The sequence below is a fragment of the Halopseudomonas yangmingensis genome (genome assembly GCF_900114825.1).
GTDB classification, from domain to species: domain Bacteria; phylum Pseudomonadota; class Gammaproteobacteria; order Pseudomonadales; family Pseudomonadaceae; genus Halopseudomonas; species Halopseudomonas yangmingensis.
Genome location: NZ_FOUI01000018.1, coordinates 1 through 50228, shown reverse-complemented (window position 1 = coordinate 50228; position 50228 = coordinate 1). Strand labels below are relative to the sequence as shown.

Annotated in this window: 51 protein-coding genes and 3 tRNA genes; 25 read left to right on the top strand and 29 right to left on the bottom strand. The window is 60.4% G+C overall.

Going from position 1 to position 50228, the window contains the following annotated elements; translation table 11 throughout:
- The first annotated feature begins 228 nt into the window (after positions 1-228).
- Positions 229-594 (top strand): HAD family hydrolase, encoded by a 366-nt coding sequence (locus BMZ23_RS14860; protein WP_143069600.1) that lies wholly within the window; start codon positions 229-231, stop codon positions 592-594.
- Positions 595-681: 87 nt separating this feature from the next.
- Here BMZ23_RS14860 and BMZ23_RS13660 read toward each other — a convergent pair whose 3' ends face one another.
- Entirely contained in the window at positions 682-906 is a 225-nt protein-coding gene (locus BMZ23_RS13660; RefSeq protein WP_093478582.1) for an addiction module protein, read from the bottom strand.
- 281 nt (positions 907-1187) lie between these two features.
- Between BMZ23_RS13660 and BMZ23_RS13655 the strand changes: the two genes are divergently transcribed.
- On the top strand, positions 1188-2153 hold the full coding sequence (locus BMZ23_RS13655) for an integron integrase (RefSeq protein WP_177197293.1): 966 nt from the start codon (positions 1188-1190) through the stop codon (positions 2151-2153).
- Positions 2154-2341: 188 nt separating this feature from the next.
- On the opposite strand, the gene BMZ23_RS13650 is transcribed toward BMZ23_RS13655, so the two are convergent.
- From BMZ23_RS13650 to BMZ23_RS13625, 7 genes are all read right to left on the bottom strand, one after another.
- Positions 2342-2740: a nuclear transport factor 2 family protein gene (locus BMZ23_RS13650; protein WP_093478579.1), complete on the bottom strand. Its 399-nt coding sequence runs from the start codon at positions 2738-2740 to the stop codon at positions 2342-2344.
- A gap of 69 nt (positions 2741-2809) precedes the next feature.
- Positions 2810-4819: a methyl-accepting chemotaxis protein gene (locus BMZ23_RS13645; protein ID WP_093478576.1), complete on the bottom strand. Its 2010-nt coding sequence runs from the start codon at positions 4817-4819 to the stop codon at positions 2810-2812.
- Between the two features lie 128 nt (positions 4820-4947).
- The gene (locus tag BMZ23_RS13640) at positions 4948-6729 is read right to left on the bottom strand and encodes an ABCB family ABC transporter ATP-binding protein/permease (protein ID WP_093478573.1); all 1782 of its coding nucleotides are present in this window, start codon (positions 6727-6729) and stop codon (positions 4948-4950) included.
- Positions 6730-7002: 273 nt separating this feature from the next.
- Positions 7003-8358, bottom strand: a complete 1356-nt coding sequence (locus BMZ23_RS13635; RefSeq protein WP_093478570.1) for a hypothetical protein — start codon at positions 8356-8358, stop codon at positions 7003-7005.
- Positions 8345-8596: a hypothetical protein gene (locus BMZ23_RS14855; protein ID WP_143069599.1), complete on the bottom strand. Its 252-nt coding sequence runs from the start codon at positions 8594-8596 to the stop codon at positions 8345-8347. Before BMZ23_RS14855 ends, BMZ23_RS13635 begins: the two co-directional genes overlap by 14 nt.
- 30 nt (positions 8597-8626) lie before the next feature.
- Complete coding sequence (locus BMZ23_RS13630) at positions 8627-11734, bottom strand: efflux RND transporter permease subunit (protein ID WP_093478567.1); 3108 nt, start codon at positions 11732-11734, stop codon at positions 8627-8629.
- The gene (locus BMZ23_RS13625; protein ID WP_093478564.1) at positions 11731-12813 is read right to left on the bottom strand and encodes an efflux RND transporter periplasmic adaptor subunit; all 1083 of its coding nucleotides are present in this window, start codon (positions 12811-12813) and stop codon (positions 11731-11733) included. Before BMZ23_RS13625 ends, BMZ23_RS13630 begins: the two co-directional genes overlap by 4 nt.
- Positions 12814-13036: 223 nt before the next feature.
- On the opposite strand from BMZ23_RS13625, the gene BMZ23_RS13620 reads away from it, so the two are divergent.
- Positions 13037-13438, top strand: a complete 402-nt coding sequence (locus tag BMZ23_RS13620) for a PA3611 family quorum-sensing-regulated virulence factor (protein ID WP_093478561.1) — start codon at positions 13037-13039, stop codon at positions 13436-13438.
- 81 nt (positions 13439-13519) lie between these two features.
- Entirely contained in the window at positions 13520-14923 is a 1404-nt protein-coding gene (locus tag BMZ23_RS13615) for an MBL fold metallo-hydrolase RNA specificity domain-containing protein (RefSeq protein ID WP_093478558.1), read from the top strand.
- Positions 14924-14958: 35 nt separating this feature from the next.
- Here the strand turns inward: BMZ23_RS13615 and BMZ23_RS13610 are convergent, their stop codons facing one another.
- The 3 genes from BMZ23_RS13610 to BMZ23_RS13600 form a co-directional block, all read right to left on the bottom strand.
- A complete protein-coding gene (locus BMZ23_RS13610; protein WP_093478555.1) occupies positions 14959-15384 on the bottom strand; it encodes a regulatory protein RecX in 426 nt (141 codons plus the stop codon).
- Positions 15385-15472: 88 nt separating this feature from the next.
- Positions 15473-16510, bottom strand: a complete 1038-nt coding sequence (gene recA / locus BMZ23_RS13605; protein ID WP_093478552.1) for a recombinase RecA — start codon at positions 16508-16510, stop codon at positions 15473-15475.
- Between the two features lie 126 nt (positions 16511-16636).
- Positions 16637-17149 (bottom strand): CinA family protein, encoded by a 513-nt coding sequence (locus tag BMZ23_RS13600; protein ID WP_093478549.1) that lies wholly within the window; start codon positions 17147-17149, stop codon positions 16637-16639.
- Between the two features lie 84 nt (positions 17150-17233).
- Between BMZ23_RS13600 and mutS the strand changes: the two genes are divergently transcribed.
- Both mutS and fdxA read left to right on the top strand, forming a co-directional pair.
- Complete coding sequence (gene mutS / locus BMZ23_RS13595) at positions 17234-19813, top strand: DNA mismatch repair protein MutS (protein WP_245748240.1); 2580 nt, start codon at positions 17234-17236, stop codon at positions 19811-19813.
- Positions 19814-19964: 151 nt separating this feature from the next.
- Positions 19965-20288: a ferredoxin FdxA gene (gene fdxA / locus BMZ23_RS13590; protein ID WP_093478546.1), complete on the top strand. Its 324-nt coding sequence runs from the start codon at positions 19965-19967 to the stop codon at positions 20286-20288.
- Positions 20289-20661: 373 nt separating this feature from the next.
- Here the strand turns inward: fdxA and bamD are convergent, their stop codons facing one another.
- From bamD to BMZ23_RS13525, 13 genes are read right to left on the bottom strand one after another with little or no spacing between them, the layout of a single operon-like run.
- A complete protein-coding gene (gene bamD / locus BMZ23_RS13585) occupies positions 20662-21279 on the bottom strand; it encodes an outer membrane protein assembly factor BamD (protein ID WP_177197292.1) in 618 nt (205 codons plus the stop codon).
- Positions 21276-22025 (bottom strand): type II secretion system protein N, encoded by a 750-nt coding sequence (locus BMZ23_RS13580; protein WP_093478540.1) that lies wholly within the window; start codon positions 22023-22025, stop codon positions 21276-21278. The genes bamD and BMZ23_RS13580 overlap by 4 nt, the downstream gene beginning before the upstream one ends.
- Positions 22022-22510: a type II secretion system protein GspM gene (gspM, locus tag BMZ23_RS13575; protein ID WP_093478537.1), complete on the bottom strand. Its 489-nt coding sequence runs from the start codon at positions 22508-22510 to the stop codon at positions 22022-22024. Before gspM ends, BMZ23_RS13580 begins: the two co-directional genes overlap by 4 nt.
- Complete coding sequence (gene gspL / locus BMZ23_RS13570) at positions 22507-23736, bottom strand: type II secretion system protein GspL (RefSeq protein ID WP_177197291.1); 1230 nt, start codon at positions 23734-23736, stop codon at positions 22507-22509. Before gspL ends, gspM begins: the two co-directional genes overlap by 4 nt.
- Positions 23737-23752: 16 nt before the next feature.
- A complete protein-coding gene (locus BMZ23_RS13565) occupies positions 23753-24556 on the bottom strand; it encodes a type II secretion system minor pseudopilin (protein ID WP_093478531.1) in 804 nt (267 codons plus the stop codon).
- The gene (gspJ, locus tag BMZ23_RS13560; RefSeq protein WP_093478528.1) at positions 24553-25185 is read right to left on the bottom strand and encodes a type II secretion system minor pseudopilin GspJ; all 633 of its coding nucleotides are present in this window, start codon (positions 25183-25185) and stop codon (positions 24553-24555) included. Before gspJ ends, BMZ23_RS13565 begins: the two co-directional genes overlap by 4 nt.
- Positions 25182-25565: a type II secretion system minor pseudopilin GspI gene (gene gspI, locus BMZ23_RS13555; RefSeq protein WP_093478525.1), complete on the bottom strand. Its 384-nt coding sequence runs from the start codon at positions 25563-25565 to the stop codon at positions 25182-25184. The genes gspJ and gspI overlap by 4 nt, the downstream gene beginning before the upstream one ends.
- Positions 25552-26091: a pilus assembly FimT family protein gene (locus BMZ23_RS13550; protein ID WP_093478522.1), complete on the bottom strand. Its 540-nt coding sequence runs from the start codon at positions 26089-26091 to the stop codon at positions 25552-25554. The genes gspI and BMZ23_RS13550 overlap by 14 nt, the downstream gene beginning before the upstream one ends.
- 6 nt (positions 26092-26097) lie before the next feature.
- On the bottom strand, positions 26098-26553 hold the full coding sequence (gene gspG / locus BMZ23_RS13545; protein ID WP_093478519.1) for a type II secretion system major pseudopilin GspG: 456 nt from the start codon (positions 26551-26553) through the stop codon (positions 26098-26100).
- Between the two features lies 1 nt (position 26554).
- Positions 26555-27766, bottom strand: coding sequence for a type II secretion system inner membrane protein GspF (gene gspF / locus BMZ23_RS13540; protein WP_093478516.1), 1212 nt, complete (start codon positions 27764-27766; stop codon positions 26555-26557).
- Position 27767: 1 nt separating this feature from the next.
- On the bottom strand, positions 27768-29273 hold the full coding sequence (gene gspE, locus BMZ23_RS13535; protein ID WP_177197294.1) for a type II secretion system ATPase GspE: 1506 nt from the start codon (positions 29271-29273) through the stop codon (positions 27768-27770).
- 19 nt (positions 29274-29292) lie between these two features.
- Positions 29293-31281, bottom strand: a complete 1989-nt coding sequence (gspD, locus tag BMZ23_RS13530; RefSeq protein WP_218143610.1) for a type II secretion system secretin GspD — start codon at positions 31279-31281, stop codon at positions 29293-29295.
- A 6-nt stretch (positions 31282-31287) separates the two neighbouring features.
- Entirely contained in the window at positions 31288-32169 is an 882-nt protein-coding gene (locus BMZ23_RS13525; RefSeq protein WP_177197290.1) for a type II secretion system protein N, read from the bottom strand.
- Positions 32170-32451: 282 nt separating this feature from the next.
- Between BMZ23_RS13525 and BMZ23_RS13520 the strand changes: the two genes are divergently transcribed.
- From BMZ23_RS13520 to BMZ23_RS13495, 6 genes are all read left to right on the top strand, one after another.
- Positions 32452-32637 carry a hypothetical protein gene (locus BMZ23_RS13520; protein WP_093478508.1) on the top strand — a complete coding sequence of 62 codons (186 nt, stop codon included), beginning with the start codon at positions 32452-32454 and terminating at the stop codon, positions 32635-32637.
- A gap of 146 nt (positions 32638-32783) precedes the next feature.
- Positions 32784-33221, top strand: a complete 438-nt coding sequence (locus BMZ23_RS13515) for an OsmC family protein (protein WP_093478505.1) — start codon at positions 32784-32786, stop codon at positions 33219-33221.
- 297 nt (positions 33222-33518) lie between these two features.
- On the top strand, positions 33519-34028 hold the full coding sequence (ectA, locus tag BMZ23_RS13510) for a diaminobutyrate acetyltransferase (protein ID WP_245748238.1): 510 nt from the start codon (positions 33519-33521) through the stop codon (positions 34026-34028).
- A gap of 18 nt (positions 34029-34046) precedes the next feature.
- Positions 34047-35333, top strand: a complete 1287-nt coding sequence (ectB, locus tag BMZ23_RS13505) for a diaminobutyrate--2-oxoglutarate transaminase (protein WP_093478499.1) — start codon at positions 34047-34049, stop codon at positions 35331-35333.
- 74 nt (positions 35334-35407) lie between these two features.
- Positions 35408-35791, top strand: coding sequence for an ectoine synthase (locus tag BMZ23_RS13500; RefSeq protein ID WP_093478496.1), 384 nt, complete (start codon positions 35408-35410; stop codon positions 35789-35791).
- Between the two features lie 49 nt (positions 35792-35840).
- On the top strand, positions 35841-37271 hold the full coding sequence (locus BMZ23_RS13495; RefSeq protein ID WP_093478493.1) for an aspartate kinase: 1431 nt from the start codon (positions 35841-35843) through the stop codon (positions 37269-37271).
- A gap of 3 nt (positions 37272-37274) precedes the next feature.
- Here BMZ23_RS13495 and BMZ23_RS13490 read toward each other — a convergent pair whose 3' ends face one another.
- Positions 37275-38144 carry an alpha/beta fold hydrolase gene (locus BMZ23_RS13490; RefSeq protein WP_093478490.1) on the bottom strand — a complete coding sequence of 290 codons (870 nt, stop codon included), beginning with the start codon at positions 38142-38144 and terminating at the stop codon, positions 37275-37277.
- Between the two features lie 89 nt (positions 38145-38233).
- Positions 38234-38935, bottom strand: a complete 702-nt coding sequence (locus BMZ23_RS13485) for an SIMPL domain-containing protein (RefSeq protein ID WP_093478487.1) — start codon at positions 38933-38935, stop codon at positions 38234-38236.
- A gap of 229 nt (positions 38936-39164) precedes the next feature.
- Between BMZ23_RS13485 and pomA the strand changes: the two genes are divergently transcribed.
- The 12 genes from pomA to flhB all read left to right on the top strand — a co-directional run bounded on the left by pomA (position 39165) and on the right by flhB (position 48912).
- Positions 39165-39944, top strand: coding sequence for a flagellar motor protein PomA (pomA, locus tag BMZ23_RS13480; RefSeq protein ID WP_093478484.1), 780 nt, complete (start codon positions 39165-39167; stop codon positions 39942-39944).
- Positions 39944-40864 carry a MotB family protein gene (locus BMZ23_RS13475; protein ID WP_093478481.1) on the top strand — a complete coding sequence of 307 codons (921 nt, stop codon included), beginning with the start codon at positions 39944-39946 and terminating at the stop codon, positions 40862-40864. Before pomA ends, BMZ23_RS13475 begins: the two co-directional genes overlap by 1 nt.
- Positions 40865-40940: 76 nt before the next feature.
- Positions 40941-41909, top strand: a complete 969-nt coding sequence (locus tag BMZ23_RS13470; RefSeq protein ID WP_093478478.1) for an NAD(P)H-dependent flavin oxidoreductase — start codon at positions 40941-40943, stop codon at positions 41907-41909.
- Positions 41910-42046: 137 nt separating this feature from the next.
- Positions 42047-43243, top strand: coding sequence for a flagellar hook-length control protein FliK (locus BMZ23_RS13465; protein ID WP_093478475.1), 1197 nt, complete (start codon positions 42047-42049; stop codon positions 43241-43243).
- A 323-nt stretch (positions 43244-43566) separates the two neighbouring features.
- Positions 43567-44022, top strand: coding sequence for a flagellar basal body-associated FliL family protein (locus tag BMZ23_RS13460; protein ID WP_245748236.1), 456 nt, complete (start codon positions 43567-43569; stop codon positions 44020-44022).
- Positions 44023-44032: 10 nt separating this feature from the next.
- Entirely contained in the window at positions 44033-45004 is a 972-nt protein-coding gene (fliM, locus tag BMZ23_RS13455) for a flagellar motor switch protein FliM (protein WP_093478469.1), read from the top strand.
- 32 nt (positions 45005-45036) lie between these two features.
- Positions 45037-45516 carry a flagellar motor switch protein FliN gene (fliN, locus tag BMZ23_RS13450; protein WP_093478466.1) on the top strand — a complete coding sequence of 160 codons (480 nt, stop codon included), beginning with the start codon at positions 45037-45039 and terminating at the stop codon, positions 45514-45516.
- Positions 45516-45938, top strand: coding sequence for a flagellar biosynthetic protein FliO (gene fliO, locus BMZ23_RS13445; RefSeq protein WP_093478463.1), 423 nt, complete (start codon positions 45516-45518; stop codon positions 45936-45938). Before fliN ends, fliO begins: the two co-directional genes overlap by 1 nt.
- Positions 45935-46711, top strand: coding sequence for a flagellar type III secretion system pore protein FliP (gene fliP / locus BMZ23_RS13440; protein WP_093478460.1), 777 nt, complete (start codon positions 45935-45937; stop codon positions 46709-46711). The genes fliO and fliP overlap by 4 nt, the downstream gene beginning before the upstream one ends.
- A 10-nt stretch (positions 46712-46721) precedes the next feature.
- Entirely contained in the window at positions 46722-46991 is a 270-nt protein-coding gene (gene fliQ, locus BMZ23_RS13435) for a flagellar biosynthesis protein FliQ (protein WP_093478457.1), read from the top strand.
- A gap of 3 nt (positions 46992-46994) precedes the next feature.
- Positions 46995-47771: a flagellar biosynthetic protein FliR gene (gene fliR / locus BMZ23_RS13430; protein ID WP_093478454.1), complete on the top strand. Its 777-nt coding sequence runs from the start codon at positions 46995-46997 to the stop codon at positions 47769-47771.
- Between the two features lies 1 nt (position 47772).
- Positions 47773-48912, top strand: coding sequence for a flagellar biosynthesis protein FlhB (gene flhB, locus BMZ23_RS13425; RefSeq protein ID WP_093478451.1), 1140 nt, complete (start codon positions 47773-47775; stop codon positions 48910-48912).
- A 59-nt stretch (positions 48913-48971) separates the two neighbouring features.
- Here flhB and BMZ23_RS13420 read toward each other — a convergent pair.
- The 3 genes from BMZ23_RS13420 to BMZ23_RS13410 all read right to left on the bottom strand — a co-directional run bounded on the left by BMZ23_RS13420 (position 48972) and on the right by BMZ23_RS13410 (position 49312).
- A tRNA-Ala gene (locus tag BMZ23_RS13420) sits at positions 48972-49047 on the bottom strand.
- 7 nt (positions 49048-49054) lie between these two features.
- Positions 49055-49130 (bottom strand) — tRNA-Glu (locus BMZ23_RS13415).
- 106 nt (positions 49131-49236) lie between these two features.
- Positions 49237-49312 (bottom strand) — tRNA-Ala (locus BMZ23_RS13410).
- A 169-nt stretch (positions 49313-49481) separates the two neighbouring features.
- On the opposite strand from BMZ23_RS13410, the gene nth reads away from it, so the two are divergent.
- Positions 49482-50117, top strand: a complete 636-nt coding sequence (gene nth / locus BMZ23_RS13405) for an endonuclease III (RefSeq protein ID WP_093478448.1) — start codon at positions 49482-49484, stop codon at positions 50115-50117.
- Positions 50118-50228 lie beyond the last annotated feature (111 nt).

The window sequence follows — 50228 nt, the reverse complement described above, 5'->3', positions numbered from 1 at the left end:
ACAAGAACGCCAATTGAAACCCAGACAAACGAATACAGAAATGTGGCATATCCGAGCGCATATACCTTTGCTGGATAGATTAGTCGCCATAGCCACATAGCCAATAATAGAGCCGAAAAAAATGACTTGGTCAGTGCGAACTGATATCCGTTTCTATGTAAGAAAAAATAATGGACAAATGAAATATTTTCCATTAGTGCATATGCTTTTGGTTTTTGATAGTACTTTATGATCAATCCGATATCTGAGATTAATATCATTGTGACGACGATTACTGCTAACAGCGGAAATATCCTTTTCAACTACTTTCTCCAGGAATGCATAACGCCCGGCTCACGCGCCGGTTTGGAGCCGCGAAGCGGCGGAAAATCGGTCGCTGTGCAGCCGATTGTTAAAGCCTGCCAAGCCAGTACTGAGGACGTCGCCGGTCATGTGCAACAGCCAGAACCTGGAAACCATCAGGCTTCTCTCGGTAAACGATGGAAAGAGGGAACCTACGAAGGGGAGCCCTTCGGATATCTGGCGGCAACTCGACTTGCCAAGCTTTCGGTGATGCGCCAAGCAAACTGGCCAACGTTTCAAATTCCTCAATGAAAGCACCACCCAATCCTGGAACCTTTGACTCGTAATAGCCAACTGATTCCAGAAACTCGGCTTCCGCTGCCGGGTGAAAAGAATAATTCATTTGATCAGGGCTTTAGCCTTGCGGATGACTTCCTCACCGGACACAGCCTGAACTGAGCCACTATCGAGCTCTTCAGCTCTTCGCCGGGCCTCTAGCAGCCAATCTGACCTGAGCTCTTCTTCTGACGGAGACTCAAGACTCAAAACCAGTCGCTGGATCAACTGAGCCCGCTCCTCTCTAGGAAGGTGGAGCGCCTCGTTTTCAATTTTCTGGAGATTCATGGGAAAAACCTCTCATACGCGTACCGCAATCTTGCCACGGATGGGCGCTGGGTGCCACGGCTCGGTGTTTTCGCTTTAACAGTTACTAGACCACATGCGGTCAAAGTGACTAATCGTTGCTTCGATGAAGCACTCATCATTCCTCATCGAAACGCCAAAAAATTCTTCTTTAAAATCATAATGATAGGCTAAACCCCAGATCACACGCACGTACTCGCTTGACTGCAGCTTTTTGAGGATCTATTACTACTGTATAAATTTACAGCCATGGGATTATCAGCATGGATAGCCTGCCCTCCAAGCCTCGCCTGCGTGAACAGTTTCGTACTGTCATGCGTATGCATCACTACAGTATTCGTACCGAAAAAACCTACTGGTACTGGATCCGTTATTTTCTTCGTTTCCATGGCCTGCGCCACCCCTTAGAGCTGGGGCCTGCCGAGGTCAGCCATTTTCTTGGCTGGCTTGCTACTGATCGGCAGGTGGCTGCAGGTACCCAGAATCTGGCGTTGAATGCCATTGTATTTCTGTATGCCCGGGTGCTTGAACAGCCGCTAGGTGACATTGGCGAAACAGTACGCGCCAAGCGCAGTCCGCATTTGCCGGTAGTACTCAGCCATGCCGAAGCATTGGCGGTGATTGCCCAGTTGAAGCCGCCGTACGATCTGCTGGCGTCGTTGATGTACGGTGCCGGCTTTCGTGTGGTGGAGGCCACGCGCTTACGCATCAAGGATATCGATTTCCAGCGGCAGATCATTACCGTGCGTGATGGCAAGGGCGGCAAGGACCGCACTACCCTGCTGCCGGCGCCATTGGCGGAGGCTTTACGCAGTCGCATACAACACATTGAAGCCGCCTGGCGAGAGCAGCATCCGTTTTTCCATGCGCCTGTCTCCATGCCCTTTGCGCTGGCCCGCAAGTACCCGAACGCATCACGTTCGCTGGCCTGGCAATGGCTGTTCCCTTCGCCGGATGTTTGTATGAACGAGGATGGCCAGTGTGTGCGCCATCACCTGCATGTGAGTTCGGTACAGCGGGCAGTGAAACGAGCGGTTGCGGCGGCTGGCATTGATAAACCAGCCAGCTGCCATACCTTCCGCCATACCTTTGCTACTGAGCTGCTGCGTCGCGGCAGCGACATCCGCACGGTGCAAACCTTGCTGGGTCATGCCGATGTACGCACTACGCAGATTTACACCCATGTGCTGGGCCAGGGTTTTGCCGGTGTACGCAGTCCGCTGGGTTAGCCTGAGACTGTATTGGGGCACGCTACCGCCCTGCCCTGTGTTGACGAGCATGCGTTCCCTGCTGCTGTACACCGAATTGCTGTGCTTGCCTTTGCAAGTCCAGCGTTACCCCAACCACTTCACGCAGAACCCTGCTATTACTGTCGCAGTACAGTGGCAAGCGTTTACACTTGCCAGCGCCCTGCGCTTCATCCTGATACTTTAAGACTCTCCAGCATTGCCCCCATCGCCTGATGAATGGCGTGCACGGCCTTCAACGGACGTATCATCACCTTGAAATCGACAATCTGACCCTTGTCATTCCAGCGGATCATATCTACGCCATTTACTGTCACATCACCAATCAGCGTTTCAAACTCCAACACGGCCTGATTGCCGTCAACCACCTCGCGCAGGTAGCGGAAATGCCCTGGGGCATTCAGTACCTGCATGGCACCTTTCAGGTACAGGGTAGTAATTGCTTTACCCGCCTGGGGGGTGTGTACCACCGGCGAATGAAACACCACATCGTCGGCCAGTAGCTGGTCCAGTCGCCCGGCGTCCAGATCAGCCACCACCTTATGCCAGTTCTCCAGCACATAATTCATTTTGTATTGCTCCTCTGAGAGATGACTTCCATGCTGCCAAGCACCGGACTTTCAGGCAAGCAGGAGTTGTCATCCCCCCAACTGGAAGCGGTTGGTCATCAGCATCAGTTGCTGAGCCAACTCGGACAGGCCACGACTGGACTCGGCGGTCTGCTCCGAGGCAACCGCCGAGCGTTCCACGCTTTCGGCAATCACCAGCATGCTGCGATTGATATCCTCAACTACGGCGGTCTGTTCTTCGCTGGCCGTGGCAATCTGCACCGTCATCTCGTTGATCGCTGCAACCATGCGCAATATCCCGACAAGTGACTCGCAGGCGCTGTCAACCAGCTGCTGGGTATCCGCGCTCTGCGCCAGCCCGCGCTGGTTGACCTCGACCGTCACTCGGGTATCGCCCTGCAGCGCCTCAATCATCTGGCGGATTTCCTCGGTGGATATCCTTGTGCGTCCGGCCAGGGCGCGTACCTCGTCTGCCACGACGGCAAAGCCCCGACCAGAGTCGCCGGCACGTGCCGCCTCGATGGCAGCATTGAGTGCCAGCAGTCCGGTCTGTTCGGCAATGCCGTTGATCACCTGCATAACGCTGCCAATTGACTCGCTCTTGCTGGCCAGGTCCTGGATCATCCGGCTGGCGCCGCTCATTTCTGTGGCCAGTGCATTAACCTTGTCGAGTGCCTGCCCTAACAACTGCTGACCGTGCTGGGCCTGCTGGCTGGCCTGATCGGCACTGTCCGCCGCCAGCAGAGTGTTCTGCGCCACCTCTCGGGCAGCACAGCTAAGCTCAGTCACCGCAGACACTACCTGCTCGGTTTCGGCACGCTGGCGTGCCACGCCATCGGCGGTTTCCAGGGTAACGGTCGACAGTTCCTCGGCGGCCGCAGCCACCATGGCGGTGGAGTCAACCACATTGCGAATCAGGTTTTCAAAGTCGGCGGCCATGCGGTTAAGGCTGTGTGCCACATCGGCCAGTTCATCGCGTGATCTGACCTCGCAGCGACTGCGCAAGTCGCCCTCGCCAAGACGCTCACTAAGTTGCTGCAATCGGGCGATGGTCGTAATCACATCCTGATAAAAGGCGGCAAACAGATAGAGCATGCCAAGCAACACCGCCAGCATGACCAGCACAATCATGTTGCGCAGCCATTTGTCCTGCTGCAGCCGCTGCAGCAACAGAGTGTCGACACTGGGCAGTGTCCGGTCATACACCGCATAGATTTGGTCAATGGCCGCCGTGCTGGCGGTAAACAGCTGGTCGGCACTGATTGCACCCTGGGCCTCGATTACCTGCTCGCCAAGCAGGCGATTGAACTCGGCCACAGTCTCTGCAGCCTGTCGCCCCAGATCCCCCAGTTGCTCGCGCAGGGCCGGGTTATGCCGGAATACTTGTTCAAGACTGCGATCAAAGCTGCCCAGCCCTTGTTCCACCACATGCCGGTTGATCCCCAGTCGTTGCAACACCTCGCCATCCCGGCTTCCACGCGAGAGCATGCTACTGCCCAGCGCTCGCGATTGCCCCATGGCCTCGACCAATTGCGGCAGGTCATTAACCAGCAGGCCGATCAGGTAATAGCTCTCCAGCTCGGGGTCGAGCAATAACTGCTCCTCGGCGGCCATCTGCATGGCCAACTCCCTGATCAGGGTGATCAGTTCGGTATGCCGTACAAATCCCTGATCCGACTGCAATCGCGGCAGTTCGGCAGTCAACTGCGGCCAGCCAGACAAGAATGCATGCGCTGCTGGCAGTTCATGCAGGGGCAGACTACGCAGCACGTCAATATCGGCGTCCAGTTCGCTACGCAATGCACGCAGCGGCTCGGCAAAGCTGTCCTGCCCGGCCAATAGTGCCGTGCTCATGCCACGGTGGCGCTGGAGTTTGTCGAGGGTGATGCGCAGTTGTTGCAACTGCACCAGAGCTCCGCGTTCACGTTCGGTAAATGCAATGCGCTCGTTCAGCCCGGACAGCAACTGCCAGGCCATCACCGACAGCGGAACAAGAAAAATCAGCGAAACAAGAACAAACTTGCTGCGATAGCGCAGCCGACCGAGCAATGCGATGCCAGGAGCCAGAATATGAGCCATGAGTCATCCCTTACGATGGGGCGTCGATCAGGGTGATCCGGCCCCGTTGTTATTGTGTGACTAACATTCACCCCACTGTGATGCGGCTCGACAGTAACAACAGCGGAGCGAAAATGAATTGATGGCAATCAAGCACCATCGCGCTGCTGATCCGCCCACAGCCGCGCATAGGCGCCGCCAGCGGCCAGCAGCTGGGCATGCGTGCCCTGCTCCACCACCCGACCCTGATCCAGCACCAGAATCCGTTCCGCATGCACTATGGTCGACAGCCGGTGGGCTATCGCCAGGGTGGTGCGCCTGGCTGATACCGCATTCAGCGCCTCCAGGATCAGCCGCTCGGCGTGGGTATCCAGCGATGAGGTGGCCTCGTCGAGGATCAGGATCGGCGGGTTTTTCAGCAGCACCCGGGCTATGGCGATGCGCTGTTTCTCGCCGCCGGAGAGTTTCAGGCCGCGTTCGCCAACCTGGGTCTGCAGGCCGTCCGGCAGGCGCCGGACAAAATCCTCCAGCTGCGCCGCCCGCAGGGCGGCCCAGATTTGTTCCTCGCTGGCGCCCGGGCTGCCGTAGGCGATGTTGTAGCCGATGCTGTCGTTGAACAGCACGGTATCCTGCGGCACCACACCGATGGCGCGGCGCAGGCTGTGCTGGGTCAGTTCGCGCAGGTCCTGGCCATCGATGCGGATGGCGCCGCCACCCACGTCGTAGAAGCGGAACAGCAGGCGTGCCAGGGTCGACTTGCCGGCACCACTGGGGCCGACAATCGCCAGTGTATGCCCGGCCGGAATCTCGAAACTGACGCCCTGCAGAATCGGCCGCTGCGCATCGTAGGCAAAGCTCACCGCATCGAACTGCACTGTACCGCCGCGCACCTCAAGCTCATGCGCATCAGCCCGGTCCGCCACTTTCACCGGCTGCCCGAGCAGGCCGAACAGGCGCTCGATATTGGTCAGCGCCTCGCGGATCTCGCGGTAGATAAAGCCGAGGAAGTTCAGCGGAATGAACAGCTGGATCATGTAGGCATTGATCATCACCAGTTCACCCAGGGTCATCTCGCCGGCCGCCACCTGCTGCGCTGCCAGCAGCATCATCAGGGTCACCGAGCCGGCGATAATCAGTGCCTGGCCGGAGTTCAGTGCCGCCAGTGACAGGCGGTTTTTCATCCGCGCCGCTTCCCAGCCGGCCAGATGGCGGTCGTACTCCTCGGCCTCGAAACCCTCGTTGCCGAAGTACTTGACCGTTTCATAGTTGAGCAGGCTGTCCACCGCGCGGGTGTTCGAGCGGTTGTCCATCCGGTTGCTTTCGCGCACAAAGCGATTGCGCCATTCGGTACACCAGATCGAGAAGCCGCCATACAGCAGCACCGAGCCAAGCACCACCAGCGCATACAGCGGGCTGAACACGCTAAACAGGATCAGCGCGATCAGCAGGATTTCCAGCAGGGTCGGCAGGATATTGAACACCATAAAGCGCAGCAGAAAGCTGATGCCGCTGGTGCCACGCTCGATATCCCGCGCCAGTCCGCCGGTGCGTCGCGACAGGTGAAAGCCCAGATCCAGCCGGTGCAGGTGTTCGAATACCTGCAGCGATATGCGCCGCATGGCACGCTCGGCGACCCGGGCGAATACCGCGTCACGCAGCTCGGAAAAGAACACCGAGCAGAAGCGCAGCAGGCCATAGGCCGCCAGCAGCCCGAGCGGCACCAGCAGCAGCGCATCGGTGACTGATTCGAAGTGCTCGACAATCAGCTTGAGCACCCAGGGCACTGCCACCCCGGCCAGTTTGGCCAGCAGCAACAAGCCCAGCGCCAGCGCTACCCGCCCGCGAAACTCGCGCAGGTAGGGCAACAGGCTGCGAATGATCCGCCAGTTGACGGGGCCGGCGGCGTATTGACTGTCGGAATGCGGGCGCATGCTTGTGGAGTCCGGGGGCTATTGGCTTGCAGAAACGGCAGTGTGGGGAGCCATGCCGTGCTGGTCAAGCACAGCCCTCAGCCATAATTGCAGTGCATGCCGCCGAGCCGACTCCTATGCCGCATGGATCACCACACGGCTACGCCGCTCGTGATGACGCAAAACAATAGAAGCTGGTCTGGGTGCCCACGACTACCGCTTTCACCCCGCCGTCATGGCGAGGCGCGCAGCGCCGTGGCCATCCATGCGCGCCTTTATCACACCACTGGCCTGTCAATCCTCGTGCGGGATCGGGTCCGGGTTGCGGTCCCAGCCGACCATCAGCAGGGTTGCCAGTACGCCCAGGGCCAGACCGGTCCAGGGATCAAAGAACGCCAGACCGGCGCCGATCACCACTACCGTGCCGCGCGAGGTGTTGTTACGCGGTATCGATAGTGCCACATAGGCACAGGCGAAAGCGGTCAGCATCAGCGTCAGTGCCAGTGCCACATACAACAGCGGTTGCAGGCCGGTAAGCAGCGGCTTGAGGAAGAACAGCAGCGGAATGCCCATCAGGTAATAGGAGATCAGCCCGCTGTGCAGACTGTCCATCGCCTGCTTGCCCTGGGCCCAGCGCTGCACGATGATCACCTGCACACCGGTCCACATGGCGCCCTGGGTAGGGAAGAAGGGCGCGAACAGCCCGAGCAGACCATTACGGATACCGACTGACAGGTGGGTACGGGTCGGGTTGATATCGATGTGCTCATCCTGGCGATGACGCAGACCGTCACGGATCACCTCGTTGCCGGTGACCATGTCACCGAACAGGATCACATAGGTGATGATCGCCAGTGGCATGGCACTCAGGAAAATGTCCCAGCTCGGCCAGCCAATCACGAAGGGCGAGACCTTGGCAAAGGCATCGGCCACCGGCGGTAGCAGGATGCCCCACTCGATGTTGTAGCTGATCTCACCGACCATCGGGCCGACCACTGCCGCCACAAAGAAGCCCGGCAACAGGCCCAGCGCGGCAATCAGCGCCACCAGTTTGTATTTTTCGCGCAGCTTTTGCAGCGGCAGGGAAAACGAGAAGATCAGGCACACCGCGCAGGCCAGAATGATGCTCACCGGCTGGTGCGAGATAATCGAGGGCGTGCTGCCATCACCGACAAACACCCGGTACACCGCAGCAATTGCTGCGCCCAGAATGATGCCGGCTTTCAGCGTATCCGGTAGCCAGATAACGAATTTTTTGCCCAGCCCGGTGACCCCGAGCACGATCAGTAACACGGCAAAGTTGAGAGATAGCGCCGTCATCGCCTGAAAGCGGCTGACGGGATCGTCATACCCGCCAATCACGAAACTCAGCACCAGCGGCAGGGCCGGCGTTACCCAGCCGGGGGCATAGGGCTCACCAAAGAAGATCAACGCCGAGCCGATCAGGATCGAGTGGATCATCGAGATGGCAATAGCTTCCTCGTAGGACAGAGCAAACGCCGAGGTCATGATCGGCACCAGGGCCAGGCCGGTGGCAGCTGCCACAAAGAATCCCTGCAAGGCTTCCTGCCAATGGAAGCGGGTGTGGTAGAAGGGTATCCGGCAGGTGAACGGTCCCCAGCGCCAGCCGGGCAGTTCAGGTTGGGACATGGCATGACTCCATGGCTTGTTGGAATTGTTGTTGTGGCTGTCGCGGCACCCAGGCACCCCATCCAGCGCAGCCATTATGCAACGGCCAGCGACAGCGCGCATGCTCCACAAACAGGCTATCGCGGCGACCTGGCGAACTCTTGAAAATCAAATAAATCATATAAAAAACAAATAGTTGAAACAAAAAAGGATGCCTTTCAGCATCCTTTTCCAGCAACACCCGTATCATCACCCCCATGAATGCAAGCTTTCCGGATGTTTCCGGGAATCAGCCCGGCCCGGCGCCCGACTCCTGCTCCAGCCGCTGACTGACCGCATGTGGCGAGCCGGTATTGCGCGCCAGCAGGCTGTACAGCAGCGGGATGATGATCAGCGTGAGGAACATCGACACCGTCACCCCGGACATCACCACTATACCGATCACCGCCCGCGTCTCGGCCCCCGGGCCAAAGGCCATGACCAACGGCAGTGCACCGGCCACGGTGGTCACACCGGTCATCAGGATCGGCCGCAGGCGCAGGGTGCTGGCCTCGATCAGCGCTTCTTCGAAGGGCTTGCCGGCATCTCGCAACTGGTTGGCAAACTCGACGATCAGAATACCGTTCTTCGCCGCCAGCCCGATCAGCATCACCAGTCCGATCTGGCTGTACAGATTCAGGCTGTTGCCGGTCAGCCACAGCCCGAGCAAGGCCCCGCCGATCGCCATCGGCACGCCAAGCATGATCACCAGCGGATGCACGAAACTCTCGAACTGCGCCGCCAGCACCAGAAACACCACCAGCAAGCCAAGGGCAAACACGAAGGCCATGGAGCTGCCCGAATTGCGCAGATCGAGAGACTGCCCCTTGTAGTCGATGACCAGTTGCTCGGGCAAATGCTCGCGCGCCAACCGCTCGACATGATCCAGCGCGGTACCCAACGCCACGCCTTCAGCCACCGAAGCCTCGATGGTGATGGCACGGGTACGGTTGTAGCGATTCAGGCTGGTTGATCCGGCGTATTCCTCCAGCCGTACCAGATTCGATAGCGGAATCAATTCGCCACTGACGCCCGAACGCACATGGATATTTTCCAGACTGCTGAGGGTTCTCTGGGCTTCCCGCTCCCCTTCGACAATAACGTCGTATTCTTCACCATCATCCAGGTAGGTTGTCACCCGGCGTGAGCCGAGCATGGTTTCCAGGGTACGACTGATGGTCAGAACGCTCACACCCAGATCGGCCGCGCGCTGGTAATCGATATGGATTTCCAGCTGTGGCTGGGTTTCCTTGTAGTCGGAGTCAAGGTTGACCAGCCCGGGATTGTTCTCGTTGATCTTCTGCATCAGGATATCGCGCCACTCAGCCAGCTCGTCATAGCTGCCGGCACCGCCAATAACCAGCTGAAAAGGCTGCGAGCGGCTGCCGACAAAGCCCTGACGCATCAACGGAAAAGCCCGCACGCCAGGCAGGTCGGCCAAGCGCAGGCGAATATCCTGCATGATTTCAAAACCGTTGCGGCGCTTGCCCCAATCCTCCAGCACCACAATCACAAACCCTGTGTTGTAGGTGGTTACTGCACCGAAGGCGCGCGGCGCGCGCACCAGAACACGACTGATTTCACCGGCATCCACCAGTTGCATGATCCGTGACTCGACTTCATCCATGTAATCAAGCATGTAATCGTAGCTGGCGCCCTCGGGGCCGTTGACCATTACAAACAGGGTGCCGCGATCCTCGGCCGGGGTAAATTCGCTGGGAAGCTGCTGGAACAGCCACAGGGTTCCGGCAAACAACAGGGCAAACACGCCGAGCATCGGCCAACGCCAACGCAAGGTGGCACGCAGAATACAGGCATATCGGCTGCGTGCTGCGCGCAGGCTGCGCTCGACCAGGTTACTCAGCCAGTGATCATCGTCATGGGCCTTGAGCACCTTGGAAGCGAGCATGGCAGACAGGGTCAGTGCAACAAAACTGGAAAAGGCCACCGCCGCCGCCATGGTCAGCGCAAACTCGGAAAACAGCCGGCCAACATCCCCTTGCAGGAAGGCAATGGGCACAAATACCGCGATCAGTACCAGGGTGGTCGAGACCACTGCAAAACCAACCTGACGGGCACCGTAGAAGGCCGCCACCAGCGGTGTCTCACCTTCTTCGTCAATACGCCGACGAATGTTCTCCAGCACGATAATGGCATCGTCCACCACCAGCCCGATGGCCAGCACCAGCGCCAGCAGGGTCAGCAGATTGACGGTAAAACCGAACAGCAACAGCGCACTGAAGGTGGCAGTCACCGATACCGGCAGGGTCACCGCCGGAATCAGTATCGCTCGTGGACTGCCCAGAAACAGGAAGATAGCCAGCACGACCAGCACCAAGGCAATCAACAGGGTGCTGTATACCTCCTTGACTGCGCCTTCGATAAATACCGAGCCGTCATAGCTGGGTTCGATACGCATGCCTTCCGGCAGGCTGGCATTCAAGTCATCCACCACCGCTCGTGCAGCGCGCGCCACATCAATGGTATTGGCTGTCGACTGGCGTTCAAGGCCGATACCGACCATCGGCACGCCATTGCCACGAAACAGATTGCGCGCCTCTACCGTGCCACGCTCGACCCGCGCCACGTCACCAAGACGCACCAGGTAGTCGTCGCCACGGGCAATGACCAGTTGTGCAAAATCCTCCGGGGTGTTGAAGGCTCGCGCTACCCGTGCAGTGAACAAACGGGTAGCCGATTCAATGCTGCCGGCCGGCAGCTCGACATTCTCTTCTTCAAGTGCCCGTTCGACGTCCGCCGCCGTCAGGTTGCGCGCTGCCAATGCCTCGCGGTCCAGCCACACACGCATGGCGTAGGGTTGCTCACCACCCACACGCACCATGCCCACCCCGGGGATGGTGGAAAAACGGTCGACCAGATAACGGTTGGCGTAATCACTGAGTTCGGGGAGCGTCATCCGGTCGCTGGTCAGGTTCCACCAGACAATAACATCCTGGTTGGCGTCCATCTTGCGCACCTGCGGCGGATCCGCCTCATCCGGTAACGAGCGCGCCACGCCTGACACACGGTCACGGATGTCATTGGCCGCCTCGTTGACATCCATGTTAATGGAGAAACGCACGGTAATCCGTGAACGCCCGTCCTCACTAATGGACTCTATATACTCGATGCCCTCGACCCCGGCGATGCGCTCCTCCAGCACCTGGGTAATGCGCGAGTCGACCACGCTCGCCGCCGCGCCGGTGTAGGTGGTGTCAATCGACACAACTGGCGGGTCGATATCCGGGTACTCTCGCAGCGGCAGCATGCTGAATGAGACTATCCCGAAGATCACCAGCAACAGTGACAGCACGGTAGCGAATACCGGTCGCTTAACCGACACATCGGAAAGAATCATTCGCCGGTCTCCCTGCCGGCACGGCTCAGGGCATCAGCCGGTGAATCACCTGCTTTCAACTCTTGCAGGATGGATACCGGCTGACCCGGTCGCAGACGGAAGGCACCGTGCGTTACCACCTGATCACCCGCTTGCAAACCGCCGAGAATTTCCACCTCTCCCGGCAGGCGCATACCTGTATGCACCTCAACCCGCTCGACCACCAGGCCAGTTTCAGCCGCCTGCAGACGCATGACGAACTGGCGACGCCCGACCGGCAGCAGCGCTTCTTCGGGAAGCATCAATGCCTCGCGCGGCTGGGTAGCAATGCGAACCGACATGAGCATTCCCGGACGCAGTCTGCCATCAGCGTTATCGAGCATTGCCCGTACCCGAACGGATCGGGTCTGCTGTTCAACCCGAGTATCCACGACGCTTATTTCGCCGGCAAATTGCTCACCCGGCCATGCCGCCGTCCCGGCAGCGATCTGTAAGCCCGGCTGCATGGCATGCAGCAACGCCTCGGGCACACTGAAGTCCAGTTTCATGCGGCTGTCATCGTGCAGTCTGGTAATTGCCATACCGGGTGTCAGCAAGGTGCCAACACTCACTTCTCTCAGTCCTACAACGCTGTCAAACGGGGCACGTATCTGCCGGTCAGCCAGTCGCGCTTCGGCCGCACGGAGCCGAGCCCTGGCGATTTCCGCCTCGCGCTGGCGATCATCCAGCTCCTGATCAGACACAAAGCGGTTTTCCACCAATTGCCGGGCTCTCTGCAATTGCCGCTCGGCGTCGCTTGATGCAATCCGCGCCTCTTCAAGCTGTGCTTGCTGCTCTCGACTATTTAGTTCAACCAACAGGTCACCTGCAGCCACCCGTTGACCGTCGGTAAAGTGGATGCGGCTGATCACATCGCTGATGATCGAGGTAACCACTGCCGTCTCATTGGCCTGAAGCGTACCAATGGCTTCCACCCGGGTATCCAGTGCCCGGGACTCCAGGGTGCTGACAATAACCCCGAGACGTTCCTGAGCCTGCACAGGCAGTAGCAATAAACCCAGAGAAAGGATCAACGGGTAACACAATGACTTGGCAATCATGAGCTATTAACCACTTGAGAACGATTATCGTACTTTATCATGCCTGCTGCGACCACTTTTGCCTACCGCAAGCCTGCACCGGTGTGTTGCATATTCCGGGCTGCATCTGCCACTGTTGAACCTTGAATGTTGTATGCAGTCTGACCTGCAGATGCCTACCGCAAACGCTTGAACAGACCGCGCACAGGCTGAACCATTACCACTGCACGAGATCCGTTCCACCATGATGCGAACCCTTGTTGTCCTTATCATCAGCAGCTTGAGTCTTACCGCCCACGCAACCTCTCTGAGGGATCTTCGCCTGCAGGAAACCCTGAGCCAGGTTGCCGAACAAAGCAGCGAAAACACCCCAAGGGCAATCAACGACGATCTGACTGACGAAGGCTACAGCGCGCAAGGTAACGAACTGGTAAACCTGCTGTCCGCGCGTCCCGACTATGCCGCACGCCTGCAGGCCGACCCCCTGCTGGTACGCAGTCAATTGCAGGCCAGCATTTGCAGCGACCTGCGCCTGCGCAGACTGCTCGACATGGGCGCTACGCTTACCTATCACTTTGTGGTCACCGGCAACCGCCAGCCGGTACTGACCCAGAGTTTTATTGCCGAACACTGCCAGACCCTCTGATCTGCAGCAGCATGATTCAGATCAAGGGCTGCAGGGTGCACGCCCAGCATAATCAGGCTTTGCCACAAGGAACTCCCGACCATGGCCTTACTGACCTTTCATGGCGCCACCCGCCAGGTGACCGGCTCCTGCTACCTGCTGGAAGCCAACGGTGAAAAGGTGCTGCTCGAATGCGGCATGAATCAGGGCTTTCGCGATGACGAGGAAAGCAACCGCAAGCCTTTTCCGTTCGATCCGGCCAGCCTTAACGCCGTGGTTATCTCGCATGCCCATCTGGACCACTCCGGTCTGCTGCCACGCCTGGTGGCGGCCGGCTACAGCGGCCCGATCTACCTGACCCCAGACAGTGCCGACCTGCTCGGACTGATGCTGCGTGACGCCGCCGGTCTGCAGGAACGCGATGCCGAGTGGGAAAACCGCTGGCGCAGCCGCGCCGGCAAGGCCCAGGTAAGCCCGCTGTACACCATGAAGGACACAGAGGCCGCACTGGAGCTGTGCCAGCCACTGGATTACCAGCAGCCGACCATGGTCGCCCGTGGTATCGAAGTCACCTTCCACGATGCCGGGCATATCCTTGGCTCGGCGATTGTCGAACTGGTGATCCACGAGGAACACAACCTGACCCGGCGTCTGGTGTTCTCCGGCGATCTGGGCAACCCCTGCACCCCGCTGATGCGCAACCCGGCGACCCTCGAACAGGCCGATCTGGTGCTAATGGAATCAACCTATGGCGACCGCGATCACCGCGGCCTTGAAGCCACCATCGACGAGCTGCGTGAGGTGCTGCAACAGGCCTTCAAGGACGGTGGCAACGTACTGATTCCTTCCTTTGCCGTAGGCCGCACCCAGGAACTGCTGTATTTCCTCGGCAAGCTGTATCAGGAAGGCTCGCTGAGGCAGCAGGCGGTATTCCTCGACAGCCCGATGGCGATTGCCGCGACGCGCATCTACGACCGCTACCACCACCGTTTCGATGCCGACGACCGCGAACTGATCGAAAGCAACGGCAAGGGCAAGCTGTCCAGCTGGCTGCCGATCCTCAAGTGCACCGCCACCCCGGATGAGTCAATGGCAATCAACCGTATCAAAAGCGGCGCCATCATCATTGCCGGCAGCGGCATGTGCACTGGCGGGCGTATAGTTCACCACTTCAAGCACAACCTGTGGCGCGAGGAATGCCATGTGATCTTCCCCGGCTTCCAGGCCAAGGGCACCCTCGGGCGGCGTCTGGTAGACGGTGCCCGCAATGTGCGGGTGATTCACCAGAGCCTGGTGGTCAAGGCGCAACTGCATACCCTTGGTGGGCTGTCCGCACATGCCGGTCAAGGCCAGTTGATCGACTGGCTAAGTCACTTCAAAAAGTGTCCGGAAATCTATCTGGTGCATGGCGAGCTGGAAAAAAGCCAGATACTGGCCGAGGCCATCCACGAGCGCCTGGGCTGGCCGGCCAGCATTCCTGAAAAAGGCGAGCAGATCGCTTTCTGAGTACCGGTCCACTGATGCGGGGCGTGAAGCCTCGCTCAGAACCCGCGGTACTGCATAAAGCGCAATTGCCGCGCCCGCTCGCGCGGTTCACTGGCCCGGCCCTCGGGAAAGCGCTTGGCAAACACCTGCGCTTCCAGCGCCGCCCAGTCCCACTGCTGATCCTGCAGCACCCGTTCAACCAGCGCACTGCCGACCCCGCGCAGGCGCAGCTCCTCGCGTAGCCGCTGCGGGCCGATACCGCGCTGGCTGCGGGCATGTACATAGGCCTCGCAGAAACGCGCATCACTCAGCAGACCATCCTCTTCCAGCCGGTCCAGCTCGGCGTCCAGCAGGCTGCGTGCGGACACCCGTGGCTGCAGCTTGCGCAATAACTCGGCACGGCTGTGCTCACGGCGCGCCAGCAGGTCCATGGCGGCCCGCCGCACAGCCAACGGGGTTTCCAGCGGTTTGCGACTGAACATGGCAACTCTCCGGTGATGACTTGGGCCTCAATGCAAACGGGCCGCCCGCAGGCAGCCCGTTACTCACTCGCCGCGCCTGAGCAATGCCTCAGGCGTCCAGCTCGGCATCATCCTCGACCGTCGCCTTGGCACTGCCGGGCTTGGCCAACAACTGTTCACGGATGGCCTTTTCGATCTCATCGGCAATTGCCTGGTTGTCCTCAAGGAACTTGGCGGCATTCGCCTTGCCCTGACCGATCTTGCTGCCCTTGTAGCTGTACCAGGCACCAGACTTCTCGACCAGACCGATCTGCACGCCCAGATCAATGATCTCGGCATTGTGATAAATACCGCTGCCGTAAAGGATCTGGAACTCGGCCTGCTTGAACGGCGGCGCCACCTTGTTCTTCACCACCTTGACGCGGGTCTCGCTGCCGACCACCTCATCACCGTCCTTGACCGCGCCGGTACGACGGATATCAAGACGCACCGAGGCATAGAACTTCAACGCGTTGCCACCGGTGGTGGTTTCCGGGTTGCCGAACATCACGCCGATCTTCATGCGGATCTGGTTGATAAAGATCACCAGACAGTTGGCATTCTTGATGTTGCCGGTGATCTTGCGCAGCGCCTGGGACATCAGCCGCGCCTGCACACCAACGTGGTGATCACCCATCTCGCCCTCGATCTCGGCCTTGGGCACCAGTGCCGCTACCGAGTCGACGATGATCACGTCAACCGCATTCGAGCGCACCAGCATGTCGGTGATTTCCAGTGCCTGCTCGCCGGTATCCGGCTGCGACACCAGCAGGTCATCAACATTCACCCCCAGCTTGCCGGCGTATTCCGGGTCAAGGGCGTGTTCGGCATCAACGAAGGCACAGGTGGCACCCTGCTTCTGCGCCTGGGCAATCACCGACAGGGTCAGGGTGGTCTTGCCCGAGGATTCCGGGCCGTAGATTTCAACGATACGACCCTTCGGCAGACCGCCAATACCGAGGGCGATGTCGAGACCCAGAGAGCCGGTGGAGATCGCCGGAATGGCCTGACGCTCATGGTCACCCATGCGCATCACCGCACCCTTGCCGAACTGCCGCTCGATCTGGCTCAGCGCGGCGGCCAGAGCCTTTTTCTTGTTCTCGTCCATTGTGCATCCTCATTGACGTGACGGTGAAACAGCCGCCCCGGACTGCACCACGGGGCAAGTACTGTATATTTGGTCAGCATTATTCCACAGAAAAAACCGGTCGGCTACCCCGGATTTGACCGCCGGTCAGCTGCGCGGTGGCAGCGCCTCGGCACAGGCCAGTAGCCCCTCCAATGCGCGCAGCACCGTCTGCGCACGTACCGCCCGGCGGTTACCACCAAATCGGCGGCACTCACTGACCAACTTGCCATCGGCCGCAGCCCAGGCAAACCAGACGGTGCCCACCGGCTTTTCCGGGCTGCCGCCATCCGGCCCGGCAATCCCGCTGACCGCCACCGCCAGATCGGCAGCCGCCAGCCGCAGCGCGCCCTGTGCCATGGCCCGCACCACCACTTCGCTGACTGCCCCCTGACTGGCCAGATCCGCCTCACTAACCCCGAGCAAACCGGCCTTGCTGGCATTCGCGTAGGTGACAAAGCCGCTCTCGAACCAGGCCGAGCTGCCGCTGACGCGGGTAATCGCCTCGGCAATCCCGCCACCGGTGCAGGACTCCGCCGTGGTCACCCGCAACCGCTTGTCAGCCAGGCGCTTGCCAAGCCGCGCAGCGGCCGTGTCGATCAGCGGATCATAGTCGGACATGTGTTCTCCTTGCGGTGGTTTGCGTAGACTAACGGGCTGTCTGATGACCCGCCCCACCACTTTAGCGAATTTCACCGAGCACCGATGAAAAACGACAAGGCCGCACAGTCGCAACACACGCCCATGATGCAGCAGTACCTGACCATCAAGCGCGAACACCCAGACCAGTTGCTGTTCTACCGCATGGGCGACTTCTACGAGCTGTTCTACGACGACGCGAAAAAAGCCTCGCGGCTGCTCGACATAACCCTCACTGCGCGCGGCCAATCCGCCGGCCAGCCGATCCCGATGGCCGGCATTCCGTTCCATTCCGCCGAAGGCTACCTGGCCAAGCTGGTCAAGCTTGGCGAGTCAGTGGCGATCTGCGAGCAGATCGGCGACCCGGCCACCAGCAAGGGCCCGGTCGAGCGCCAGGTAGTGCGCATCATCACCCCCGGCACAGTCAGCGACGAAGCCCTGCTCGATGAGCGCCGCGACAACCTGCTGGCCGCCCTGCTCGGCGGCGAGCGACTGTTCGGACTGGCCACCCTGGATATCAACAGCGGCCGCTTCAGCGTGATGGAGCTGAGCGGCTGGGAAGCGCTGCTCGGCGAGCTGGAACGACTGGCCCCGGCGGAACTGCTGATCCCCGACGACTGGGAGCGCGACACGCCAATCGAGCGCCGCCGCGCCGTGCGTCGCCGGGCGCCCTGGGAGTTCGAACGTGACAGTGCATTCAAGGCGCTGACCCGCCAGTTCGGCACCCAGGACCTGATCGGCTTCGGCTGCCAGGATCTGACCCTGGGCATCGCCGCTGCCGGCGCCCTGCTCGGCTATGCCCGGGAAACCCAGCGCACTGCCCTGCCACATATCCGCTCGATCAGCCAGGAGCGTTTCGAGGACAGCGTGGTGATCGACGGTGCCAGCCGGCGCAACCTGGAGATCGACAGCAACCTCGGCGGCGGCCGCGAGAACACCCTGCTGGACGTACTCGACCACACCGCCACGGCGATGGGCAGCCGCCTGCTGTGCCGCTGGCTGAACCGACCACTGCGCGACCTGCAGGTGCTGCGTGGCCGTCAGGACAGCATCCGCTGCCTGCTTGAGCAGCATGCTCACGAAGAGCTCAAGCCGATGCTCAAGGGCATAGGTGATATTGAACGGATTCTCGCCCGGGTTGCCCTGCGCTCGGCCCGTCCACGCGATCTGGCACGCCTGCGCGATGCGCTGGCGCTGCTGCCGGAACTGCAACAGCAACTGACGTCCCTGCAGCAGGCGCACCTGCAACAGCTGGCCAGCCAGATCGGCTGCTGGCCGGAGCAGGCCGAACTGCTGGCCCGTGCGGTGATCGACAACCCGCCGGCGGTGATCCGTGATGGCGGAGTGATTCGCGAAGGCTATGACGCCGAGCTGGACGAGCTGCAGAACATCAGCGAGAACGCCGGGCAGTACCTGATCGACCTGGAGCAACGCGAGCGCGAGCGCAGCGGCCTGTCGACCCTGAAGGTCGGCTACAACCGGGTGCATGGCTATTACATCGAGCTGTCACGCGGCCAGGCCGAACAGGCCCCGGCCGACTATATCCGCCGGCAGACCCTGAAGGGCGCCGAGCGTTTCATCACGCCGGAACTCAAGGCCTTCGAAGACAAGGCCCTGTCGGCCCGCAGCCGCGCGCTGGCGCGGGAAAAGCAGCTGTATGACGAGCTGCTGGAAGCACTCAACCAGCCACTGGCCGGCCTGCAGGACAGCGCCGCCGCGCTGGCCGAACTGGATGTGCTGGGCAATCTGGCCGAGCGTGCCAGCAGCCTCGACTACTGCTGCCCGCGGTTTGTCGAGGGTAGCCAGTTGCTGATTGAGGACGGTCGTCACCCGGTGGTCGAACAGGTGCTGGATACCCCCTTTGTCGCCAACGATGTGAGCCTGGATGACGACACCCGCATGCTGGTGATCACCGGCCCGAACATGGGCGGTAAATCCACCTACATGCGCCAGACCGCACTGATTGTGCTGCTGGCGCATATCGGCAGCTTCGTTCCGGCGCGGCGGGTCGAACTGTCCTGCGTTGACCGCATCTTCACCCGCATCGGCTCCAGCGACGATCTGGCCGGTGGCCGTTCGACCTTTATGGTGGAAATGAGCGAAACCGCCAACATCCTCAACAACGCCAGCAGCGCCAGTCTGGTACTGATGGACGAAGTGGGTCGCGGCACCAGCACCTTCGACGGCCTGTCACTGGCCTGGGCTGCCGCCGAGCACCTGGCCAGACTGCGCGCCTTCAGCCTGTTCGCCACCCATTACTTTGAACTGACCTCGCTGGCCGACAGCGACCAGGGCGTGGCCAACGTGCACCTGAATGCCACCGAGCACAACGAACGCATCGTGTTCCTGCACAAGGTCCAGCCCGGCCCGGCCAGCCAGAGCTACGGACTACAGGTAGCGCAACTGGCCGGGGTGCCGGCGCCGGTGATTGCCCGTGCCCGTGAGCACCTGCACCAGCTTGAGCAACAGAGTCTGCAGCAGTCTGCCAGCAGCCATCCGCAGGCCGCCAGCCAGCCACTGCAGAGCGACCTGTTTGCCAGCACACCACACCCGCTGATCGAGGCACTTGAACGCCTGCAACCGGATGACCTGAGCCCGCGTCAGGCGCTGGAACTGCTGTACCGCTGGAAAGGCGAATTGCACTGAACTATCAAGAAAATGAGTATTATTCGCAACAAATAGCGGACAACAGCCGATAACGACCAAAATACCCGCGCCAGTCTGTACCGCTACGCAAAAACTGCTAGACTACGCGCCACGTTTCGCGACGACCGCCTGATTCTGATGGAGACCTGCCATGACCTTTGTTGTTACCGACAACTGCATCAAGTGCAAATACACCGATTGCGTTGAGGTCTGCCCTGTCGACTGTTTCTACGAAGGCCCGAACTTCCTGGTCATTCACCCCGACGAGTGCATCGACTGTGCCCTGTGCGAGCCCGAATGCCCGGCCAATGCGATCTTCTCAGAGGACGAAGTGCCCGAGGATCAGCAGGAGTTCACCGCCCTGAACGCGGAACTGGCGGACATCTGGCCGAACATCGCCGAGAAGAAGGACGCCCTGCCGGATGCCGAGGAATGGGACGGCGTACCGGACAAGCTGCAGTATCTGGAGCGCTGATTCAGTCGCCCTCACCAAGCAGCAAAAAAGGCCAGCGTATTGCTGGCCTTTTTTATGCCTGACCGGAAACGCTTTAACGCACCCCAGAATCGCCGGATTGCACCCGGCATTAGCAGTAAAAATCACCCCGATAAGGCTGTGAGGGAAGGACTAAAGTTGCCCACAGAAGCTGTGGATAACTCTGTGCAAAGTCCTTTGAAAACCCTCCCCGCCCCTAGTACTTGGTAGCCTGCGGCAATCTGCACAAAAAACGAACAGAAATAAAATAGTTCTTTATATTCAACAACTTGACAAAAAACAGGCGAATTTGTCAAAAAAAATCAAACGGGGGATTGACAGCCTGCAGCTCCCTCGAAGTCAATGTGCACAACCTTCACCTGCCAAGGCCCTGTAACTGCTGCAACAGGACATTCGCGTCAGCCGCTGCCGGGCTGCGCGGGTACTCCCGTTGCAAATAGCGCAACCGCTGCTGGCCCTCGTCAGCACGGCCGGTTTCCAGTGCCAGTCTGGCCAGACGATACTCAGCCGCAGCCATTGCATCGTGCAACTGCTGCAAATGGTTCGCCGCATCCTGGCGATAGGCCGACAACGGATACTCACGAACAAAAGCGGCATAACGCTGGTGGGCCTCGCGTCCAAGCACCAGCCGCTGCCGGTCGTCTTCGCCGGCCAACTGGAAACGCAGCAGGCTGGTAACTGCCTGCAGATAGGCAGCGTAATCTGCATGGGCCGTCTGCCGGCTGCTGGCCGTGTAGGTCTTCAACAAGCCTTCGGCAGCGTCCGTCTGCATTTGCTGAACGCAAACCCAGGCCGCCTGCAACAGCAGATCCGGTTCACGCAACGACTGTACTCGTCCACTCAGCTCCTCATCGCAACGCCCATTATCCAGTTGCAGCAATACTTCACTGCGCCTGGCTTCCACCGCCGGACCAGAGGTGCTGGCACACCCAGCCAGCCACAGCGCGGCCACAATCAAGATCAGAATTCTCATTGCAGACTCGCCTCCCATTCAATCCAGCCTTCGGCATCCGCCCGCCCAAGTAACGACAAGGCCGACCCCAGTGCCGGGTCTGCCTGCGGCCTTGCCTGCAGGCCGGTATCCAGGAACATTGGCCGGGTTGGCTGCCAGCGCGCATTGCCGCGCAGCCCCAACGGACCGCCCTGGTCAGCCAACGTCAGCGTCAGCCAGCCATCCTCGGCACGCAACGCCGCCTGCAGATCACCGAGCGCCAAGGGAACCGGCAGCCCGGCAGCGGCACCACGCCAGGTCAGCCAGCCTTCGGCATGGGTCACCTGCGACGGCTCGGCCAGTTCAATCCGCTCGATATCCAGCAACCAGCGCCCTTCAAGAATGAACGGGGCACGGTGAAGTGCAGCCATGCCCTGGGCGTCCAGCTCACCCTGGACTGAAGAGAGTTGCAGCCGACCCGGAGCGGCAAGCAGGCGGGCGCTTACCTGTCCCTGACGGGGCAACCAGTGCAGGTCAGCGACAAGACGCAAACGCAGCAACCCGGACGGGCGCACCTTCCAGCTCAGCTGGCCGTGGTCCAACCCCTGCAAGTGCAATCCCAGCACGCGGCCACGCCAGACCGTGCCCTGTACTTTCTGCACCTGTATATCGCCCGGTAATTGGCCGGCAATCTGCTGCCATACCAGCGATGCCGGCAAAAACCACAAGAGCCCAAACAAATAGCCTGTCAGCAACGCAACAACCGCAGCAATACGCAATGACCTCATGGAGCCGGCTCCAGCAGCAGCCGCGCAGACACCTGCCCCGGCTCGCTACCACGATCAAAAGCCAACTGGGTGACTTGCAGGGCATTGCGTTGTTCAAGTTCAGCCAGCCAGGCCATCAGCCGGTCAAAGGCTACAGCTTCCAGCCAGAGTCGCGCGCCCTGGCCTTCCGGCTGGATTCGCTCCAGCTGCTCGCGCAACCCGGCCGCACTGGCCGACACTTCGACCAATGACAGGATCGAGCCGGCGCTCGGACGCTGAACGCTGGCCCTGCCTGAACCGGCTGCACGCCGGCGTACTTCAGGCGCCACCTGCTGCATCCATGACAAATCGGCTTGCAGCTGTGCATTATCTGCACGTAACTGCTCGCGCTTGAGCTGCAACGGCTCCCACAGCAGCAACCAACCCAGAATCGCCGTCAGCGCCAGCGAACCAAATAACAGCACACGCTGGTCCCGAGCCGGTAGTGTTGCCCACCAATCTTTCATGTTCCCCTCCGGCTTACACGCAGACGCGCACTGACACTCTCACCTGCCGAATCGGCACCCTGCAGTTGCTCCTGCAGGGTTCCGCGCCCTGCGAGTGCCTCTCGCAAGGCTTCAAGCTCGGCATAACTGCCCAGTTCCAGTTCCATTTCCAGCTCACTGCCACTGGCCCGCAACTGCTTCAGGGTTACCCGTGGCTGCTGACGCAGCGTGTCCAGCACGTCATACAGCAAATTACCCATGCCCGGCTTTGACTGGCTGTTGCTGGCGGATGCCCCGAGCAGTTGCCGGAATTGCTCAACCGGCATCACCCGTGTGCTGCCCGGCAGGGTTGTATCAAAAAGCGCGTCAATCGCATCCGCAGTCTGCATGCGCTGGCGTTCCAGCAGCCAGGTTTCTGCGGCCAGTTGCAACCAGCCAAGCGCCAGCAACAGCACGGCAACCCAGGCCAAAGGGCGCAGGCGTTGCCAGCTGGCCGATTGCTCACGTACGGCAAAATCACCCGTCAACAGGTTCAGCGGCACCTTGTTGCGCATGGGCTGCAACCAGTGCTGCATGTCAACCGCTGTCTGTTGTTGCAGGCTGACGCCGGCGGGCAACCCGGCGGCCGACAGGTCACAACCCAGCGCTACCACGTCGGGTGCAGGTTCGCCCAGCTGTGCCAAGGTGCGCGGCAGCCATAGCCCGAGCAACGAAGATTCGACCAGTTGCGCTTCCTGCCCCGGCACCAGCGCCAGCAGCGCGCCCTCGGCCTGTGGCCAGTTGGCTGGCAGCAACACCAGCTGCTGAGGCTCACGCCAGCGCTCGAACAGCAATGCCACCGGCACCAGTGCCGTTGCCCGCATACCGGCGCGGGTCACCAGTTCAAGCCAGCCCTGCAACAACTGACGATCAACCACCGCTGCCAGTAGCCGGCCATCCTCACGACGCGGACCGGCAACCAGGTGCACTTCATCCAGCTCCTGACTCAGTTGCTCTTCCAGCGCATAGGGCAAGGCCGCGCGTATGGCTGCCGGCCGTCTGGACGGCAGATCAACACGCAGCAGCGCCACCGAGCCAGCCGGTGCCAGCAATCGCAAGGGCATTCCGGGATACTTCTGGCCCAGCAAGACCAGAGTGTCACAGCCGCAAGCGGCCACCATGCCGTCACCGTCAAGCTGCCACCAGGGCAACGGCGCCGCGTCCTGCCCGGCTGCGGGCAACCGCTCGGGCATCAGTACTATCAACATGACTGCCTCTGTTTTCTCATGGCTCGCAAGCCGTCTGTTCCCTGATGATGACCAGCCCATTCGACGCATCCAGCAGGGAACACTGGAAAAAACGCCGGTCAGCAAACTCAACCACCACCTCCAGCCGCATAAACCAGGGTTTTTGTTGCGGCTGCGGATAATCCGCAAATACCCGTTGCAACAGTTCCGGACTGCGCTGATCGTCAATCACGCTGATGGCCCCCGGATAGACCGTGATATAGGGTGCCAGCGCCGTCCAGGCGTCCATCTCCAGCCGGGCAATGGCTATCAACTCGGAAGCCAGCATCAAGGGCCGGTTGCCGGAATAGCGCGGCGGCTCATGCAGGCGGTATACGGGGTCATCGGTCTCGGCACTCATCCAGTCACTGACTTGCAACGCCAGTTCACTGCCAGGCGGCAAGCGTACCGAGTAACTGCGCGACACCTCATCCACCAGCCGGGCAAAATAGGCCTGCTGGTCCTCGTCGGCACCCGCCAGGGTGTTCAGGTTGTAACGGCACTGCAGGTTGTCCAGACTCACCAGCACCCGCACTCCATCCACCTGGACCGGCAGCTCCGGCGAGCGGCATTCCTGCCACATCAGGCCATTGGCATCACTGGCCTGCTCGAGCAGTCGGATCGCCATCTTTTCTGCACCCAGTGCGATATGGCGGGCACTGTCGCGCTCGAACACGGCAGCAGTCCGGCGGATATCCGTTTGTCCGCGCACCGCCATACCAACTGCCGCACTCACGCACAACGCCATGACCAGCAAAGCCGTCAGCAAGGCCACGCCACGCTGTTGCCGGGGCCCGGTCACAGGCCCACCTTGATCAGTCGACGGATGACACCCAGATCCGGCAACTCCAGCACCACTTCGACAGCCAGCGGTAGCCCGGCCTCTGCCAACTCCACACCGGGCGGTGGCCAGCTGTCGACGCGTTCGAACCCGCTGCTGCCACGCACAATAAAGACAAAGCCGCTGTCCAGCCCCAGGGTCTGCCCGGCGCCCGTCAGCTCTGCCAACGGCTGGATTCGTGACGCGTCGGCATCGGCAATATCCACCCCTGGCCACAACTGCCGCTGCAAACCGCGCGAGCTGACCAGCCAGGCACTGCGGCGCAGTCGCTCGCTGCCGCCGGCACCGGCACGCACCAGCTCAAGCAAACGCGCATCACCACCGGCACGCAGGCGCAGCGGCGGTAACCAGTCACCGAATTCATCACGCACCGGACGGCTGACTACCTGGGCCAGATCCCGCTCCAGCACACTCAAGGTCACCTGCAGATCAGCCAATCGGCGCGCCTGCTCCCGGGTAACCTGTTCACTTTGCAGCACCGAGTGCAACCCCTGATAGGCCATCACGCTCATCAGCGTGAATACCACCAGGGCAATCAACACCTCCATCAGGGTGAAACCACGCTGAGCGCCTGACTGGTCGTGCGTCATGGCAGCACAAATCCACTGACCTGAGCCAGTTGTCGTGATTCATCGGTACCCGCCGGCCACACACGCACATCAATCCGCCTGACCGGAGGCAACGCCACCACCGCCTGGGGGCTGTAGTTGCTGACCTCGACCCGGAACGCCAGGCGTAACGGCCCCATCTCCACCTCGCCGGAATGCCCGGCACTTGCCGGGCGCAAACCGGCCTCATACTCCGCCAGCAGATTCTGGCCTGCCCAGTGCGCCAGAGTTCGCTCACGCAGGTACTGGGTGTTGCGCGCGTGATCCGAACCCGCCTTGATCAGGGCGCCCAGCGCCACTGTCAGCACCGTCAGCGCCACCAACACTTCAAGCAGTGAGAACCCCCGCTCACGGACGCTCATGCAGTACCTCCAGCCGCCCCTCGAAGGCAATCTGCAGAAAACGCTGCTGGGCTCCGCGCGTACGCAATTTCAGTCCGATCAACGCCGGTGTCATCTCACCGGTATCACCTATGCCCACATGGGGCTCCCAACTGCCAGCAAGAGACAAGGGGATGCGCCGGCCGCCCTGCTCCAGACTGATCTCGAACAGGCTAGCGTCCAGCTCGCGCTGGCCCAGCAAACGGTCGTTGACCGCAGCCCACTCACGCCGCCGATCATCCAGCACCCGCAATTCCAGCAGACTGTAACCATCAGCTCGCAACCCCAGCGCCCGCTCACTGCCACCAGCGATCATGGCCTCATCACGCGCCAACTCAAGCACCGTCTGCAAACGCTCGATCTCGCGCTGTAACTGGCGCTCGGCCGGATCGCCAATTGCAAGCACCGCCAGACCAGCAACAATGCCCACCAGCACCAGCACCACCAGCAACTCGATCAGGGTAAACCCCCGACTGCGATTGCCTGCTCGCCGACTGGCGATGCCCATGGCCAATCAGTCCTGCAATTCCCAGTTACCGATATCGGCATTGTTGCCGGTGCCACCCGGACGACCGTCGGCACCCATGCTGAACAGGTCAAACTCGCGATCTTCACGTCCCGGACGCAGGTACTGGTAGTCATTGCCCCAGGGGTCTTTCTGCAAACGTTCCAGATAGCCACCGGCACGCCAGTTGCGCGGAGCATCCTGACCGGTGGGACGGGTCACCAGAGCGCGCAGCCCCTGCTCGGTGGCCGGATAATCGAAATTGTCCAAGCGGTACAGATTGAGCGCCGCCTCGATCGCCCGGATATCGTTCTGCGCCTTGCTCAGGCGGGCCTGATCGGGCCTGTCCATCACCCGCGGCACCACCACGGCAGCCAGAATGCCGAGAATCACCACCACCACCATGATTTCGATCAGGGTAAAGCCCTGCTGGCGGGCCCGTTGCAATGTTGTAAGGCTATGCATGTCAATTGACCATCTGGTTGAGTTCGAAGATCGGCAACAGGATTGCCAGTACGATAATGAGCACAATTGCGCCCATCAGAAGAATGATCAGCGGCTCGAACACGCCCATGACAATGGCGATGCGCGCTTCCAGCTCACGTTCCTGGGTTTCTGCCGCGCGCTCGAGCATGCTGTCCAGGGTGCCACTGGATTCGCCGCTTTTGATCAGGCTGAGGGTCATTGGCGGAAAATAGCCACTGCGCTCCAGTGCCGCGCCAACCCCGGACCCCTCCCGCACACGCTTGGTCGCCTCGCTGACCGCCTCACGCATTGGCGTGTTGCTGACCACACTGGCGCTCATATTCAGCGCATCCAGCAAGGGCACACCGCTGCCGGCCAGAATGTTCAAGGTGCGGGCAAAGCGTGCGGTATTCAGCCCTCGGGTCAAGCGCCCGATCAAGGGTAGCCGCAGCATCCCGGCATCCCAGCGCAGGCGCAGAAGCGGTTTCTGCAACAGCACCCGGGTACCAACCACGGCGGCCACAATGGCAGCAGCCAGCAACAACCCCCAGCTACGCATGAAGTCGCTTACGGCAATCAGGCTGCGCGTCAGCAACGGTAACTCCTGATTCATGCCGGCAAACACTTGTACCACTTGCGGCACCACATAAGTCAGCAGCGCCACCGTGACCAGAATGGCCACCAGCGTCAGTATTGCCGGATAGAACATCGCCAGCTGGATCTTCTGACGCAGCGCATGTTGCGCCTCGACATTATCAGCGAGCCGCTCCAGCACCAGCTCCATCCGCCCGGCCTGCTCGCCGGCGGCGATGGTAGTGCGGTAGATCGGCGGAAATACCGAGGGGAACTCCCCCAGCGCATGGGCCAGCGGCAACCCTTCCATGACCCGGGTGCGTACGGCCGACAGTGTGGTGCGCATACGTGGCGACTCACTCTGTCTGGCCACGGTGCCAAGCACTTCCTCGATCGGCATGCCGGCACGTGCCAGGGTGGCCATCTGGCGGGTCGCCAATGACAACTCCAGCGGCTTAACGCGGCGCTCCAGCAAGGGCCGCCGACGGCCAGAGCGCCGCTCGGCCACCTGCTCGACCTGCATTGGTGTCAGCCCCTGTTCGCGCAGACGCGCTCTTACCTGACGCGCCGAATCGCCTTCTTCCACCCCCTTGCGGGTTCGGCCACGATTGTCCAGCGCCTGGTATTCGAAGGCCGGCATCTCAGTCCTCCCGTGTCACGCGCAGCACTTCTTCCAGGGTGGTCTGGCCATCCAGTACGCGACGCAGCCCATCCTGACGGATGCCCTGCTGCGACAGCCGTGCATGCCGCAGCATGGACTGCTCACTGGCTCCGTCGTGGATCAGGCCGCGCAGGGTGTCATCCACCTCGATCACTTCATAGATACCGGTACGCCCGCGATAGCCACTGCCATTGCAACTGTCGCATCCAGCCGGCCGGTATATGAGCGGTGCCGACTGCGGATCAACACCCAGCAACTGGCACTCCGCGGGGGTTGCCGGATGGGCTTGCCGGCAATCCCGGCAGAGCGTGCGCACCAGCCGTTGTGCCAGCACACCATTGAGCGTCGAGGACAACAGAAAAGGCTCTATGCCCATATCGCGCAAACGGGTAATGGCCCCCACGGCGGTGTTGGTATGCAGGGTAGAGAACACCAGATGGCCGGTGAGACTGGCCTGAATGGCAATCTGTACGGTTTCCACGTCACGGATCTCGCCCACCATCACCACATCCGGATCCTGACGCAGGATTGCCCGCAAGCCACGGGCAAAGGTCATATCAACCTTGGCATTGATCTGGGTCTGGCCAATCCCGTCCAGGTAATACTCAATCGGGTCCTCAACCGTGAGAATATTGCGGCTACGGTCGTTCAGGCGCATCAGCGCGGAATACAGGGTGGTGGTCTTGCCCGAACCGGTCGGGCCGGTCACCAGCACAATACCGTGCGGCTTGCTGATGATCCGCTCCATTGCCTCGTAGTGTCCGTCACCCATGCCCAGCTGGCGCAGCTCCAGGCGCCCGGCCTGCTTATCCAGCAGACGCAGCACCACCCGCTCGCCATAGCCTGACGGCAGGGTCGATACCCGCACATCAACCGAGCGCCCCACCAGCCGCAAACCGATGCGACCGTCCTGTGGCAGACGCTTCTCGGCGATATCCAGCTTGGCCATCACCTTGATCCGCGAGACGATTACCGGCGCCAGCGCACGTGGCGGCTCCAGCACCTCGCGCAGCACGCCGTCGACACGGAAGCGCACCGACAGGCGGTTCTCAAAGGGTTCGATATGGATGTCCGAGGCATTTTCCTTGACTGCCTCGGCCAGCAGCGCGTTGATCAGCCGGATAATCGGCGCCTCGTCCTGCGACTCGAGCAGATCCTCCGGCTCCGACAGCGACTGCGCCACCGACATCAGATCGGCGTCATCGCCCAGGCCCTCGACAAACTGCATGGCATCGTTGGAGGAACGCTCGTAACGTTCGCGCAGTCGCGCGGCAAAACTGTCGTCATCCAGTTGCACCGGACACAACGGATGGCCACTGCGCCGGCGCAACTCCAGCAGCGCCTGCGGATCGCAGTCACCACGCACAAAGACTTCCAGACCGTTTGCGCCCAGATCACCCGCCAGTACCCCGAAACGCCGGGCAAAGCGGTATCCGGTTTCACCGGGGCGTTCGGCAGTACCCGGCAGCTCGGCAGACTCCAGCATCTCGCTCATCGCGCTCACCTCAAGGCTTGGGCGGCGCAGCGACCGGAATCACCGTCGCAGAGCCCATGCTGTTCTCGAAGGGCGGCGGCAGCGTCAGCAGATAGTTCCAGTCCGGCAACAGCGGCCTGGCCTGATCGCCCAGCAGGCTGCCGCCACGATTCTGCTCATTCAGTTGCTGGTCACGGATATAACTGTACTTGCTGTGGGTCAGGCTCTCGGCCACCGCCGAATCTCGCACAATCACCGGCCGCAGGAAAATCATCAGATTGCGCTTTTCTGCCCGCGCTCCGTCGTAGCGGAACAAACGACCCACCCCCGGAATACTGCCCAGCCCCGGCACCTGGTCACGGGTCTCCACCACCTGGTCGTCAATCAGACCACCAAGCACAATCAGCTCATTGTCATCCACCATCACATGGGTATTCAGACTGCGCTTGTTGGTAATCAGATCAGCAGCACCGTCGGCCCCCTGGGCAATCTGCGAGACCTCCTGGGAAATCTCCAGACGCACCGCATTGCCCTCGTTGATCTGCGGACGAATGCGCAACTTGATACCCACATCCTCGCGCTGGATGGTGTCAAAAGCCTGCCCCGAGGTTTCAATCGAACGGCCCGACCTGAAAGGCACGTTCTGACCGACCACAATTTCGGCCTCCTCGTTATCCAGCGTCAGCAGACTGGGCGTTGACAGAATATTGCTGGAGCTGTCGCCACGCAGGGCATTCACCAGCAATGCAATCTGAGTGCTGCCGCTGCGCCCAATCCCACCCAGACTCAGACCGGGGGCCAGTGACGGTGGCTCGGTAACATTGCCCTCAAGAAAGGCACTGACACCTGCTGCAAGATCGACAATACCGCGTCCACCACGGGAAAAATTCACCAGACCCACGCCATTGCGTTCGTTGCCTATTCCCCACTGCACGCCCAGCTCACGGGCGCGATCATAGGACACCTCTGCAATCACCGCCTCGACCAGCACCTGGGCGCGGCGGATATCCAGCTGGCGGATCACTGCCGACAAATCCCGCGCCAGTTCGGCCGGCGCATTGATTACCACCGAATTGGTACTGTTATGTGCCCGCACCAGTACCGGCTGGGCTGCGGACATGTCCGTCTGGTGCTGGGCGCGCCCTTCGGCAATCCCCTGCAGCACCTCGGCGACATCCTCAGCCTTGGCATAGCGCAGATAATGCACCTGGGTATTGCCATCCTCACCCGGCACATCCAGTTGCAGGATCATGTTGCGCAAGGTGCTGCGCTGCTCCGGATCGCTGCGCAGAATCACGCTATTGGTTCGCTCATCCGCCATTACCCGCGGACGCTTGGTGATGTCTTCGCCCTGCTGGCTGCTTTCCAGCCCCTGAATGATGCGGACTATGTCACTGGCCGAGGCATGACGCAGGGCAATCAGTTCGATGTCCTCCATCGACTGCTGGTCGATGCTCTCGATCAGCGCCTGGATACGCCGGACATTGGCGGCCGTATCGGCAATCACCAGTGAGTTGGACTCGGCTGCCGCGGCCAGATGGCCGCCCTTGGGTACCAGCGGACGCAGGATGCGTACCAGCTGACCGGCATTGATGTGCTTGACGCCGATCACATGGGTAATCATTTCATCGCCACGGGTATCACCGGCCAGACCGGGAATCTCGTTTTCCTTGGCCTGCACCTCCGGCACAATGCGCACTACCCCCTCGCTGCCAGCAACCGCCGCAAAACCATAGGACTTGAGCACCCCGAGAAACAGGTCATACAGCTCGTCGCGCTTGACCGGCCGCCCCGAAACCACGTTGACCTGGCCACGCACCCGCGGATCGACAATAAAATTGATTCCGGTTTCCTGACTGACAATCTCCACCAGCCCGTTGATGTCGGCGTCCCGCAGATTCAGCACCAACTCGTCCCCACTGGTGGCGCCTGCCACTTGCGCCTGTGTCAACGGAGCGACGAGCGAAAGGCCCAGCATCAGCGGCAAGGTCAAACGGGCAATGGATAACATCTTCGGCATTGTGGTTCAGTCCATGCTTATGGTTATTGTGATCGGCTCGCCATTTCGCTCCACCGCCAGGCTCACTGAGCCGACGCCGGAAAGGTCCTGCAACAGGTCGCGATAATCGTTGATGTCAGCGACCGGGCGCCCTTCCACGGCAGTCACCACATCGCCGGCCTGCAGGCCGGCGGCAGCAAACTCGCGGGCATTGCGCGACGGACGCACTTCAAGCCCTCGCATGCGCCCATCAACCAGCACCGGTGTGGCGCTTACCACCTCGAGAAAACGTGACGGTTCAGCCAGCCAGGCATCGCGGTCAATGCGCGCCACCCCGCCATCCTCGGCCAGACTGAGGTCCGCGCTGGCCTCAACCGGTGGCAATGCAGGCAAGCGCTGCGCGCGCCGCGGGGCCGATTCTGCCCCCCTGAGTTCTGCGCGCGGCAAGCGTAAGGTCTCAAGACTACCGCCTCGCGACAGAATCACGCGATCCGGATGAATTTCTTCAAGTGTCACATTGCCCGGCAGACGTGCGCCAACCCGCCAGGCACGCTCCGGCTGGCCTTGCACGGCCAATAAAGCGGCGCTACGCGCAGGATCGGGATTAGCCAGAACCCCCCTGAGCGTCCAGTTAAGCTGGGTATCGGGAGCTTCTCGCAGTGAAGGTACCGCCTGGGCTGCAGCACCGAATACGGACAACCGGGCAAGCTCGGCAAATCCGGGGGCATTCGCCGACGTGGTCGCAGCAACAAACTCCGGGTGATCGCCCGCAGCGCCTGCACTGATTAACGACTGCGGATAAAGAAACATCCAGGTGATCCGTGCCAGCAGCAGGCCTGCCAGCAACAGACCCGCCAACAGGCCCAGATTGACCCATGCGCGAGAGGAAAAAACAGCAGCCTGCGGCATCATCTCTCCATGACAAAAACGTTCACCCCAGGCCTTTGGCAACCGGGCGAGATTCGCAGTACGTTTTTGATCTTTTTGGTTGTTGTGCCTGCGACAGGCCTCGTTGCAGCGATTGTTACGGAATGCCGGGAGCCGGGCAAGACCCCTCTATGGGTTATTTCGGAATACTATGCGCATCAGGTGACAGATTGACGCACTCCCCCCCCTTGACTGGACAGCACGTCTGATCTGTAGCACTCTCGCGCAATCATCCTGCGCACTTATTTCCAAGGGAGACATCACATGAGCGACACCGAAAAATCCTCCTGCTGCGGCGGCTGTGGCGGCCAAGGCCACCAGGACAGCAAAGCCAAACAGCAAGACAGCCAGGCCGCTGTTGGTACCTTCGAGCCAGCCAAGAGCGGCAACAACAGCAATGAAAAGCAATCACTGCTTGGCAAACTCGGCAGCCTGCTCGGCGGACGCTGATACACCCGAAAAATACCCCTGCGGGTATATTGACGCACATCAATGCCCCTCCCTCCCGAATCGCCCAGACTGACCACCAGTCCGGGCGAGGCTTTTTCTCGCCTGCAACCCATGGCAACTGCCGTTAACCTGCGAGAGCTTCCCGAATGACACTCAAGACCTTGCGCGCCGAAGGCCGGATGAACGCCGGCATGACCATCGAAGTCCAGTGTGGCCAGCACACCTTGTATATGGACCAGCCCAAGGGTGCCGGAGGGCAGGACAAGGGACCCAGCCCACTGGAAGCCATACTGGCCTCGGTAGCCGGCTGTTTCGGCACTATCGGTCGCTACATTGCCCATCAGCAGAAAATCGAGTTGCGTGGCATGCAATTTTCGCTGGAAGCCGATTACGACCCGGACGGTCTGCTTGGCCGCAACCTTGACGTGCGCCCTGGCTTTCAGGAATTGCGGGTTACCGTGGATATTGATGCCGACCTGGACCTTCCAGCCAAACAAGCCTTTCTCGAGTTGATAGAAAAACGCTGCCCCGTGGCCGATAACCTGACTCACGGCACCCGACTGAGCACGCGACTGAAAGACTGAACAGCCACAGACCCGCCACCTACGCCCGCTATTTGCGGGCGTTTTTGTTTCTGTCATAAAGATTTAATTGAAAATTCAATACATGTAAAAAGACATGAAGCTTTCAGCACAAATGACAATCACGAAATAAAAGCTCTTGAAACACACAAAAGCCCAATAAAACAAGGCCTTAAACCTCTGATTCAGGCGCAAAACAAGCTATGCCGCATGGAGCTAGCCGAGCTTCCGGCTTGAGATTATTTCCCTCATATGTTTTCATATAGAAGGATTTTGGATGAAAGCATTCAGGAAGAGACTTTGACAAACAGCACAGAAACCACCTTGCGTTGCCCGCGAGCCACCGACGGCTACGCACTCAACCAGCTGGTAAAACGCTGCCCGCCACTGGATACCAACTCGGTCTACTGCAACCTGCTGCAATGCAGTGACTTCGCCGCCACCGGCATCGCCGCCGAAAACGCCGAGGGTGAACTGGTCGGTTTTATCTCCGGCTACCGCCCACCCGCCCGACCCGACACCCTGTTTGTCTGGCAGGTTGCGGTCGACGACCGCCTGCGCGGTCAGGGCCTGGCCCTGCGCATGCTGATGGGGCTGATCGAACGCTGCGCCGCCAACGGCGTGCGCTGGCTGGAGACCACCATCAGTCCCGGCAACCTCGCCTCAGAGGCGCTGTTCCGCAAGGCCTTCAGCCAGCTCGGCGTAACCCCGCAGACAAACGTAGTGTTTGCCCGCAACCAACATTTTGACGGTCAGCACGACGACGAAGTGCTTTACCGTGCCGGCCCCTTCACCATAAAAACAGCCTGACAAACCCCAGGAGACACCATGAGCACCTTCGAACAGTTCGAACAACACGAATCCAACATTCGCAGCTACTGCCGGTCGTTCCCCGTGGTTTTCAACCAGGCTCGCGGCGCCGAGCTGATCAGCCGCGAAGGCAAGGTCTGGATCGACTTCCTGGCCGGCGCCGGCACCCTCAACTACGGGCACAACCACCCGGTGCTGAAGCAGGCACTGATCGACTACATCCAGAACGACGGCATCACCCATGGCCTCGACATGTATACCGATGCCAAGGAAAAATTTCTGGAAACCCTGCACCGGGTGATCCTCAAGCCGCGCGGCCTGGGTGAGCATGTTGCCCAGTTCTGCGGCCCAACCGGCACCAACGCCGTGGAAGCCGCGCTCAAGCTGGCACGCAAGGTCACCGGTCGCAGCAACGTGATCAGCTTCACCAACGGCTTCCACGGCTGCAGCCTCGGCGCCCTCGCCGCCACCGGCAACCAGCACCACCGTGGCGCCGCCGGCGTGGCCATGGCAGAAATCAGCCGCATGCCCTACGCCAACTACTACGGCGACAACGTCAACACCATCGCGATGATCGACAAACTGCTCAGCGACCCGAGCAGCGGCGTCGACATCCCGGCGGCAGTGATTGTCGAGGTGGTCCAGGGTGAAGGCGGTCTGAACACCGCCTCGGCCGAATGGATGCGCAAGCTGGAAAAACTCTGCCGCAAGCACGACATGCTGCTGATCGTCGACGACATCCAGGCCGGCTGTGGCCGCACCGGCAGCTTCTTCAGCTTCGAAGGCATGGGCATCAAGCCGGACATCATCACCCTGTCCAAGTCGCTCAGCGGCTATGGCCTGCCGTTCGCCATGGTGCTGCTGCGCCGTGAACTGGACCAGTGGGAGCCGGGCGAGCACAACGGCACCTTCCGTGGCAACAACCATGCCTTTATTACAGCCGCCGCCGCCATCGAGCATTTCTGGACCAGCGACGAGTTCGCCAAATCGGTACAGGCCAAGGGCAAGCTGATCAAGGAACGCATGCAGAAGATCGTGCGCAAGCATGGCCCCGACTCACTGTTTGTCAAAGGTCGCGGCATGATGGTCGGCATCAACTGCCCGAACGGTGAACTGGCCGGCGCCATCTGCAAGGAAGCCTTTGCCAACGGTCTGGTCATCGAAACCAGCGGCAACCACAGCCAGGTGGTCAAGTGCCTGTGCCCGCTGATCATCAGCGAAGAGCAGATCGACAAGGCCATGACCATCCTCGACGCCGCCTTCGCCAAGGTGATGGCGCAGGACGTCAACAGCGCCGCCTCCTGAGCCGCGCCAGCGTGCCGGGCCCAGCACCCGGCCGCCTCCCCTATTCAATAACAGACACCCCAAGGAGAGTGCCGATGATCGTCCGCACCCTGAAAGACTGTGAAAATTCTGACCGCCGCGTGGTTTCCGAGAACTGGGAAAGCGTGCGCATGTTGCTGAAAGACGACAACATGGGCTTCTCTTTCCACATCACCACCATCAAGGCCAACACCGAAACCCACATCCACTACAAGAATCACCTGGAGTCGGTGTACTGCATGAGCGGCAATGGCGAGATCCAGACCCTGGCCGACGGCAAGGTCTACCCGATCGAGGCCGGGACCCTGTACATCCTCGACCAGCACGACGAGCACCTGCTGCGCGGCGGCAGTGAAGACATGAAGATGGCCTGCGTGTTCAACCCGCCACTGAGCGGCAAGGAAGTCCACGACCAGGACGGCGTCTACCCGCTGGATTGAGAGCGGATCAACCGCACGGCCCACTAACCACCAGGACGGCAACCAGACTATGCACACAGTAGAAAAAATCGGCGGCACCTCGATGAGCCGCTTCGACGAAGTACTGCACAACATATTCATCGGCCAACGTCAGGGCACAGAGCTGTACCAGCGCGTGTTCGTCGTTTCCGCCTACAGCGGCATGACCAACGCCCTGCTGGAACACAAGAAAACCGGCGAACCCGGCGTCTACCAGCGTTTTGCCGACGCCCACAACGAAGACGCCTGGCTCGACGCACTCGACGCCGTACTGGCGAAAATGAAAGCCAAGAACGCCGAACTGTTCAGCAGCGACTACGAACTGCAGGCCGCCGACCGCTTTATCGACGCGCGCGTCAGCGACGTACGCAACTGCATGCTCAGCCTGCAGCAACTGTGCAGCTACGGGCATTTCCAGCTCAGTGAACAGCTGATGAAAGTGCGCGAGATGCTCGCCTCACTGGGCGAAGCGCACAGCGCCTTCAACACCGTATTGGCACTGAAAAAACACGGCGTGCGCGCCCGCCTGGTCGACCTCACCGGCTGGAACCTCGAGCAGCCCAAAGACTTCCAGCAGATGATCAAGGACAGCTTCGCCGGCATTGATCTGCGCCGCGAACTGGTGGTCGCCACCGGCTACACCCACTGCCAGCAAGGCCTGATGAACAGTTTCGACCGTGGCTACAGCGAAATCACCTTCGCCCAGATCGCCGCCAGCACCGGCGCCCGCGAAGCCATCATCCACAAGGAATACCACCTCTCCAGCGCCGACCCGAATCTGGTCGGGGTCGACAAGGTGGTGACCATCGGCCGCACCAACTACGACGTCGCCGACCAGCTGTCCAACCTCGGCATGGAAGCGATCCACCCCAGGGCCGCGCGCACCCTGCGCCGCGCCGGCATCCAGCTGCGCATCAAGAACGCCTTCGAACCCGACCACGGCGGCACCCTGATCAGCCAGGACTACCGCAGCGCCAAACCCTGCGTGGAAATCATTGCCGGGCGCACCGATGTATTCGGGCTGGAAGTGTTCGATCAGGAAATGCTCGGTGACGTCGGCTACGACATCGAAATCAGCAAACTGCTCAAGCAGCTCAAGCTGTATCTGGTGAACAAGGACTCGGATGCCAACAGCATCACCTTCTACGTGGCCGGCTCACGCAAGAACCTGAACCGCGCCATGCGCCTGATCGAAGAGAAATACCCGATGGCCGAGGTCAACCTGCACAACATCGCCATCGTCTCGGCGATCGGCTCCGACCTCAAGGTCAAGGGCATACTGGCGAAAACCGTCGCCGCACTGGCGGAAAACGGCATCAACATCCAGGCCATCCACCAGTCAATCCGTCAGGTGGAAATGCAATGCATCGTCGACGAAGACGACTACCAGGCCGCCGTCGCCGCCCTGCACCAGGCGCTGATCGAACCGGAAAACCACGGCGACGTCATCGCCGCCGCCTGAGGCTCAGCGCAGAAACCCTAGCACCGCCGCCGCTGCGGTGCCGGGGTCTTCCTGCATAAAGCAATGCCCGCCGGGCAGACTGCGTACCGTTACCTGGCGATTGACCCGCGCCAGCCGCCGGGCCGCCAGTGACACAAAGGGATAGGTGCGATCCCCATGCAGCAGCAGGGTCGGCGTCTGGATCCGCTTCAACGACCACCACAGCCGCTCCGGCATCGAATCAAATACCTCCGCCTCGCGGGTCGGACGGCATTTCAGCTCAACGCCCTGCTCATGGTGGTCCTTCAGCGCATGCTCGATATGCGCAGCAAAGGCCACCTCATCCCAGCCGCGAAAAATTCCGCGACCGTGCAGGGCACCATGGGCCGCCTGACGGTCCGGCCAGTGATGACGCCGCGCCCGCGCGCCCTCCGCCATTGGATTACGGCGAAAACCCAGCAGGCTCATGCTGCGACGCAACTGGATCATTGACTGCGGAAACAGCACCGGATCAAGCAACACCGCACGTTCAAACAACTGCGGATGCTCGGCCATGATCAGACACGTCAGCACCCCGCCAAAACTGTGCCCCAGCGCCAGCCTGGGCACCTCACCGAAAATCCCGCGCCCGGCCTCGAAGGCTTCCACCACCAGCTCGGCATTGCGGTTCCAGCCGACAAAGTTGCCGCCGTGATCACTTTCGCCATGCCCCTGCAGGTCGCACAGCCACAGGTCGAAGTGCTCGGCCAGTTGTGCCAGCAGCGGCTCATAGGTGCGGGTGCAAAAGCCATTACCATGCAGAAAGTGCAGCAACGGCTTGCCGGATGGCGATGTATGCCAGCCACGCAGGGTGAAACCGGCGGAGGTAGTGTGGGACCAGAGATTCAGCTGCATGGATAGAACTCCCGGTAAACAGCCCGACAGTCTACACAAAGCCCCTGCAGCCGGCACAGCCACGTCTGGATTGCTTCGGCCTGACGGCCTTACTGCAGAATGTAATCAATACTGGTCACCACCCGCACCCGCTTGCGCTCCGGCGTATAGGGATCCACATCCTCAATCGAGAAATAACCCTGTGAGGCACGGCGAATACCACTGACTACCGCGTTGGCATCCTCGGCAAAACGATCCGCCGCCGCCCGCGCATCACGGGTAGCATCGCTGATCATATCCGGCTTGATCGATTCCAGCCGGGTAAACAGAAATTGCGGCTGGAACTCGTAGCTCTGTGACAGTGCCACGCCCGAACGTACCAGCTCACCCACGTTCTGCATCACCTCGCGCACCCGCTGCACCTCTGCAGTACGCACCAGCACAGTGACTTCCGCGCGATAGCGCTCCGGCGGCAGGGTCTGGCCATAGCTGTTCAGGTGCTGGTCAACAATGCGTGGCATCGACAGCTGGATATCCTGCTCGGCAAAGCCGCTCAGCAACAGAAACGAGCGCACCTTGGCCTGCTGTTTCTCCAGCTCGGCCTGCAGCACATCCAGCGCATTGCCGGTGACCACAAAGTTGATCGGCCACAGGGCCAGGTCAGCATCCACCGCCCGCTCAGCCAGCCCCTTCACGCTGACAATACGATCCGCATCACGGAACTGCAAAAGGCCGCTTTTCACGCTGATCGCCACCAGCGCCAACGCCACGGCCAGCACCAGTGCCGACCAGAACCCGAATAGACTACGCATTCAGCCACACCCCCCTGATCACAATAATATTGCCCAGCATAGTCCTCGCGCTGCCCCTTGGCGAACACGCCAGCCGGCAGACAAATGACGAACGGCAACATCCAGTTCAATGGAACAATTCCAAAAACAAACCGAGGCACTTAAAATATGCCGGATTTCCGACAACGACATTTACCCTGCACCCTGATCTCTGCAGTACTCCAGAGCCCCTCTAAAACCCGGAGAACACGTGGATCTAGCGACACTTATCGGCTTGGTCGGCGCAATAGCCATCATTTCCGCAGCAATTCTGCTGGGCGTTTCCTCCGAGGTTTTCCTCAACGTCCCCTCCCTGCTGATCGTAGTGGGAGGCAGTTTGTTCGTAGTAATGGCCAAGTTCAGCTTTGCACAATATTTTGGCGCCATAAAAGTTGCTGGTCGTGCTTTCAAGTTTCGGCTTCCTGAAGTAGAAACCTGCATCGAGGAAATGGTCGAAATTGCCGACATTGCGCGTAAACAGGGCCTGCTGGCGCTGGAAGACCGCGAAATCGAAGCGCCCTTTCTGAAGTCTGGGATCCAGCTTCTGATTGACGGGCATGCACCTGAAACCGTCCGCGCCATCCTGGAAAAGGAGCGCGTACTGACCCTCGACCGCAACCGCTGGGGCTCCAAGGTATTCAGCGCCATGGGCGATGTAGCGCCGGCGATGGGCATGATCGGCACCCTGATCGGCCTGGTGCAGATGCTGTCGAACATGGAAGATCCCAAGGCCATTGGTCCCGCCATGGCCGTCGCCCTGCTCACCACGCTCTATGGCGCCATGCTGGCAACCATGGTCTGCCTGCCACTGGCAGACAAGCTGAATCTGCGCATGACCGAAGAAGCACGCCTGCAGGCACTCTGGATAGATGCAGTAATTGCTGTTCAGGAAGGCACCAATCCGCGCGTGGTCGAGCAACTGCTGAAAAGCTATCTGCCGCCAGCCAAGCGTGACAAGGCCGAGGCGCAGGACGCCGGAGCCGAGAACTGATGGATCTGCCCGAAGAAGAGGAAAAGGCCGGCGTGCCTGCCTGGGTGGTGACCTTTGCCGACCTCATGTCACTGCTGATGTGCTTCTTCGTACTGCTGCTGGCGTTCTCGGAAATCGACGCGCAACGCTTCAAGCAGATAGCCGGCGAACTCTCCAAGGCCTTTGGCGTTCAGCGCGAAGTCCCTGCAGTGGAAATCCCCATGGGCACCAGCCCTATCTTCGACAAGTTCTCGCCTGGCATACCGGAACCCACCCCGGTTGAGTCGGTGCGCCAGCAAACCACAGAGCAGCAGCCAGACCTGGAAACCCTTCGCGAACGCATAGAAAATGAACTCCGGGAAAAGGTCGAATCGACCACCCAGGCGCAGATCAATGCCAGCATGCAAACCCTTCAGGAACTGTTGGAAGATGATATAAGCCAAGGCAAGCTGCAACTGGAGCAAGATCGCCGCAGAATTATTATCCGTGTCGAAGAAAAGGGATCATTCCCTTCAGGCTCTGCAGAAATGAGTGCCGGCTTTGACAATATGCTGGAAAAGATTGCCGGCGTACTGTCTCGCATGCCGGGCGATATCACCGTGGAAGGCCACACCGACAACATCCCGATCAATACCTACCGCTTCGAATCCAACTGGGATCTGTCCGCCGCCCGCGCCTCCTCGGTAGCCAATGCCCTATTGCACGCCAAAACGCTGAATCCGGAGCGTATGCGCGTGCAGGGCTTTGCCGAAACCCGTCCACGCGCCAGCAATGACTGGCCGGAAACCCGCGCGCTGAATCGCCGCGTGGAAATCATCGTCGATCTGTCCGACCCCGCCAACGAATACGAAGCGGAACTGCGAAAACTGCTGGATGAGGATGTTGAGGAACTGATTCGCGAACTGGAAATTGGCTCCCTGCTCGATGTAACCGGCAGCTGACACCCGAGCTGCCGCAGGATCCCCAAACCCCGTATAAAGTGGTTACCATGGCGAATTGTCCAAAAGGAGAACTCCCATGTCCGATCTGGTTCGTGAACTCAAGGCGCGGATGGAACTGCCGGTTATCGCATCACCGCTTTTCATAATCTCCAACCCGCGCCTGGTCGCCGAGCAATGCAAGAACGGCATTATCGGCTCCTTTCCCGCGCTTAACGCACGCCCCGCCGAGGTACTGGAAGAGTGGCTGGCAGGACTGACCGAGGAGCTCGCAGCGTTCCAGGCGGCCAACCCGCAGCGCAAGGTGGCGCCCTTTGCGGTAAACCAGATCGTCCATCAGTCCAACGACCGGCTGCAGCACGATCTGGATATGTGTGCGAAATACAAGGTGCCGCTGATGATCACCAGCCTGCGTGCACCGCACCAGGCGGTGGAGGTGGCGCGCAGCTACGGCGGCAAGGTATTCCATGACGTGGTCAGCGTGCGCCATGCGGAAAAAGCCATCGAGGCCGGGGTAGATGGACTGATTCTGGTCTGCGCCGGCGCTGGCGGGCATGCCGGCACCCTCAGCCCCTTTGCGCTGGTGAATGAGGTACGCAGTTTCTGGGATGGCCCGATTGCGCTGTCGGGCAGCATCAGTCGCGGCAACCAGATTCTCGCGGCAGAGGCGATGGGGGCGGATTTTGCTTATATGGGTACGCGTTTTATTGCAACGCCGGAAGCTAATGCGGATGAGGCTTACAAGCAGATGCTGGTCGACAGCAGCGCCAGCGATATCGTCTACTCCAGTCTGTTCACCGGAGTGCACGGCAACTATCTGCGCGGCAGTATCGAGAAAAGCGGCCTGGACCCGGAAAATCTTCCAGAGGCCGACAAGAGCAGCATGTCGTTCGGCTCAGGCGGCAGCAGCAAGAGCAAAGCCTGGCGCGATATCTGGGGTGCCGGCCAGGGCGTTGGCGGCATTCGCGAGATCAAGCCAACCGCCGAGGTAATCGCTGAACTGAAGGAAGAATACCAACAAGCCCGCCAACGACTGCTGGGTTTGTAACCACCGGCTCGGGTGCAAACCAGGATCGCCGACGTGCAGTCGGCATCCCCAAGCAGGCACAACCTGTCGACTCGCTAGTTTTGGCCCGATCATTGCATTGAATCTGTCACCAGCCATCGAATGACGGAGACACATCCATGCTGATCGGCCAGAACCTGCTTGCCCTGACGGGCGGCAATACTGCCAGCGGCAGCGCCGGCGACAGTCAGGCAACCGATGCCAACGGCCAACCCCACAGCTTTGCCGAGCTGCTTGGCATGCAGGATCCAGCCGAGCTGGAAAACCTGCTTGAGCAACTCGGTATCAGTGATCCGGCTGCTGCGCTGGCCGGCCTGAAACAACTTGAAGTTGACGGCAAGCTGTTGCCGGCCGACGACGCAAGCGGCAATAGTTTGACGACTCTGGATGCCAGCGAAGAAGACCAACAGCTGGCGGCCACGCTGGCCGACGCCAGCCCTGAATCGGTAGCGGCGGTGGCTGCCGAATGGCTGCACTGGCTGGGTCAGGCGCGGATGGGCAATGCCGCGCAAATCGCCGACAACACTGAAGGCTTGCAGCTTCGCTCTCTTAACGGTGGCGATCTGCAAAACATGCGCCTGCAGCTCAACCGCAGCGGCGCGGAACACGACAATAGCGCCACCTCCCTGCAGGCAGATGCAAAGACACTGTTGGCCAACGGTACGCCTGGCAATGTGCTGGATCTTGGCGAGCTCGGGAATCGGGCAGAACTGGCTGCACGTCTTGCCGGCGCTCTGGGCAGCCGCACTGACACCTCGGCCAGCACCGATAGCGAGACCAGTGACAGCAGCATCAAAGCACTGGCCCAGGCCAGCCAGAGCAGCCAGCAGGCGGCCCTGACCGCTCGCCCGGTAAACCCGGCCATGCAGGCACTGGGCGTACCCTTCGGGCAAACCGGCTATTCCGAAGCGCTGGTGGAAAAGGTCATGTGGATGTCCAGCCAGAATCTGCGCAGCGCCGAAATCCGCCTTGATCCGGCGGAGCTGGGACCACTGGAAATTCATATCCAATCCCGCGGCCAGGAACACCAGATACAGTTTGTCAGCCTCAACCCCTCGGTTCGGGAAGCACTGGAAGCGCAGGTTTTCCGCCTCCGTGAAATGTTTACCGAGCAGGGACTGGACTTGCAGAATGTCAGCGTGTCTGACCAGTCCGCCGGCCAGCAGCAACAGCAACAGGCTGCAGCGGGTGACAACGATCGAGGTGACGGCCGCCAGTCAGGCAACGCAGCAAACCCCGGCAGCGAAACCGGCGATAGCATTCGTGGTGAACTACCCCTGGCAGCCAACGACAGATTGATCGACTTCTACGCCTGACCTTCCCTCCCGGCCCATGCCCGAACATCTGACCAGGGCGTGGGCCGGACAAAGACATTTACCTCACAAGACTATATTCTTGCCTCTGTGCGCCCCGCCCTCGGCAGACACCACCCGCACTGTGTCGGTGTTACGAGGATCTCTTGACTGAAAAGGCAGTCAACCGCACTCTTGGCACAAGCAATGCATAGACATTACCAGGCACTGCTGCTGCCCTCGCAAGCCCCTGAAAACGACGGAAAACTGTCATGCCCAAGGCAAAACAAGCACAACCCGCTCAGGCTGAAACTCAGGCCCCTGCCAAAAACCGCCGCAAACTGTTCATGCTGATCGGTGCTGGCATCATTGCCCTGCTGTTATCGCTCGGTGGCGTTGCCTATGTATTGCTGTTCAAGGACAAGGATCCGGCAGCCGATGCAGAAACGGCAGAAAGTCAATCAAACGTGCCGGCACTCCCGCAGCCAGCGGTATACCAGACGCTGGAGCCTCCCTTCGTGGTCAATTTCAACCATGCCGGCCGCCAGCGTTACATGCAGGTCAGCGTGGTATTGCTTGGTCGTGATGCCGTCAGCATGGGCGCACTCGCCCAGCACATGCCACTGATCCGCAACCAGTTGGTGATGACCTTCTCTACCACTGACTTTGCCGAACTGCTTGAAGCCGATGGCCGAGAAGCCCTGCGCGACAAGACCACCCAGGAAATCCAGACCTTGCTGGAACGCGAAATCGGTAGCCCGGTCATCGAATCAGCCCTTTTTACCAATCTGGTACTGCAATAGGAAATCACCCATGGCCGTACAGGATCTGCTGTCACAGGACGAAATCGATGCGCTTTTGCACGGCGTCGATGACGGCGCTATTGACACCGACGATGACAGCGACCCCAGCGGTGTCAAAAACTATGATCTGACCAGTCAGGACCGCATCGTCCGTGGACGCATGCCGACCTTGGAAATGATCAACGAGCGCTTTGCACGCTACACCCGCATCAGCATGTTCAACCTGCTGCGGCGCTCGGCAGATGTGTCGGTGGGTGGCGTGCAGGTAATGAAATTCGGTGAGTACATCCACTCACTGTATGTTCCTACCAGCCTCAATCTGGTGAAGATGAAACCGCTGCGCGGTACTGCGCTGTTCATTCTGGACGCCAAGCTGGTTTTCAAGCTGGTCGACAACTTCTTTGGTGGTGACGGCCGCCACGCCAAGATCGAGGGTCGCGAGTTCACTCCCACTGAACTGCGTGTGGTGCGCATGGTACTGGACCAGGCGTTCGTTGATCTCAAGGAGGCCTGGCACGCGATCCTTGACGTGAACTTCGAATACGTCAACTCCGAGGTCAACCCGGCTCTGGCCAATATTGTCAGCCCCAGTGAAGTGGTGGTGGTTTCAACCTTCCATATTGAGCTGGATGGCGGCGGCGGCGACATTCACCTGACCTTTCCTTACTCGATGATCGAACCCTTGCGCGAGCAGCTCGACTCCGGCGTGCAGTCCGATGTGGACGAGCATGACGAACGCTGGGTACGCGCCCTGCGCGAAGAAATCACTGGTGCCCGGGTCCCCCTGAGCGCCACCGTGGTTCGCCGGCAAATGCGCCTGCGCGAGCTACTGAGCATGCAAGCCGGCGACGTGATTCCGGTGGAGATGCCCGAACATATGGTGCTTTGCGCCAACGGGGTACCCACCTTCAAGGCCAAGATCGGCTCGGTCAAGGGTAACCTGGCCTTGCAGATTCTAGGGCCGGTGCCCCGTCCACGTTGATTCAACGCCAGAATGTCAGAAAGGAACGCACGATGAGCGACAACGACAAAGATGAAATTTCTCCGGAGGAGCAAGCCCTTGCCGATGAGTGGGCTGCAGCACTGGAGGAGGCCGGCAACAGCGATCAGGACGATATAGACGCCCTGTTATCAAACGCTCCGCCGCAGGCAGCGCCCTCAAAACCCATGCCCATGGAAGAATTTTCCGGCGGTGCAGGCAGGGGACCGGAAGAGGACTTTGCTGTTTCCGACTCACCCAATCTGGACGTCATCCTCGACATCCCGGTAACCATCTCGATGGAGGTCGGCAACACCGATATCACCATCCGCAACCTGCTGCAGCTCAACCAGGGCTCGGTTGTCGAGCTGGACCGGCTGGCAGGTGAACCGCTGGATGTTAAAGTCAACGGCACGCTGATCGCCCACGGCGAGGTAGTGGTGGTCAACGAGAAATTCGGCATCCGCCTGACTGACGTGATCAGTCCCAGCGAACGCATCAAGAAACTGCGCTAATGAACCGACTTCTGCCACCGATCCTGCTGCTGTTGCCAGCCATCAGCGCAACAGCCTCCGAAACCGCCCCCCCGTCCGCCAGCGCGGCCCTTGGCAGCCAACTGGCTCAACTGGGGCTCGGACTGTTGCTGGTGGTCGGCCTGATCTTTCTGCTTGGCTGGCTATTGCGTCGGGTTGGCCCCATGGCCGGTCAGGGCAGCCAGCACATCCGCCTGCTGGCCAATGTCCCGCTGGGGCCACGCGATCGTCTGTTGCTGGTCGATGTTGGCGGTACCCAGATGTTGCTAGGGGCATCACCGGGGCGGATAAATACATTGCATGTGTTCGAACAGCCAGTGATCGACCCCGGGCAGGCCCAGGCAGCACCTTCGGAGTTTGCCCGCAAACTGCAGGCACTGCTGAACAAGGACCGCCCGACATGAGCCGCCGCCCGCTGCACGCCCTGACAGGCCTGTTCGGCCTGCTGCTGCTTCTGCTGTCACCCGGCCTGCTGGCACAGAGCGCCGCCGACCCGCTGAGTCTGCCGGCACTGACCCTGACCAGCGACGAGGACGGCCAGCAAACCTGGTCGGTCAGCCTGCAGATCCTGCTGCTGATGACCGCCCTCAGTTTTATCCCGGCGATCGTCATGATGATGACCAGCTTCACCCGTATCATCATCGTCTTCGCCATTCTGCGCCAAGCGCTGGGCCTGCTGCAGACACCGTCGAGCCAGATACTGGTCGGACTGGCGCTGTTTCTCACGTTTTTCATCATGGCCCCGGTGTTCGAGCGGGTAAACAACAACGCCCTGCAGCCCTACATCAACCAGGAACTGAGTGGCCAACAGGCACTCGAAGCCGCCAGCATCCCGCTGCGCGACTTCATGCTGGCCCAGACCCGCGAAACCGACCTGGAACTGTTCATCCGCCTGGCCAAGCGCACCGACCTGACCGGCCCCGACGAAGTGCCCTTCCACATCCTGGTCCCGGCCTTCGTCACCTCGGAACTGAAAACCGCCTTCCAGATCGGCTTCATGCTGTTCATCCCGTTCCTGATCATCGACCTGGTGGTCGCCAGCGTACTGATGGCCATGGGTATGATGATGCTGTCGCCGCTGATCATTTCGTTGCCGTTCAAGATCATGCTGTTCGTGCTGGTGGACGGCTGGGCCCTGATCATCGGCACCCTGGCCGCCAGCTTCGCCGTCACCTAGGAGAGCCGCCATGACACCCGAAGTAGCCGTCGACCTGTTCCGCCAGGCCGTCTGGCTGACCACCGTAATGGTCGCCGTGATTGTCCTGCCCAGCCTGGTAGTCGGCCTGGCGGTGGCCATGTTCCAGGCCGCCACCCAGATCAACGAACAGACCCTGAGCTTCCTGCCACGCCTGCTGTTCACCTTTATGACGCTGATCTGGGTTGCCCCCTGGCTGGTGCGCGAACTGGTCGACTTCAGCGACCGCCTTTACCGCTCCATACCCAGCCTGATCGGCTGAGCCATGCTCAACCTGGATCTGGCACTGCTTGGCGACTGGCTCAACGCCTACCTGTGGGTGTTGTTTCGCGTTGCCAGCATGCTGATGACCATGCCGGTATTTGGCACCCAACTGCTGCCGATGCGCGTACGCCTGTATCTGGCACTGCTGCTGAGCCTGCTGATCACCCCACAGATCCCCGCCGTGCCCAGCCTCGACATGCTCAGCCTGGCCAGCTGGCTGCTGATCGGCGAACAGATCCTGATTGGCGCCTGCATGGGCTTTATGCTGCAGCTGCTGTTTCAGGTGCACGTCATCGCCGGTCAGATCATCGCCATGCAGATGGGTCTGGGTTTTGCCTCGATGAACGACCCGGCCATGGGCATCTCGGTAGCAGTGGTCAGCCAGGTATTCACCATGCTCACCACCCTGCTGTTCCTCGGCATGAACGGCCACCTGGTCGCCATCGAAGTACTCGCGGAAAGCTTCACCAGCCTGCCGATTGGCCAGTTCTTCCAGCTGTCCACCTGGATGGAGGTCGTACTGCGCTTCACCTGGGTACTGGCCGCCGCCCTGCTGATCGGCCTGCCGGCGGTCACCGCCCTGCTGATCGTCAACCTGGCATTTGGCGTCATGATGCGCGCCGCCCCGCAGCTGAACATCTTCTCAATCGGCTTCCCGCTGAGCCTGGTGTTCGGCCTGTTTATCATCTGGGTGGTACTGGGCAACTTTGTCGGCCAATACCACGAACTGGTCAGCGAAGTGCTGATCCTGCTGCGCGACATGGTCGGAGCCAGCTGACATGGCCGAAGAACAGGACAGCAGTCAGGAACGCACGGAAGAGCCCACGGCGAAACGCCTGAAGGACGCCCGCGACAAGGGCCAGATCGCCCGCTCCAAGGAACTCAACACCCTCGCCGTAGTACTCACCGCCGCCATCGGTCTGCTGATGCTTGGCCCCGCCATGGCCCGCCGACTGATCGACCTGATGGCCTTCAACTTCAGCATCGAACGGCATGCCATCTACGCCACCGACAGCATGGCCCGGCATCTGCTGGCCTCCACCGAACAGGGACTGCTGGTGCTTGGCCCACTGTTCATCATGCTGCTGATCGCCGCCATCGGGGGCCCCATGATGCTTGGCGGCTGGCTGTTCAGCGCCAAATCGATGGCCCCCAAGTTCGAACGCATGAACCCGCTGTCCGGGCTCAAGCGCATGTTTTCAGTCATGGCACTGGTGGAACTGCTGAAAGCACTGGCCAAATTTCTGGTGGTACTGGCGGTGGCCATTGTGGTGCTCAAGCTGCGCCGCGAAGATCTGCTGTCGATGGCCAACGAAACCCTGCCAATCGCCATCGGCCACAGCGCCTGGGTACTGGTTCACTCACTGATCCTGCTGGCCTGCTCGCTGATTCTTATCGCCGCGGTGGATGTACCCTTCCAGGTCTGGGACAACAAGAAAAAGCTGAAAATGACCAAGCAGGAAATCAAGGACGAATACAAGGACACCGAAGGCAAACCCGAGGTGAAATCGAAGATCCGCCAGTTGCAACGCGAAATGGCCGACCGGCGCATGATGGCCGAAGTCCCCAAGGCCGACGTAGTCATCACCAACCCGACGCACTTCGCCGTGGCGCTGAAGTATGATCCGCAAGGGCTGGGAGCGCCGGTATTGGTAGCCAAGGGAGCTGATGTAATAGCCCTGAAAATCCGTGAAGTAGCCGGCGAACATGATGTGGTGGTACTGGAATCCCCGGCACTGGCGCGAGCGGTGTACTACAGCACCGAACTCGACCGTGAAATTCCTGCCGGCCTTTATCTGGCCGTCGCCCAGGTACTGGCCTACGTTTACCAGCTACGCCAATACCGCGCTGGCCAAGGCAAGCGCCCTGGCCCGATGCCCACGCCCAGCATCCCTGAAGACCTGCGCCGCGACGAATAAGCCTGACACGGCGACTGCACAACAAAAAACCCGACCAGTTGCCTGGTCGGGTTTTGTGTTGGTGGAGCTAAGCGGGATCGAACCGCTGACCTCCTGCATGCCATGCAGGCGCTCTCCCAGCTGAGCTATAGCCCCGTAATAATGGCGTCCCCTAGGGGACTCGAACCCCTGTTACCGCCGTGAAAGGGCGGTGTCCTAGGCCACTAGACGAAGGGGACGCAAACCCTTCAGAAAATGCCGCTGGAGGCATTTTCGCCGATTCGTACTGAAAACCGGCCAGTGTTCAAACAAAACAGGTCAGCACTCGCGCACTGACCAAAAAATTGGTGGAGCTAAGCGGGATCGAACCGCTGACCTCCTGCATGCCATGCAGGCGCTCTCCCAGCTGAGCTATAGCCCCGTCGTGTTGACGGGGCGCATATTATGACTGCACCCTCGGACTGTCAACAGAAAATTCCGCCGGCGACCAGCAATCAAAGCTGGCCTCATGCACGCACGCACGTGCCATTAAGGAAATGCATCGCGGTGTGGGTACAATGCTCGATACAGGAAACTGCAGATAGCCACTTATGAACAAACAAAAGCGTCACGAAATCTTCAGCCGTTTACGCGACGACAACCCCCACCCGACCACGGAACTCAACTATAGCAACCCGTTCGAACTGCTGATTGCGGTCATACTGTCGGCGCAGGCGACCGATGTAGGCGTCAACAAGGCCACTGCCCGCCTGTTTCCGGTTGCCAATACCCCGCAGTCGATACATGCACTGGGCGTGGACGGATTGAGCGAGTTCATCAAGACCATCGGCCTGTACAACAGCAAGGCGAAGAATGTCATTGAAACCTGTCGACTGTTGATCGAACGGCATGCCGGCGATGTTCCGCAGACCCGCGAAGCGCTCGAGGCGCTGCCCGGCGTCGGCCGCAAGACCGCCAACGTGGTGCTCAATACCGCCTTTGGCCAGCCGGCCATGGCGGTCGACACACACATCTTTCGCGTCAGCAACCGCACCGGTATTGCACCGGGCAAGACCGTGCTGGAGGTCGAGAAAAAACTGATGCGGCATGTCCCTGCCGAGTTTCTGCTGGATGCCCATCACTGGCTGATCCTGCATGGCCGCTATGTTTGCAAGGCCCGCTCACCCCAATGTGGCAGCTGCCGAATTGAGGATCTGTGCGAATACCGCCAGAAAACCTCGGACTGAGGCGGGCCAACACAACATGTGAATGCTCCCCCTCATCATGCTGCGCATAGATGAGGGGCTTCCTGCTCTCGCTGCCAAAGCGTTGAGAGCGTGACCGGCATTCTCGGTTTG

Bases quoted from the DNA above. Each gene is read 5' to 3' on its own strand.
- BMZ23_RS14860 (WP_143069600.1), top strand. From the start codon at position 229: ATGATCAATCCGATATCTGAGATTAATATCATTGTGACGACGATTACT.
- BMZ23_RS13660 (WP_093478582.1), bottom strand. From the start codon at position 906: ATGAATCTCCAGAAAATTGAAAACGAGGCGCTCCACCTTCCTAGAGAG.
- BMZ23_RS13655 (WP_177197293.1), top strand. From the start codon at position 1,188: ATGGATAGCCTGCCCTCCAAGCCTCGCCTGCGTGAACAGTTTCGTACT.
- BMZ23_RS13650 (WP_093478579.1), bottom strand. From the start codon at position 2,740: ATGAATTATGTGCTGGAGAACTGGCATAAGGTGGTGGCTGATCTGGAC.
- BMZ23_RS13645 (WP_093478576.1), bottom strand. From the start codon at position 4,819: ATGGCTCATATTCTGGCTCCTGGCATCGCATTGCTCGGTCGGCTGCGC.
- BMZ23_RS13640 (WP_093478573.1), bottom strand. From the start codon at position 6,729: ATGCGCCCGCATTCCGACAGTCAATACGCCGCCGGCCCCGTCAACTGG.
- BMZ23_RS13635 (WP_093478570.1), bottom strand. From the start codon at position 8,358: ATGTCCCAACCTGAACTGCCCGGCTGGCGCTGGGGACCGTTCACCTGC.
- BMZ23_RS14855 (WP_143069599.1), bottom strand. From the start codon at position 8,596: ATGGGGGTGATGATACGGGTGTTGCTGGAAAAGGATGCTGAAAGGCAT.
- BMZ23_RS13630 (WP_093478567.1), bottom strand. From the start codon at position 11,734: ATGATTCTTTCCGATGTGTCGGTTAAGCGACCGGTATTCGCTACCGTG.
- BMZ23_RS13625 (WP_093478564.1), bottom strand. From the start codon at position 12,813: ATGATTGCCAAGTCATTGTGTTACCCGTTGATCCTTTCTCTGGGTTTA.
- BMZ23_RS13620 (WP_093478561.1), top strand. From the start codon at position 13,037: ATGATGCGAACCCTTGTTGTCCTTATCATCAGCAGCTTGAGTCTTACC.
- BMZ23_RS13615 (WP_093478558.1), top strand. From the start codon at position 13,520: ATGGCCTTACTGACCTTTCATGGCGCCACCCGCCAGGTGACCGGCTCC.
- BMZ23_RS13610 (WP_093478555.1), bottom strand. From the start codon at position 15,384: ATGTTCAGTCGCAAACCGCTGGAAACCCCGTTGGCTGTGCGGCGGGCC.
- recA (WP_093478552.1), bottom strand. From the start codon at position 16,510: ATGGACGAGAACAAGAAAAAGGCTCTGGCCGCCGCGCTGAGCCAGATC.
- BMZ23_RS13600 (WP_093478549.1), bottom strand. From the start codon at position 17,149: ATGTCCGACTATGATCCGCTGATCGACACGGCCGCTGCGCGGCTTGGC.
- mutS (WP_245748240.1), top strand. From the start codon at position 17,234: ATGAAAAACGACAAGGCCGCACAGTCGCAACACACGCCCATGATGCAG.
- fdxA (WP_093478546.1), top strand. From the start codon at position 19,965: ATGACCTTTGTTGTTACCGACAACTGCATCAAGTGCAAATACACCGAT.
- bamD (WP_177197292.1), bottom strand. From the start codon at position 21,279: ATGAGAATTCTGATCTTGATTGTGGCCGCGCTGTGGCTGGCTGGGTGT.
- BMZ23_RS13580 (WP_093478540.1), bottom strand. From the start codon at position 22,025: ATGAGGTCATTGCGTATTGCTGCGGTTGTTGCGTTGCTGACAGGCTAT.
- gspM (WP_093478537.1), bottom strand. From the start codon at position 22,510: ATGAAAGATTGGTGGGCAACACTACCGGCTCGGGACCAGCGTGTGCTG.
- gspL (WP_177197291.1), bottom strand. From the start codon at position 23,736: ATGTTGATAGTACTGATGCCCGAGCGGTTGCCCGCAGCCGGGCAGGAC.
- gspJ (WP_093478528.1), bottom strand. From the start codon at position 25,185: ATGACGCACGACCAGTCAGGCGCTCAGCGTGGTTTCACCCTGATGGAG.
- gspI (WP_093478525.1), bottom strand. From the start codon at position 25,565: ATGAGCGTCCGTGAGCGGGGGTTCTCACTGCTTGAAGTGTTGGTGGCG.
- BMZ23_RS13550 (WP_093478522.1), bottom strand. From the start codon at position 26,091: ATGGGCATCGCCAGTCGGCGAGCAGGCAATCGCAGTCGGGGGTTTACC.
- gspG (WP_093478519.1), bottom strand. From the start codon at position 26,553: ATGCATAGCCTTACAACATTGCAACGGGCCCGCCAGCAGGGCTTTACC.
- gspF (WP_093478516.1), bottom strand. From the start codon at position 27,766: ATGCCGGCCTTCGAATACCAGGCGCTGGACAATCGTGGCCGAACCCGC.
- gspE (WP_177197294.1), bottom strand. From the start codon at position 29,273: ATGCTGGAGTCTGCCGAGCTGCCGGGTACTGCCGAACGCCCCGGTGAA.
- gspD (WP_218143610.1), bottom strand. From the start codon at position 31,281: ATGCCGAAGATGTTATCCATTGCCCGTTTGACCTTGCCGCTGATGCTG.
- BMZ23_RS13525 (WP_177197290.1), bottom strand. From the start codon at position 32,169: ATGCCGCAGGCTGCTGTTTTTTCCTCTCGCGCATGGGTCAATCTGGGC.
- BMZ23_RS13520 (WP_093478508.1), top strand. From the start codon at position 32,452: ATGAGCGACACCGAAAAATCCTCCTGCTGCGGCGGCTGTGGCGGCCAA.
- BMZ23_RS13515 (WP_093478505.1), top strand. From the start codon at position 32,784: ATGACACTCAAGACCTTGCGCGCCGAAGGCCGGATGAACGCCGGCATG.
- ectB (WP_093478499.1), top strand. From the start codon at position 34,047: ATGAGCACCTTCGAACAGTTCGAACAACACGAATCCAACATTCGCAGC.
- BMZ23_RS13500 (WP_093478496.1), top strand. From the start codon at position 35,408: ATGATCGTCCGCACCCTGAAAGACTGTGAAAATTCTGACCGCCGCGTG.
- BMZ23_RS13495 (WP_093478493.1), top strand. From the start codon at position 35,841: ATGCACACAGTAGAAAAAATCGGCGGCACCTCGATGAGCCGCTTCGAC.
- BMZ23_RS13490 (WP_093478490.1), bottom strand. From the start codon at position 38,144: ATGCAGCTGAATCTCTGGTCCCACACTACCTCCGCCGGTTTCACCCTG.
- BMZ23_RS13485 (WP_093478487.1), bottom strand. From the start codon at position 38,935: ATGCGTAGTCTATTCGGGTTCTGGTCGGCACTGGTGCTGGCCGTGGCG.
- BMZ23_RS13475 (WP_093478481.1), top strand. From the start codon at position 39,944: ATGGATCTGCCCGAAGAAGAGGAAAAGGCCGGCGTGCCTGCCTGGGTG.
- BMZ23_RS13470 (WP_093478478.1), top strand. From the start codon at position 40,941: ATGTCCGATCTGGTTCGTGAACTCAAGGCGCGGATGGAACTGCCGGTT.
- BMZ23_RS13465 (WP_093478475.1), top strand. From the start codon at position 42,047: ATGCTGATCGGCCAGAACCTGCTTGCCCTGACGGGCGGCAATACTGCC.
- BMZ23_RS13460 (WP_245748236.1), top strand. From the start codon at position 43,567: ATGCTGATCGGTGCTGGCATCATTGCCCTGCTGTTATCGCTCGGTGGC.
- fliM (WP_093478469.1), top strand. From the start codon at position 44,033: ATGGCCGTACAGGATCTGCTGTCACAGGACGAAATCGATGCGCTTTTG.
- fliN (WP_093478466.1), top strand. From the start codon at position 45,037: ATGAGCGACAACGACAAAGATGAAATTTCTCCGGAGGAGCAAGCCCTT.
- fliO (WP_093478463.1), top strand. From the start codon at position 45,516: ATGAACCGACTTCTGCCACCGATCCTGCTGCTGTTGCCAGCCATCAGC.
- fliP (WP_093478460.1), top strand. From the start codon at position 45,935: ATGAGCCGCCGCCCGCTGCACGCCCTGACAGGCCTGTTCGGCCTGCTG.
- fliQ (WP_093478457.1), top strand. From the start codon at position 46,722: ATGACACCCGAAGTAGCCGTCGACCTGTTCCGCCAGGCCGTCTGGCTG.
- fliR (WP_093478454.1), top strand. From the start codon at position 46,995: ATGCTCAACCTGGATCTGGCACTGCTTGGCGACTGGCTCAACGCCTAC.
- flhB (WP_093478451.1), top strand. From the start codon at position 47,773: ATGGCCGAAGAACAGGACAGCAGTCAGGAACGCACGGAAGAGCCCACG.
- nth (WP_093478448.1), top strand. From the start codon at position 49,482: ATGAACAAACAAAAGCGTCACGAAATCTTCAGCCGTTTACGCGACGAC.